Source organism: Janthinobacterium sp. BJB426 (assembly GCF_002735705.1).
Classification (GTDB): Bacteria; Pseudomonadota; Gammaproteobacteria; order Burkholderiales; family Burkholderiaceae_D; genus Janthinobacterium.
In genome coordinates this window covers 112022-168020 of record NZ_PDZL01000006.1, presented here as the reverse complement: position 1 = coordinate 168020, position 55999 = coordinate 112022, and the positions used below count along the sequence as shown (strand labels likewise).

The 55999-nt window shown below is 62.0% G+C and carries 58 protein-coding genes and 1 tRNA gene (2 of these 59 cut by a window edge); 14 read left to right on the top strand and 45 right to left on the bottom strand.

Going from position 1 to position 55999, the window contains the following annotated elements; translation table 11 throughout:
- The 5 genes from CSQ93_RS12475 to CSQ93_RS12455 all read right to left on the bottom strand — a co-directional run.
- Positions 1 to 416 carry the 5' portion of a GNAT family N-acetyltransferase gene (locus CSQ93_RS12475; protein WP_099378422.1) on the bottom strand. Its footprint begins 124 nt before the window's first position, so only the first 416 of its 540 coding nucleotides appear in the window; it begins with the start codon at positions 414 to 416; the stop codon falls past the left edge of the window.
- Between the two features lie 75 nt (positions 417 to 491).
- Positions 492 to 2366 carry a signal peptide peptidase SppA gene (gene sppA / locus CSQ93_RS12470; RefSeq protein WP_099378325.1) on the bottom strand — a complete coding sequence of 625 codons (1875 nt, stop codon included), beginning with the start codon at positions 2364 to 2366 and terminating at the stop codon, positions 492 to 494.
- An 87-nt stretch (positions 2367 to 2453) separates the two neighbouring features.
- Positions 2454 to 3920, bottom strand: a complete 1467-nt coding sequence (locus CSQ93_RS12465; RefSeq protein ID WP_099378324.1) for a sodium:solute symporter — start codon at positions 3918 to 3920, stop codon at positions 2454 to 2456.
- A gap of 69 nt (positions 3921 to 3989) precedes the next feature.
- The gene (locus CSQ93_RS12460) at positions 3990 to 5207 is read right to left on the bottom strand and encodes a YeeE/YedE family protein (protein WP_099378323.1); all 1218 of its coding nucleotides are present in this window, start codon (positions 5205 to 5207) and stop codon (positions 3990 to 3992) included.
- A gap of 85 nt (positions 5208 to 5292) precedes the next feature.
- The gene (locus CSQ93_RS12455) at positions 5293 to 6504 is read right to left on the bottom strand and encodes an MFS transporter (RefSeq protein ID WP_099378322.1); all 1212 of its coding nucleotides are present in this window, start codon (positions 6502 to 6504) and stop codon (positions 5293 to 5295) included.
- A 154-nt stretch (positions 6505 to 6658) separates the two neighbouring features.
- Between CSQ93_RS12455 and CSQ93_RS12450 the strand changes: the two genes are divergently transcribed.
- Positions 6659 to 6895: a DUF3820 family protein gene (locus CSQ93_RS12450; RefSeq protein WP_034749909.1), complete on the top strand. Its 237-nt coding sequence runs from the start codon at positions 6659 to 6661 to the stop codon at positions 6893 to 6895.
- A gap of 19 nt (positions 6896 to 6914) precedes the next feature.
- Here CSQ93_RS12450 and CSQ93_RS12445 read toward each other — a convergent pair whose 3' ends face one another.
- Positions 6915 to 7298 (bottom strand): glutaredoxin, encoded by a 384-nt coding sequence (locus CSQ93_RS12445; protein WP_035820452.1) that lies wholly within the window; start codon positions 7296 to 7298, stop codon positions 6915 to 6917.
- 117 nt (positions 7299 to 7415) lie between these two features.
- On the opposite strand from CSQ93_RS12445, the gene CSQ93_RS12440 reads away from it, so the two are divergent.
- Positions 7416 to 7940, top strand: coding sequence for a hypothetical protein (locus CSQ93_RS12440; protein WP_099378321.1), 525 nt, complete (start codon positions 7416 to 7418; stop codon positions 7938 to 7940).
- Between the two features lie 3 nt (positions 7941 to 7943).
- Here the strand turns inward: CSQ93_RS12440 and CSQ93_RS12435 are convergent, their stop codons facing one another.
- Positions 7944 to 8432 (bottom strand): Lrp/AsnC family transcriptional regulator, encoded by a 489-nt coding sequence (locus tag CSQ93_RS12435; RefSeq protein ID WP_099378421.1) that lies wholly within the window; start codon positions 8430 to 8432, stop codon positions 7944 to 7946.
- 77 nt (positions 8433 to 8509) lie between these two features.
- Here CSQ93_RS12435 and CSQ93_RS12430 point away from each other — a divergent pair, with 77 nt between their 5' ends.
- On the top strand, positions 8510 to 9400 hold the full coding sequence (locus tag CSQ93_RS12430; protein WP_099378320.1) for an EamA family transporter: 891 nt from the start codon (positions 8510 to 8512) through the stop codon (positions 9398 to 9400).
- 3 nt (positions 9401 to 9403) lie between these two features.
- Here CSQ93_RS12430 and CSQ93_RS12425 read toward each other — a convergent pair whose 3' ends face one another.
- Positions 9404 to 10627, bottom strand: coding sequence for an MFS transporter (locus CSQ93_RS12425; protein WP_199534383.1), 1224 nt, complete (start codon positions 10625 to 10627; stop codon positions 9404 to 9406).
- 97 nt (positions 10628 to 10724) lie between these two features.
- Here CSQ93_RS12425 and CSQ93_RS12420 point away from each other — a divergent pair, with 97 nt between their 5' ends.
- Both CSQ93_RS12420 and CSQ93_RS12415 read left to right on the top strand, forming a co-directional pair.
- Positions 10725 to 11633 (top strand): LysR family transcriptional regulator, encoded by a 909-nt coding sequence (locus tag CSQ93_RS12420; protein WP_099378318.1) that lies wholly within the window; start codon positions 10725 to 10727, stop codon positions 11631 to 11633.
- Between the two features lie 56 nt (positions 11634 to 11689).
- Positions 11690 to 12223, top strand: coding sequence for a DUF4256 domain-containing protein (locus tag CSQ93_RS12415; RefSeq protein ID WP_099378317.1), 534 nt, complete (start codon positions 11690 to 11692; stop codon positions 12221 to 12223).
- An 11-nt stretch (positions 12224 to 12234) separates the two neighbouring features.
- Here the strand turns inward: CSQ93_RS12415 and CSQ93_RS12410 are convergent, their stop codons facing one another.
- Together CSQ93_RS12410 and CSQ93_RS12405 are read right to left on the bottom strand one after the other, a co-directional pair.
- Positions 12235 to 14391: a putative bifunctional diguanylate cyclase/phosphodiesterase gene (locus tag CSQ93_RS12410; RefSeq protein WP_099378316.1), complete on the bottom strand. Its 2157-nt coding sequence runs from the start codon at positions 14389 to 14391 to the stop codon at positions 12235 to 12237.
- 153 nt (positions 14392 to 14544) lie between these two features.
- Positions 14545 to 15471 (bottom strand): LysR family transcriptional regulator, encoded by a 927-nt coding sequence (locus CSQ93_RS12405; protein ID WP_099378315.1) that lies wholly within the window; start codon positions 15469 to 15471, stop codon positions 14545 to 14547.
- 162 nt (positions 15472 to 15633) lie between these two features.
- On the opposite strand from CSQ93_RS12405, the gene CSQ93_RS12400 reads away from it, so the two are divergent.
- From CSQ93_RS12400 to CSQ93_RS12375, 6 genes are all read left to right on the top strand, one after another.
- Positions 15634 to 16335, top strand: coding sequence for a pirin family protein (locus CSQ93_RS12400; RefSeq protein WP_099378314.1), 702 nt, complete (start codon positions 15634 to 15636; stop codon positions 16333 to 16335).
- A 29-nt stretch (positions 16336 to 16364) separates the two neighbouring features.
- Positions 16365 to 16751, top strand: coding sequence for a DoxX family protein (locus tag CSQ93_RS12395; protein ID WP_099378313.1), 387 nt, complete (start codon positions 16365 to 16367; stop codon positions 16749 to 16751).
- A gap of 160 nt (positions 16752 to 16911) precedes the next feature.
- Positions 16912 to 19155: a PhoX family protein gene (locus CSQ93_RS12390; RefSeq protein WP_099378312.1), complete on the top strand. Its 2244-nt coding sequence runs from the start codon at positions 16912 to 16914 to the stop codon at positions 19153 to 19155.
- 220 nt (positions 19156 to 19375) lie between these two features.
- Positions 19376 to 20029 (top strand): GTP cyclohydrolase II, encoded by a 654-nt coding sequence (gene ribA, locus CSQ93_RS12385; protein WP_099378311.1) that lies wholly within the window; start codon positions 19376 to 19378, stop codon positions 20027 to 20029.
- A gap of 71 nt (positions 20030 to 20100) precedes the next feature.
- Positions 20101 to 21504, top strand: a complete 1404-nt coding sequence (locus CSQ93_RS12380; protein ID WP_099378310.1) for a S1 family peptidase — start codon at positions 20101 to 20103, stop codon at positions 21502 to 21504.
- Positions 21501 to 22481, top strand: a complete 981-nt coding sequence (locus CSQ93_RS12375; protein ID WP_099378309.1) for an FHA domain-containing protein — start codon at positions 21501 to 21503, stop codon at positions 22479 to 22481. Before CSQ93_RS12380 ends, CSQ93_RS12375 begins: the two co-directional genes overlap by 4 nt.
- Positions 22482 to 22577: 96 nt before the next feature.
- Here CSQ93_RS12375 and CSQ93_RS12370 read toward each other — a convergent pair whose 3' ends face one another.
- Positions 22578 to 23234 (bottom strand): CCXG family PEP-CTERM protein, encoded by a 657-nt coding sequence (locus tag CSQ93_RS12370; RefSeq protein ID WP_099378308.1) that lies wholly within the window; start codon positions 23232 to 23234, stop codon positions 22578 to 22580.
- Between the two features lie 518 nt (positions 23235 to 23752).
- Here CSQ93_RS12370 and CSQ93_RS12365 point away from each other — a divergent pair.
- Positions 23753 to 24091 carry an MmcQ/YjbR family DNA-binding protein gene (locus CSQ93_RS12365; RefSeq protein ID WP_099378307.1) on the top strand — a complete coding sequence of 113 codons (339 nt, stop codon included), beginning with the start codon at positions 23753 to 23755 and terminating at the stop codon, positions 24089 to 24091.
- Here the strand turns inward: CSQ93_RS12365 and CSQ93_RS12360 are convergent, their stop codons facing one another.
- Positions 24092 to 24712, bottom strand: coding sequence for a TetR/AcrR family transcriptional regulator (locus CSQ93_RS12360; RefSeq protein WP_099378306.1), 621 nt, complete (start codon positions 24710 to 24712; stop codon positions 24092 to 24094).
- A 91-nt stretch (positions 24713 to 24803) separates the two neighbouring features.
- Between CSQ93_RS12360 and CSQ93_RS12355 the strand changes: the two genes are divergently transcribed.
- Entirely contained in the window at positions 24804 to 26018 is a 1215-nt protein-coding gene (locus CSQ93_RS12355) for an MFS transporter (RefSeq protein ID WP_099378305.1), read from the top strand.
- 3 nt (positions 26019 to 26021) lie between these two features.
- On the opposite strand, the gene CSQ93_RS12350 is transcribed toward CSQ93_RS12355, so the two are convergent.
- The 33 genes from CSQ93_RS12350 to rpsO form a co-directional block, all read right to left on the bottom strand.
- Positions 26022 to 26324 carry a hypothetical protein gene (locus CSQ93_RS12350; RefSeq protein WP_199534382.1) on the bottom strand — a complete coding sequence of 101 codons (303 nt, stop codon included), beginning with the start codon at positions 26322 to 26324 and terminating at the stop codon, positions 26022 to 26024.
- 57 nt (positions 26325 to 26381) lie between these two features.
- A complete protein-coding gene (locus CSQ93_RS12345) occupies positions 26382 to 27545 on the bottom strand; it encodes a PQQ-dependent sugar dehydrogenase (protein WP_099378303.1) in 1164 nt (387 codons plus the stop codon).
- Positions 27546 to 27581: 36 nt separating this feature from the next.
- Positions 27582 to 28085, bottom strand: coding sequence for a 2-C-methyl-D-erythritol 2,4-cyclodiphosphate synthase (ispF, locus tag CSQ93_RS12340; protein WP_099378302.1), 504 nt, complete (start codon positions 28083 to 28085; stop codon positions 27582 to 27584).
- A gap of 13 nt (positions 28086 to 28098) precedes the next feature.
- The gene (gene ispD / locus CSQ93_RS12335) at positions 28099 to 28830 is read right to left on the bottom strand and encodes a 2-C-methyl-D-erythritol 4-phosphate cytidylyltransferase (RefSeq protein WP_099378301.1); all 732 of its coding nucleotides are present in this window, start codon (positions 28828 to 28830) and stop codon (positions 28099 to 28101) included.
- 12 nt (positions 28831 to 28842) lie between these two features.
- Entirely contained in the window at positions 28843 to 29538 is a 696-nt protein-coding gene (locus CSQ93_RS12330) for a hypothetical protein (protein WP_233516156.1), read from the bottom strand.
- An 8-nt stretch (positions 29539 to 29546) separates the two neighbouring features.
- Entirely contained in the window at positions 29547 to 30119 is a 573-nt protein-coding gene (locus tag CSQ93_RS12325) for an NUDIX domain-containing protein (RefSeq protein ID WP_099378299.1), read from the bottom strand.
- 57 nt (positions 30120 to 30176) lie between these two features.
- Positions 30177 to 30500 carry a DUF2818 family protein gene (locus CSQ93_RS12320; RefSeq protein WP_099378298.1) on the bottom strand — a complete coding sequence of 108 codons (324 nt, stop codon included), beginning with the start codon at positions 30498 to 30500 and terminating at the stop codon, positions 30177 to 30179.
- 3 nt (positions 30501 to 30503) lie between these two features.
- Entirely contained in the window at positions 30504 to 32006 is a 1503-nt protein-coding gene (nuoN, locus tag CSQ93_RS12315; RefSeq protein WP_099378297.1) for an NADH-quinone oxidoreductase subunit NuoN, read from the bottom strand.
- A 16-nt stretch (positions 32007 to 32022) separates the two neighbouring features.
- Positions 32023 to 33522: an NADH-quinone oxidoreductase subunit M gene (locus CSQ93_RS12310; protein WP_072452736.1), complete on the bottom strand. Its 1500-nt coding sequence runs from the start codon at positions 33520 to 33522 to the stop codon at positions 32023 to 32025.
- A gap of 29 nt (positions 33523 to 33551) precedes the next feature.
- Positions 33552 to 35651 (bottom strand): NADH-quinone oxidoreductase subunit L, encoded by a 2100-nt coding sequence (gene nuoL / locus CSQ93_RS12305; protein WP_034749978.1) that lies wholly within the window; start codon positions 35649 to 35651, stop codon positions 33552 to 33554.
- A gap of 46 nt (positions 35652 to 35697) precedes the next feature.
- On the bottom strand, positions 35698 to 36006 hold the full coding sequence (gene nuoK, locus CSQ93_RS12300; RefSeq protein ID WP_010399724.1) for an NADH-quinone oxidoreductase subunit NuoK: 309 nt from the start codon (positions 36004 to 36006) through the stop codon (positions 35698 to 35700).
- Positions 36003 to 36635, bottom strand: coding sequence for an NADH-quinone oxidoreductase subunit J (locus CSQ93_RS12295; RefSeq protein WP_034779507.1), 633 nt, complete (start codon positions 36633 to 36635; stop codon positions 36003 to 36005). Before CSQ93_RS12295 ends, nuoK begins: the two co-directional genes overlap by 4 nt.
- Positions 36636 to 36700: 65 nt before the next feature.
- Complete coding sequence (nuoI, locus tag CSQ93_RS12290) at positions 36701 to 37189, bottom strand: NADH-quinone oxidoreductase subunit NuoI (RefSeq protein ID WP_010399726.1); 489 nt, start codon at positions 37187 to 37189, stop codon at positions 36701 to 36703.
- Between the two features lie 14 nt (positions 37190 to 37203).
- Positions 37204 to 38286, bottom strand: a complete 1083-nt coding sequence (gene nuoH, locus CSQ93_RS12285; RefSeq protein WP_099378296.1) for an NADH-quinone oxidoreductase subunit NuoH — start codon at positions 38284 to 38286, stop codon at positions 37204 to 37206.
- Positions 38286 to 40619, bottom strand: a complete 2334-nt coding sequence (gene nuoG / locus CSQ93_RS12280; protein WP_099378295.1) for an NADH-quinone oxidoreductase subunit NuoG — start codon at positions 40617 to 40619, stop codon at positions 38286 to 38288. The genes nuoH and nuoG overlap by 1 nt, the downstream gene beginning before the upstream one ends.
- 22 nt (positions 40620 to 40641) lie before the next feature.
- A complete protein-coding gene (gene nuoF, locus CSQ93_RS12275) occupies positions 40642 to 41937 on the bottom strand; it encodes an NADH-quinone oxidoreductase subunit NuoF (RefSeq protein WP_099378294.1) in 1296 nt (431 codons plus the stop codon).
- Positions 41934 to 42413, bottom strand: a complete 480-nt coding sequence (gene nuoE / locus CSQ93_RS12270; protein WP_034749989.1) for an NADH-quinone oxidoreductase subunit NuoE — start codon at positions 42411 to 42413, stop codon at positions 41934 to 41936. The genes nuoF and nuoE overlap by 4 nt, the downstream gene beginning before the upstream one ends.
- Before the next feature lie 12 nt (positions 42414 to 42425).
- A complete protein-coding gene (locus tag CSQ93_RS12265) occupies positions 42426 to 43679 on the bottom strand; it encodes an NADH-quinone oxidoreductase subunit D (protein WP_034749992.1) in 1254 nt (417 codons plus the stop codon).
- A complete protein-coding gene (locus CSQ93_RS12260) occupies positions 43679 to 44272 on the bottom strand; it encodes an NADH-quinone oxidoreductase subunit C (RefSeq protein ID WP_099378293.1) in 594 nt (197 codons plus the stop codon). The genes CSQ93_RS12265 and CSQ93_RS12260 overlap by 1 nt, the downstream gene beginning before the upstream one ends.
- A gap of 17 nt (positions 44273 to 44289) precedes the next feature.
- Positions 44290 to 44766, bottom strand: coding sequence for a NuoB/complex I 20 kDa subunit family protein (locus tag CSQ93_RS12255; RefSeq protein ID WP_010399733.1), 477 nt, complete (start codon positions 44764 to 44766; stop codon positions 44290 to 44292).
- A gap of 3 nt (positions 44767 to 44769) precedes the next feature.
- Complete coding sequence (locus tag CSQ93_RS12250) at positions 44770 to 45129, bottom strand: NADH-quinone oxidoreductase subunit A (protein ID WP_010399734.1); 360 nt, start codon at positions 45127 to 45129, stop codon at positions 44770 to 44772.
- A gap of 177 nt (positions 45130 to 45306) precedes the next feature.
- Positions 45307 to 45391 (bottom strand) — tRNA-Leu (locus tag CSQ93_RS12245).
- Positions 45392 to 45582: 191 nt separating this feature from the next.
- Positions 45583 to 45984, bottom strand: a complete 402-nt coding sequence (gene secG, locus CSQ93_RS12240) for a preprotein translocase subunit SecG (protein WP_035820525.1) — start codon at positions 45982 to 45984, stop codon at positions 45583 to 45585.
- A gap of 28 nt (positions 45985 to 46012) precedes the next feature.
- Entirely contained in the window at positions 46013 to 46762 is a 750-nt protein-coding gene (tpiA, locus tag CSQ93_RS12235) for a triose-phosphate isomerase (protein WP_099378292.1), read from the bottom strand.
- 72 nt (positions 46763 to 46834) lie between these two features.
- Positions 46835 to 47815, bottom strand: a complete 981-nt coding sequence (locus tag CSQ93_RS12230; protein ID WP_099378291.1) for an NAD(P)H-quinone oxidoreductase — start codon at positions 47813 to 47815, stop codon at positions 46835 to 46837.
- A gap of 70 nt (positions 47816 to 47885) precedes the next feature.
- Complete coding sequence (locus CSQ93_RS12225) at positions 47886 to 48494, bottom strand: tetratricopeptide repeat protein (RefSeq protein WP_099378290.1); 609 nt, start codon at positions 48492 to 48494, stop codon at positions 47886 to 47888.
- Positions 48495 to 48556: 62 nt separating this feature from the next.
- Positions 48557 to 49318, bottom strand: a complete 762-nt coding sequence (locus CSQ93_RS12220) for a GIN domain-containing protein (RefSeq protein WP_099378289.1) — start codon at positions 49316 to 49318, stop codon at positions 48557 to 48559.
- 109 nt (positions 49319 to 49427) lie between these two features.
- Positions 49428 to 49637, bottom strand: a complete 210-nt coding sequence (locus CSQ93_RS12215; RefSeq protein WP_099378288.1) for a hypothetical protein — start codon at positions 49635 to 49637, stop codon at positions 49428 to 49430.
- A 153-nt stretch (positions 49638 to 49790) separates the two neighbouring features.
- The gene (locus CSQ93_RS12210; protein WP_199534380.1) at positions 49791 to 51740 is read right to left on the bottom strand and encodes a methyl-accepting chemotaxis protein; all 1950 of its coding nucleotides are present in this window, start codon (positions 51738 to 51740) and stop codon (positions 49791 to 49793) included.
- A 121-nt stretch (positions 51741 to 51861) separates the two neighbouring features.
- Positions 51862 to 52158, bottom strand: a complete 297-nt coding sequence (locus CSQ93_RS12205) for a hypothetical protein (RefSeq protein WP_099378287.1) — start codon at positions 52156 to 52158, stop codon at positions 51862 to 51864.
- Positions 52159 to 52167: 9 nt separating this feature from the next.
- A complete protein-coding gene (locus CSQ93_RS12200; protein WP_099378286.1) occupies positions 52168 to 52863 on the bottom strand; it encodes a hypothetical protein in 696 nt (231 codons plus the stop codon).
- Positions 52864 to 53076: 213 nt separating this feature from the next.
- Complete coding sequence (gene pnp / locus CSQ93_RS12195; protein ID WP_010399742.1) at positions 53077 to 55194, bottom strand: polyribonucleotide nucleotidyltransferase; 2118 nt, start codon at positions 55192 to 55194, stop codon at positions 53077 to 53079.
- Positions 55195 to 55414: 220 nt separating this feature from the next.
- Positions 55415 to 55684 (bottom strand): 30S ribosomal protein S15, encoded by a 270-nt coding sequence (gene rpsO / locus CSQ93_RS12190; protein WP_010399743.1) that lies wholly within the window; start codon positions 55682 to 55684, stop codon positions 55415 to 55417.
- A gap of 185 nt (positions 55685 to 55869) precedes the next feature.
- On the opposite strand from rpsO, the gene bamE reads away from it, so the two are divergent.
- Positions 55870 to 55999, top strand: partial view of an outer membrane protein assembly factor BamE domain-containing protein gene (gene bamE / locus CSQ93_RS12185; RefSeq protein ID WP_099378285.1) — the 5' portion only. Its footprint extends 368 nt past the window's final position; the window shows 130 of its 498 coding nt (coding positions 1-130); the start codon lies at positions 55870 to 55872; its stop codon lies beyond the right edge, outside the window.

Genomic DNA, 55999 nt, shown 5'->3' with positions numbered 1-55999 from the left:
ACGCCCAGCAGCACGCGCCCTGCCCCGCTGGCGCGCGCTTGGCTCAGCGCCGCCTGCATCAGACGCTGGCCCACGCGCTGGCCCTGGAAGCGATGCAGCAGGTAGATGCGCTTGATTTCCAGGTCCTTTGGCTGCGGATCCGCCACCGGCAAGCTGGCGGGGCTGAGCACCAGGTAGCCGACAGGCGCGCCGCCCGGCGTGGCCTCGGCTACCCACAGCCGCATGGTCGGCAGCGCCAGCCAGTCGCGGTACAACTGCGCGTCGTGCTGGCGCTGGCAATGGGCGATGACGTCGGCGCCGTCGAGGATGCCGGCAAACGCTTCCAGGAATGTGGCCTGCCCCACCAGCGCCAGCGCCGCTTCATCGCCCTTCGCGCACGGCCGGATGGCGATCGCCGTGTCAGTGTGTGTACTCATGTCGCTTGCCATGCCTTGCTCCTGATATGAAACAAGCCGGACGAAGCCGGCTTGGGTATGCTGTTGATGTGAGTGTTACCTGCCGCCCAAAGGCACCTCGCACAGGCAGTGCGTGAGTGCCATGAACGGTTTGTGCTCGCGCGTGATGCCTGACAGCCAGGAGAGGTCCTGCGCCATGCCCAGCGCCGCGTCGGCCGGCAAGCCGGTCGTGGCCAGGCCCAGTTTCACGTGCTCGCCCAGCCCCAGCGAGGCCATGGCCTTGGAGCCGAACATGCCGATCAAGCGGTCCACGTTCGACGTTTCCTGCTCCAGATACGTCACGCGGTAGTCGGCGCCCAGGTTGGCGCGCTTGGCGGCCGAGGCCAGCGCATCGCCATAGCTGCCGATGCGGTCGACCAGGTTGCGCTCTTTCGCCTGCAAGCCCGTCCAGACGCGGCCCTGCGCCACTTCATTGATCTTTTCCGGCGTCGTCTTGCGCGCCTTGGCGGCCAGGTTCAGGAAGTCGCCATATACGTGGTTGATCGAACCCTGGATCACTTGCGCAAAGCGCGGGTCGAGCGGACGCAAGGGGTTGCCCGCGTCGGCCAGCCAGGTGGTGGGCGAACCGGCCGTGTGGATGCCCAGCTTTTCCACCACCTTGTCGGCCGTCGGCAGAATCGCGAACACGCCGATGGAACCGGTGATGGTGGCCGCGTCGGCGATGACTTCATCGGACGAGGTGCTGATCCAGTAGCCGCCCGAAGCGGCCACGTTGCCCATCGAGACGACCACCGGTTTGCCGGCGGCGCGCGTCAGTTCCAGTTCGCGGCGGATCAATTCCGAGCCGAAGGCGCTGCCGCCCGGCGAATCGACGCGTAGCACGATGGCCTTGATCGATTTGTCTTCGCGCGCCTGGCGGATCAGGCGCGAGGTGGACAGGCCGCCGATGGAACCCGGTGCCGCGATGCCGTCGCCGATTTCACCGGAAGCGATGACTACGCCGACGGCGTCGCCGATGTGCACGGGGCGCAAACGCGCCAGGTAATCGGTGTAGTTCACCTGGCGGAAGTTCGTGCCTTCCGTGTTCTTCGCGCCGCGCGCCATCATGAACTGGCGCAGTTCGTCGCGCGTTTTCAGGCCGTCGACCAGCTTGGCGTCCAGCGACAGCTTGCCCAGGTCGCCGCCGGCGGCCGTCATCAGCTCGGGCAGCTTGTCGATCGATTGCATGATGGCGCCGGCCGGCAGCTTGCGCGCCTTTTCCACGTCCGTCGTGTAAGTGGTCCACAGGCCGTTGTTCAGGTAGCGGTCCGCTTCGGCCGCCGCTTCGGACGGGCCGTTGGCGATGAAAGGCTCGGCCGCGCTTTTATACGTGCCCACTTTCAGCAGGTTGACCGTCACGCCCACCTTGTCGAGCGCGTCGCGGTAGTAATTGCGGTAGCGGCCAAAGCCTTCCAGCATGACGCCGCCCATCGGGTGCAGGAATACCTCGTCGGCCTTGGCGGCCACCAGGTACTGGCGCTGGTTATAGCTCGAACCCCAGGCCGTGACTTTCTTGCCCGTGGCGCGGAAGCGTTCCACGCCGGCCGCCACTTCGCGCAGCGAAGCGAGGCCGCCGCCCTGCAATTCGTCGAGCAGGATCACCATGGAGCCGATATTCTTGTCCTTGGCCGCCGTGTCGAGCACCGCCAGCACATCGCGCAGCTGCACGTTTTTCTTGACTTCGCCGCTGACATTGGCCAGCACGGCCTCGCGCACGCCGCCCGGGGTTTCCTCGACCAGCGGGCCTTGCAAGTCCAGCACCAGCGTGGTCTTTTCCGCCAGAGGCTTGGCGCCGCCGCCAAAGATCGCAATCAGGATGGCGATGACGATCAGCAGGAAAATCAGATTGATGACCGCGCGGCGGGTGGCGTCCAGCGCGCGCCAGAATGCGCCAAAACCGCGGCGTAGCGGCGGGAAGGGGTTGAGTGACATTGATGCTCCGTGAGGTTATGTACCTAAAGGAAATCAATATAGCTGAAAATGGCCCCGATCGTCTTCGGATTCGTCTTATTTTGATAACTATGCCGTGCCTTGTCCGCCCTGCCCTGGCGGCGTGGAAATGAGGAACAGGCCACCCAGCACCAGGGCGCCATTCAGGATCAGCAATTCCAGGCCGATGCGGTAATGCTCGAACAGCCGCATCTGCTCCTGCTCGATCAGCGCGCACAGCAATGGCCCCGCCACGGCGACCAGCGGCACCCAGCGGTCGCGCACGCCGCGCCGGCTCAGCAAACCGAAGGCAAACAGGCCCAGCAGCGGACCATAGGTGTAGCTGGCCAGTTTCAGGATCACGCCGATCATGCTGGGGTCGTCAAACCACTTGAAAACCATGATCAGGATCAAAAACAATGCGGCAAACCCCAGGTGCACGCGGCGGCGCCAGCGCATCTGCTGCGCCGCAGTCAAGTCCTGCCTGCGCTGCAGGCCGAGGATGTCGATGCAGAAGGTGGACGTCAAGGCCGTGAGCGCCCCATCCACGCTGGGAAACAGGGCGGAAATGAGGGCGATGAAGAAAATCAGCTGCACCACGGCAGGGAAATGTCCGAGCACCACGGCGGGGAACAATTTATCGCCGGTGGCCGTCACGCCGGCCAGCGGCGCATACAGGTGCAGCAAGCCGCCGAGGAACAGGAACAGCAGCAGCACGCCCGTCAGCACCACGGTCAGGCTGAGCATATTCTTTTGCGAGTCGCGCAAGGTCCGCACGGAGATATTCTTTTGCATCATTTCCTGGTCCATGCCCGTCATGGCGATCGTGATGAACATGCCGGCAAGAATGTGTTTCCATACATAGGCGGGGCTGTCCGGATCGACGGTGAAGATGCGCGTGAGACCTTGCGCACGCATGCGCTCGAGGCTGTCGATGAGGGACATATCCATTGCGCGCAGCAAGAACACGCTGCAGATGACGAGACCGGCCAGCATGCATGCCGTCTGCAGGGTATCGGTCCAGACGATGGTTTTCACGCCACCTTCATAGGTGTAGAGCAGGATCAGCAGCAGCACGACGCACGAGGTCAGCCAGAACGGCACGCCCAGGCTGTCGAGTATGGTCGCTTGCAGGATATTGACCACCAGATACAGCCGCGCCGTGGCGCCCAGCAAGCGCGAGACGATGAAAAACGCCGCCCCGCTCTGGTAGGAGCGCCGTCCCAGGCGCAGTTCCAGGTAGCGGTAAATCGACGTGAGCTGCAGCCTGTAGTACAGCGGCAGCAAGATGAAGGTGATGGCCAGATAGCCCAGCACATAGCCGATCATCAGCTGGATATAGCCGAAACCGTTATTCCCCACGGCGCCGGGCACGCTGATGAAAGTCACGCCCGTAAGCGTCGTGCCCACCATGCCGAAGGCCACCAGCATCCAGTTGCTATCCTTGTTGCCGATGAAAAAACTGTCATTGGTGGCATGGCGTGAGGTGCGCCATGCCACGCCCAGCAGGATCAGGAAATACGCGAGGACGACGGCAAACAGGGTGACTGGGGACATGAACGTTGCGCTGGCGGCAAAGGGGAACAGGGGCAGAAATATACAGCAAAGCCCCTGTTTCCGCCGGCGTCAGCAGCCGGTCGGTTTGACTTTCTCCACTTCCAGGCCGAACCACGGACGCAAACGCGTGCCGATGACGTTGCCCAGAAAAGCACAGACCAGCCACAGCCAGCCGTGCAGGCTGCCCGAGACGATGCCGCTGAAATACGCGCCGATGTTGCAGCCGTAGGCCAGGCGCGCGCCGTAACCGAGCAGCAAGCCGCCGACGATGGCGGCAATGATCGAGCGGCGCGGGATGCGCCACACGGGCGCATAGCGGCCGGCCAGCGCCGCCGCCAGCATGGCGCCCAGCACGATGCCGATGTCCATCACGGAAGTCTTGTCCTGCGTCAACGGCGCGGCCAGGGCGGCCGCGTTGGCCTTGGTCGACCAGTAGGCCCAGCTGGCCGTATCGATGCCGACCACGGACGCGGCCTTGGCGCCCCACAGGGCAAACGCGGACGTCACGCCCCACGGCTTGCCCGACAGCGCCAGGGTGGCGAAGTTCAGTACGACGAGAGCAACGGCGCCCGCCACCAGCGGCCACGGGCCATGCAGCCAGGGTGACGCCTGCGCCGGGCGCAGGGGCGTCGCGACGAGCTTGCCATGGCGACGCTTTTCCACCAGCACCGTGAGGCCGGCGATCAGTGCGAAGACGATCCAGTTCAGCGCCAGTGCGGGCACCAGGCCCAGGCTCGTGACAAGGGAAATGGGCTGGAGCTGCGGCAGCGCCGTCCAGAACGGCATGTGCGCCGTGCCAATGACGGAGCCGACGATGAAGGCGGCCAGGGTGATGAGCATGCGCGTGCTGCCGCCCCCCACCGTGTACAGGGTGCCGGAAGCGCAACCGCCGCCCAGCTGCATGCCGATGCCGAAGATGAAGGCGCCAAAGATGACGGAGGTGCCGGCGGGGGACACCAGGCCCGCGACGGGCGTGCCGAACAGGGTCCCGGCAGACAATGCCGGGAAGAACAGCGCCACGCCCACGGCCAGCATCAGCATTTGCGCGCGCAAGCCGTCACCGCGGCCATCGGCGATGAAGACGCGCCAGGCGGACGTAAAACCGAAGGCCGCGTGATACAGGGTAATGCCGAGCAAGGCGCCCACCACGTACAGCGCGGACTGGTGAATGCCGACGGTTTGCGCCAGGTACCACGCGCCTAGCACGATGAGCAACAGGGCGACGCCCAGCGGTTTCGGATTGATGGCGGCGCGCAGGCGCAGCGGTGACATTGCTGTATCGGACATGGGGAGTATGGGCGAGAGAAAGGTAAGCACTATTGTAAACCCTACTCTCGCCCGTGCCAGCAACTTGCTTGCAAATCAAGCCGGCTTAATGCCCTACCGCATGGATCGACTTTTCGCCGCCAGTGCGCACAGGGATGGGATTCAAGCGGTCCATCCGGCCGCTCAAGGCCGTCAAGCCGAATGCACCCAGCACGACGAGCGCACCGATCCAGCCCGTATGCACGAGGCCCAAGTGTTCGACGATCAGGCCGCCGCCCCAGGCGCCGCCGGCGATGCCCAGATTAAACGCGGCGATGTTCAGCCCCGAAGCCACGTCGACGGCGCGGGGCGTGAAGTGTTCCGCTTGCTGCACGACATACACTTGCAGCCCGGCCACGTTACCGAAGGCCACGGCGCCCCATAGCAGCACGGTGATGACGACGAGCACAGGATGCGGCGCCGTGAAGGTCAACAGCAGCAAAACAAGCGCCAGCAGCAGGAAGATCAGTTTCAGGGCACGCACTGGGCCTTTCTTGTCGGCCAGCTTGCCGCCCCAGATATTGCCAAACGCCACCGACACGCCATACACAAGCATCACCACGCCCACGGCGCCGGCGCTGAAACCCGACACGTCTTGCAGGATCGGTGCCAGATACGTAAAGGCGATGAAAGAGCCGCCATAGCCGACGGCCGTCATGGCGTACACCAGCAACAGGCGCGGCTGGCCCAGCACCTGCACTTGCTGCAGCAACGATGCAGGCTTGCTGTGCTTGATGGTCGACGGCACGTACAGCAAGCTGCCGACAAAGGCGACCAGGCCCAGGGCCGAGACGGCGAGGAAGGTTTCACGCCAGCCGAAATGCTGGCCGATGAAGGTGCCCAGCGGCACGCCCGTCACCAGGGCCACGGTCAGGCCCGTAAACATGATGGCAATCGCGCTGGCGGCCTTGTCCTTCGGCACCAGCGAGGTGGCGATGGTCGAGCCGATGGAAAAGAATACGCCATGCGCCAGCCCCGTCAGGATGCGAGCGATGACGAGGGTCTCGTAGCCCGGCGACTTCCACGCCAACAAGTTCCCCAGGGTGAACAGGACCATCAGCGACAATAACAGGGTTTTGCGGGGAATCTTGCCCGTCAGGGCAGTCAGCACGGGTGCGCCGACGGCGACGCCCAGCGCATACAGGCTGACCAGCAAGCCGGCCGATGGCAGGTTGACGCCCAGGTCCGCGGCGATGGTGGGCAACAGCCCGACGATGACAAACTCGGTGGTTCCGATGGCAAATGCGCTGAGGGTCAGCGCGAGCAAGGCAATGGGCATGAAAGACTCCGATATAGGTGGATGCAAATGCGAGGCTTGCAGTATCGGGGCTTTCTTTGTTTCGAAAAATACCTCCACAGGAAGAAGATACTTGCGCGCAAATCAACAATTGTATGGTCTGCTACACTGACCGCATCAACACGGGATCACCACCATGAATTCAGAAAAACTGGCGCTGCTGGTCACGCGCGAAATGCCATATGGGAAGTATCAGGGACGCTTGCTGGCCGATTTGCCCGGACACTACCTGGGCTGGTTCGCGCGCGAGGGTTTCCCCTCGGGCGAACTGGGCAGTTTAATTGCGCTGATGTACGAGCTCGACCACAACGACTTGCGCAGCTTGCTCGACCCGCTGCGCACGCGCAAGTCACCGTGGCGGCCGGGCGAGTAAGGAGAATAGAAGGCGGGTCTTAAAACTCGCGCACCTTCTTGGCCAGCATGGCGCTGAACTCGCCATTTTCCACCAGCTTGTGCAGTTCGCTGGCGCCACCGATCAGCACGCCGTTGACAAAGACCATGGGAAACGTGGGCCAGCCCGTCCACATTTTCAGGGCATTGCGGCGGTGCCACTGGTTCAGATAGCTGCCGTATTGCAGGTACTGGTAGGGCGTGCCCAGCACGTCGAGGATCTTGCGCGCCTTGCGCGGAAACGGATTGAGCGCCATGCCGACGACCACCACCTGGTGCGCGGCGATGGCCGCCTGCACCTCGCGCACGATGTCCTTGTGCTTGCTGCCGATCAAGGGGCGGGCGGCGGGATGGATCTGGGCTTGGTCAAGGAGGGCGCGGGTCATGAAAATCCTGGGGTGAGTGGCATGCGGATCACGCATTGTGCCATGCCTACCGCGTGACGTGCGCTACACTGCGCCCCTACTCCCCTTTAGTTTAAATATATGCAAGAAATCACTCTCATGCCTGCATGCCGCACCCGCCGCCTGCTCGGCGCTCTTCTGCTCGCCGCCAGTTGCGCCAGCGCCCTCGCCGCTACCGATCCCGGGCTCGAAATGGGCTTGCGGCATGCCCTGCACCTGAAAAAGGGCACGACGGACAGAGTAGGCACCTCCGGCAAGGCCATCGCCGCCTATGTGCGCGAAGGTTTTATCAGCCAGCGCCCGCAGCAGCGCTTCGACTACACCGATTACTACCTGCTGAAGAAGCCGGCCAGCTTCATGGGGCATGAACTGGTGCTCATCGAAGAGGAATACATCACGCAATACATAGGCTGCTGCGTCAGCCCCGGCGCCGGCGTGACGGTGAAAGTGCGCGGCAGCACGCAAAACCTGCAAGCGTTCGCCAGCGCCCAGCGCTGCACCTTGACGGACCCGGTCGATATTCAACATGCACTGAACGAGGTGGCCATCAAGACCCGGCTGCCGAAAGGTCATTACGCATCCTTGAGCTGCCGCGAACGCGATGCGGAGCGCGAGGAGCAGTAAGCCCTACCCCAGCGGCACGTGCAAACCCATCTTGAGGCAAGTCAAGGCCACCGAGGTGCGGTAGCGCCGGATATTGTCGTCGCCGCCGAACAGGCGTTCCGTCAGCGCTTCGTATTCGGCCATGCTGCTGGCCGTGATCACCAGCAGGTAGTCGGCCTCGCCGGTAATCCCGTAGCACTGCTGTATGGCAGGCTCGGCCATGATGCGCGCGCGCATGCCGGCCGTGCGCTGAGGATGCTCGTCGTGCAAATGCACTTCCACCGTCAATATCAGGGGACGGCCCAGGCGGCTCGCGTCGAGCACGGCCACCTCGTTGCGGATCACGCCGCTCTCGCGCAGGCGGCGGATGCGCCGCTGCACGGCCGGCGCGGACAAGTGCACGGCCCGGGCGATTTCGCGCTGCGAAGTCGTGTTATCGCGCTGCAAAATATCGAGGATCGCCAGATCGAAGGCGTCTAGGGCAAGGGAGGGCGTGAGCGAAAGTTGCGTCATGAAGGTCAAATTGCAGTGCAAATATCGGAGCAGACACAATAAACTTTCGCTATTCCGTTATCAAGCCTTTTATCACCATGCCATTACGCCGCTATTCCTCGCTGATTCCCCTGCTGGCCATCCTCGGCTCCGTCACTTGCCTGGGACTGGGCACGTCATGGGCCAAGCACAGCCTGTTCCCGCTCGTCGGCGCACAGGGCACGACGGCCGTGCGCGTGGGCTTTTCCGCCCTGCTACTGTTGCTGTTCTGGCGCCCGTGGCGCTGGCAGCTGAGCCGCGCCGATCTGCGCACGGTGGCCCTGTATGGCGCGGCGCTGGGCATGACCAACCTGTGCTTCTACATGGCCTTGCGCACGATCCCGTTCGGCATCGCCGTGGCGATCGAGTTTTCCGGCCCGTTGGCTGTGGCCCTGCTGGCCTCGCGCCGCCCCATCGACTTCGTCTGGGTGGCCCTGGCCGTAGCGGGACTGGCGCTGCTGCTGCCGCTCGGCCACGACGTCAGCAACCTCGACCCCACGGGCGTGCTGTTCGCCCTGGGCGCCGCCGTCTGCTGGGCTTCGTACATCGTCTTCGGCAAGCGCGCCAGCCATTTGCATGCGGGACACTCCGTATCGCTGGGCCTGGCAATGGCCGCGCTGGTGGTCGTGCCCGTGGGCGTGATGCACAGCGGCGCCGCCCTGCTCTCGCCTGTCGTGCTGGGCGTGGGCCTGGGCGTGGCCCTCATTTCCAGCGCCATCCCGATCTCGCTGGAAATGGTGGCCCTGAAGCGGCTGACGCCGCAAGCGTTCGGCATCATGAGCAGCATGGAACCGGCCGTGGCCGCCATGCTCGCATACATCCTGCTCGACGAGCGCCTGGGTGCCGGGCAATGGCTGGCCATCGCCATGATCATGGCCGCGTCGATGGGCAGTTCGTACATGGCGCAGCGCATGAAGAAAGCGGCGCCGGCCGCCGCCGTGCATACCTGAACCTCAGTGCACGGCCGCACCCGCCACGTGCGACGCCAGGTTCTTGCGCGCCAGCCAGGCCAGCGGCAACAGTGCAAGCAAGGCAGCGGCCACGCCGGCCCACGGCGACGACGCCATCAACTGGCGCGAGACCATCAACGCACCGAGCATGGAACCAAAGGAAATGCCGAGGTTAAATGCGGAAATGTTCAGGCCCGAGGCGAAATCGACGGCTTGCGGCGTGTAGCGCTCGGCCGTGGCCAGCATGCCTGCCTGCAAGGCGGGCGACAGGCCGAAGGAAAACACGCCCCAGACGAACAGCATCACCGTCATCATCCAGGGCGAACTGATGCTCAACGCCACGCCCGCTTGCGTGACGGCCAGCAACAACAGCATCAGGCGCAAGGCCTTTTGCCAGCCCAGGTGGCTGGTCAGGTAGCCGCCCGCCAGGTTGCCGGCAAAGGTGGCGATGCCGAACACGATCAGCAAGGCGCTGGCCATGGTGGCGGAAAATCCCGTCACGTCCGTCAGGATGGGCGTGATGAACGTGAACGCGGCAAAGCTGCTGCCAAAGCCAAACGTCGTCACCGCCATCATCGTCAGGATGGGGCCGCTGCCCAGGGCCGCCAGCTGCGTCATGGCCTTGCCGCCCTTGCCTTGCTGCAAACCGGCCGGCAGCCAGCGCGCCATGGCGCCCAGGCCCAGCGCGGCCAAGACCACCACGGCAAAGAAGGGCAAGCGCCAGCCCATCAGGTTGCCCAGAAAACTGCCGAAGGGCACGCCGATCACCATGGCCAGGGTCAATCCCGCAAACATGACGGAAATCGCCCTGCCCGCCTGTTCCTTCGTGACCAGGCTGGCCGCCACGGTGGCGCCGATGGCAAAGTAGGTGCCGTGCGCCACGGCCGTGATGACCCGCCCCAGCAGCAACAGTTCAAACGTATGCGAAAAGGCGGCCAGCAGGTTACCGGCGAGAAAAACGCTCATCAGCCCCAGCAAGGTGGCCTTGCGCGGCAGGCGCGACATCAGCAGCACCAGCAGCGGCGTGCCGATGGCCAGCGCCAGCGCATACAGGCTGACCAGCGAGCCGGCCGATTCGATGGAAATATGCAAATCTTTCGCGATGGTGGGCAGGATGCCGACGACGATGAATTCGGTGACGCCGATGGCAAAGGCGCCGACGGCCAGCGCCAGCACGCCGGGCGGCATCTTGCTGGCTGAAGTGGAAACAGGACTTGCGGTGGTCATGATGGCTCCAACAATGGTTCAAGCCAGCCAGTGTATCGATGCAAACGCTTTTGATATAGACTCCAATAATGGAAACACCTGTGAAATGGATTCAATAATGGCCAGGCAAGACATCAACCGCGCGTTCGAGATGGCCGTGTTTGCCGCCGTGGTGGAAACGGGGGCCTTTTCCGCCGCCGCGCGCCGTCTGGCCTTGACGCCATCGGCCGTCAGCAAGCTGGTCAATCGCCTGGAAGCACGGCTGGGCGCCCGCTTGCTCCAGCGCAGCACGCGCCAGCTGCACACGACGCCCGAAGGCGACGCCTTCTTCGTGCAGTGCAAGCGCATCCTCGACGATATCGATGGCGCCGAGCGCGAAGCATCGCAGGGCGCAGCGCCGCGCGGACGCTTGCGCATCAACTGTTTCGTACCGTTCGGCGTGCGCCACCTGCTGCCCATCCTGCCCGAGTTCGCGCAGCGCTATCCCGACATCGTGCTCGACGTCGTCGTCAGCGACGCCATCGTCGACTTGCTGGAAGACCGCACCGACATCGCCATCCGCACGGGCAAGCTGAAGGAATCGAACCTGGTGGCGCGCAAACTCGGAGAAGACGCGATGGTTGTCGTGGCGTCGCCCGCCTACGCGGCGCGCCACGGCCTGCCGCGCACGCCGCAGGAATTATCCGGACACAATTTATTGGCCTTCAACTTCCGCTGCCAGAACGAAACCTGGCCCTTCCTCGATGGCGCTGGCGGCATGTTGAATGTGGCGCCGCAGGGCAATACCTGCGTCAGCGATGGCGAAAGCATGCGCCAACTGGTACTGGCGGGCATGGGACTGGGACGCTTCTCACGCCAGCACGTGCTGCGCGACATTGCGCAAGGTCAGTTGGTAGAAGTGCTGCAGGACTACAATCCGGGCGACAGGGAACTCGTGCACGCCGTCTTCGTGGGACCGGGCTTGCAAGTGCCGGCCAGGGTGCGCGTGATGCTCGATTATCTGCTGGAAAAGGTCAAGCTGGGGTGAGCACGCATCGCGTCTTATAATCGGCCCTATCGTTGAAACTTCCGGGAGCCGCGCTCATGCATGAGACCTTGATCCACACCTTGCAAACCCGCTTCAGCCAGCACAGACACCGCCATCCGCAATGGACGTGGGACAAGGTGCTGGCGCGGCTGGACGCCGCTCCCGCCAGCCTGGCGGTATTGCAGCAGATGGAAGACACGGGCGGCGAACCGGACGTCATCGGGCACGCCGGCGACACGGGCGCCGTCACGTTTTGCGATTGCTCGGCAGAAAGTCCGCTCGGCCGGCGCAGCCTGTGTTTCGATGCGGCGGCCCTGGCCGCGCGCAAGGCCAACAAGCCGGCCGGCAGCGCCATGGCCATGGCGCAGGCGATGGGAGTCACACTGCTGACGCAGACGCAATACCGCCAGTTGCAGGAACTGGGGCCATTCGACCGCAAAACGTCGAGCTGGATCGCCACGCCGGACAGCATCCGCGCGCTGGGCGGCGCCCTGTTTTGCGACCGCCGCTATGAACAGGTCTTCGTCTACCACAATGGCGCCGAATCGTATTATGCGAGCCGGGGTTTCCGTGGACGACTAACCATCTGACAATCGCCGGCTCAGGCCAGCTCTTCCAGCCGCAACTGCCGGCCTTCATCGAGCATCAGCTCGAACTCGGCCGCCGTCACGGCCGGGCTGAACAGATAACCTTGCAGCTGGTCGCAGCCGAGTTCGCGCAAGAAGCGCATCTGCTCGGCCGTTTCCACCCCTTCGGCAACGATTTCCTGGCGCAGCTGCTGCGCCATGGTGACAATGGCGCGGGCGATGGCGCAATCGTTTTCCTCGAAGGGCAAGCCGATGACAAACGAGCGGTCGATTTTCAGTGTGCTGATGGGGAATTTTTTCAAATACGCGAGGCTGGAATAGCCGGTACCGAAGTCGTCCAGCGCCAGCGCCAGGCCCATGGCCACCAGCTGGTTCATGATGTCGATCACCTTGTCGGCGCCGCGCATCAGCAGGCTTTCCGTGATTTCCAGCATGATCTGGTCGGGCCGCACGCCGTAGCGCTCCAGCACGGCCGCTATGCGCGCCGGCAACTGTTCATCGAACTGGCGCGCCGACAGGTTGACGGCGATGGCCGGCATGTGCAGGCCACGGTCTTCCCAGTTGCGGATCTGGCGGCAGGCCTCGTCCAGCACCCAGGTGCCCAGTTCCAGGATCAAACTGGTTTCCTCGGCAACGGGGATGAAGAGGCCGGGCGAGACCATGCCGCGCATCGGATGCTTCCAGCGCAGCAAGGCTTCCGCGCCCACGATGCGCCCGCTGGCCAGGCTCACTTTCGGCTGGTAATGCAATTCCAGCTCCTTGTCACCCAAGGCCAAACGCATTTCGCTTTCCAGGCGCAAATGTTCCTTGGCCCGGCGGTTCATGTCTTCGCGGTAAAACAGGAAGGTCGATTCGATCGTCTGCCCCGCCTTGGCCACGGCCACGTCGGCAAAACGGAACAGGGCCGGCGCTTCCAGGCCGTCTTCCGGATACACGGTGATGCCGATGCTGGCGCCCACGTGCAGCGCGTGCGTGTCGATATTGATCGGCGCCTCCAGCAGGTTGAGCAGCTTTTGCGCCACATTCGCCGCGTGTTCGCGCTTTTCGATATGCAGCAGGGCCACGACGAACTTGCTGTTGTCGACGCGCGCCAGGATGTCCGCGTCGCGCAGGGCGCCACGGAACAGCTGGCCGATGGCGATCACCAGCTGGTCGCCCACTTCATGGCCAAGCGTGTCGCTGATGGAACCGATGCGGCTGATGTCGATGACCATCAGCGCGCCATGCGTGCCCTGGCGTTTCGCTTCGGCCAGGCCCTGGTCGACCAATTGATTCAGCAGGCAACGGTTGGGCAAGCCCGTCAGGCTGTCGTAGTTGGCCATGCGCTGCATGCGCGCCTCGGCATCCTTGTGCACCGAGATATCGGAAAACAGGGAAAACACGTGGCTGATTTCGCCGAATTCGTCGCGCACGACGCTGATGGTGACGTCTTGCGGGAACAATTCGCCATTCTTGCGCTTGCCGATGATTTCGCCGCGCCAGGAGCCGTGGCCGCGCATGGCGGCGCGCACCTTGGCGCGGAAATCGGGGTCGTGCACGCCCGAGCGCAGCAAGTCCGGCGTGCGGCCGATGGCTTCGGCCGGCGAGTAGCCGGTGATGCGGCTGAAGGAACTGTTGATCGAGACGATGCGCTCTTCCGCGTCCGTGATCAGCACGGCTTGCTCGCTGTCTTCGATGATGCGCGCGTGCAACCTGACCTTGTCCACGTCGGACAGCGGCTCGCTCATGGCCGACAGGCGCACGGCCATGCCGCAGCCCTTGCCCGCCTGGTCGTGGATCACATGGCGGTGCATGCGCAGCCACGTCACCATGCCCGACTTCTTGCGCCGGCGCACATCGGTGGCCACGTCGCCCTGCGTGAAATGCAATTCCAGCACGCTCGCTTCCGCGTCGTCTTCCGGATACAGGAACAGGATGTGCTGGCCCAGGGCTTCCAGTTCGGAATAGCCGAACATCTGTTCGGCGCCATGGTTCCAGCCGATCAAAAAGCCGTCAGGGTCGATTTCCAGCAAGGCGTCGGGGGGCGCCACGCGCACCACGGGGCGGCTGGCGCCGCGCAGACGCTCCAGTTCCTCCTCCAGCCGCGCCAGGGTGGCGGCCTGCTGCGGCCCCGCCTGTTCACGGGCATCCTGAGCCAGGCGCAGGCACAGCGCAACCTTCGCCTCAAGCATGGCAACCCCACTCGTGGACCAGGTCAGGGGAACATATCAGGAGCGCTGCTGTGTGTGTAATCATCAAAATCCCACTGTGGGGCGTGGAGGTCGGGCGGAAATACTGTGAATATGGTAACTTAAAAATGTTGGCCTATGTCAACATTTTAAGACCTACGCCGAATGGCCCGGCAGATGCTGCGCCAGGCGGGCAAACACATCCGGTTCGCGCATGCGCGCCATCCACCAGCGCAATGCGGCGCCATCCTCGCCCACGCGCCAGGCCAGGTAAAACGTTTCCGACGGTTTCGGTTCTTCCACGGCCTTTTCCACCAGCAAGCCGCGCGCGATGGCGGCCCGCGCGCACGGCCCCGGCAGGAAGCCAAAACCAAGCCCCAGCACCTGATAGTCGAACTTGACCTGCATGTTCGGCACGCTCAAGGCATCCTGCCCCAGCAGCAAGCCCACCGTGCGCGGCGCCATCTGGCGCGCCGAATCGGCCACCACCACGGCCCGGTATTGCTGCAGGTGGTCGCGCGACAACGGTTCCTGCACCTGGGCCAGCGGGTGCGTGGGCGCCACGGTGAAGACGAAGTCGAGCATGCCGATCGGCTGCGCGATATAGCCGCCGCCGGCCGGCCCGTCACCGGGCGCGCCCACCAGCAAGTCGGCGCGCCGGTCCAGCAGCGCTTCCCACGTGCCCGACAGCGTGTCTTGCGACAGGCGCAGGCGCGTCTGCTGCGCCACGTCGTAAAAGGCGCGCACGTCGTCGGCCAAGGCCACGGCGGAAAACATGGAATCGATGCCGATGGACAATTCCGTTTCCCAGCCGGACGCCACCCTGCGCACGCGGTGCTCGAGGTCCTGCGCCGCCTTCAATAAATAGCGGCCCTCTTTCAGCAATTCCTGGCCGGCCGCCGTCAGCATGACTTTCGGGCCATTGCGCTGGAACACCTGCACGCCCAGGTCGTCTTCCAGCTTGGCCACCGTATAGGAAATGGTGGACGGGACTTTATGCAATTCCTTGCCGGCCGACGAGAACGATCCACGGCGGTCGATGGCGTCAACGATTTGCAAGGCTTCCAGGCTAAGTCTTAACATTCGATTTTTTCGATCATAGGTCGCAATATTTTCCGTTTTTCTTTCTCTGAACAGGCGCCTATACTTTGTTCATCGTACTGCGAAGGGCAGAGGCCACGGCACAGCGCCAGGCAACGGTCCTTCGAAATTATCGCACATTAACTTATAGAAACGGAGTCCTCCATGTTACAGATTCGTCATAGCGAAGAACGCGGCGCCGCCAACCACGGCTGGCTCAATTCCCACCACAGCTTTTCCTTCGGCAGCTACCACGATCCGCTGCACATGGGCTTTGGCCCCTTGCTGGTGATCAATGAAGACAGGGTCACGCCTGGCCAGGGTTTCGGCACGCACGGCCACCGCGACATGGAAATCATTTCGTATGTGCTCGACGGCGCGCTGGAGCACAAGGACAGCATGGGCACCGGTTCCGTCCTGCACTACGGCGATGTGCAGCGCATGAGCGCCGGCAGCGGCGTGCGCCACAGCGAGTTCAACCACTCGGCAACGGATGGCTTGCACTTCCTGCAGATCTGGATACAGCCGAACGTGACGGGCATTCCCCCCAGCTATGAAGAGAAACACTTCACGCCGGAAAGCAAACGGGGCAAGCTGCGCTTGATCGCCTCCTCCGACGGCCGCCAGGGTTCCGTGCTGATCCACCAGGATGCGGCGATCTACGCCAGCATCCTGCAGGAAGGCGAACAGGCCGAACATGCGCTCGACGAAGGCCGCCTCGCCTATGTGCACCTGATCCGCGGCAGCCTGGTCGTCAACGGCACGCCCTTGAAAGCGGGCGATGCGCTGAAATTGACGCAGGAAGCGGCCGTGAGCATTACCCAGCCGGAAGACGCGGAATTTCTGCTCTTCGACCTGCCTAAATAATTGATAAAAATAAAGAAAAGGAAACAAACATGAAAAATAATACGGATATCCTGCTGCCCCTCGGCCGTGCCGCCCTTGGCGTGCTGTTCTTTGTCTCGGGCTTGCTGAAAATCGGCGGCTTTGCCGGTGTGGCCGGTTACATGGCCAGCCAGGGCTTGCCGATCGCCAATATCTTGCTGGTGGGCGTGATCGTCCTGGAAGTGGGCGGCGGCTTGCTCTTGATCACGGGCTGGCAGGCGCGCTGGGCGGCGCTGGCCCTGGCGCTGTTCCTGATCCCGACGACGCTCATCTTCCACGCCTTCTGGAGCGCCGATGCGGCCCACTTCCAGGACCAGTTGACGAACTTCCTGAAGAACCTGTCCATCTTCGGCGGCATGCTGTTGCTGGTGGAGCGCGGTTTTCGCCAGGCCAGGTAAGACCAAGGCTGCCTGACCGGACGGGCCCGTCACGGACGCGGTCCGCCCGGCCGGCCGGCAGCCTGTCACCGTTTTGTCATCAAGCTGACATGGCGCGGTCACATACACTGACTATCATGCGGTTGCCATTTAATCACGCAACCACAGGACATCGCAGCCCATGAACAAGCCCAACGATCTGGCCATCCGCGCCACCGATCTGAACGACATTGACAGCAACGCGTCCCACGACAACCATTTCAACAGCATCCTGAGCGCCCGCCTGAGCCGCCGCAACTGGCTGCGCGGCAGCGCCGTCACGGCCGCTACCGCCGTCATGGGTTCGATGGGCCTGTCCGCTTGCGGTGGCGGCAGCGACGCCATCGCCGTCACGCCGACGCCGACACCGACGCCCGAAAAACTGCTGGCCTTCACGGCCGTGCCGAAAAGCCTGGCCGACGTCGTGTCGGTGCCGGCAGGCTACACGGCCACGGCCCTGTATGCGCTGGGCGACTCGCTGCGCGCGGCCACGCCAGCGTACAAGAATGACGGCAGCGATACCGATTTCGACAACCGCGCCGGCGACCACCACGACGGCATGGAATACTACGGCCTGTCCGCCGCCGGTGCGCCGCTGGCGTCCGGCGCCGAACGGGGCTTGCTGGCGATGAACCACGAAGCGACCACGGACGAAACACTGTCCTCGCACTTCCTGCACGTGAATGGCGGCACCACCTCGCTGCCGCGCCCCGCCGCCGAAGTCGACAAGGAAGTGGCCGTCCACGGCCTGAGCGTGGTGGAAGTCAAAAAGACGGGCAGCGCCTGGGCCACCGTCAACGATTCCGCTTTCAACCGCCGCGTCACGCCGCTGACGGACATCGAGCTTGCCGGCCCCGTGCGCGGCAACGCCCTCGTCGTGACCAAGTATTCGCCGACCGGCACCAAGACGCGCGGCACCATCAACAATTGCGGCACGGGCAAGTCGCCATGGGGCAGCTACCTGTCCGGCGAAGAAAACTGGGCCGGTTACTTCACCCGCTCGGCCACCGACAATGCGGCGCGCGGCGACAAATCCGTCGCTTCGCTGAACCGCTATGGCCGCAGCCAGGGCGGCGCCTCGCGCCACGGCTGGGAAACGGGCGGCAGCGACGACAAATACGCGCGCTGGAACCTGAGCAAGATCGGCGCATCCGCCAATGGCAGCGACGATTACCGCAATGAATTGAATGGCATGGGCTACATCGTCGAGATGGACCCGTACGACAAGACCAAGGCCATCCGCAAGCGCACGGCGCTGGGCCGCTACGCGCACGAAAGCGCCGCCTTCAGCGTGCCGGCCGTGGGCCAGCAACTGGCCGTGTACATGGGCGACGATTCGCGCAACGAGTACATCTACAAATTCGTCACGACCGCCGTCTGGGCCGCCGCGGACGCCAATCCGGCCGACCGTATCGCCACCGGCGACAAATACCTCGATTCGGGCAAGCTGTACGTGGCCAAGCTGGCCGCCGACGGCACGGGCCAGTGGATCGAGCTGGCCATGTCGAACGCGCTGATCCAGGCGTACAGCGCCTACAAGTTCGCCGACCTGGCCGACGTGCTGGTGAATGCCCGCCTGGCGGCCGACGCCGTGGGCGCAACAAAAATGGACCGCCCGGAATGGTGCTCGGTCAATCCGGCGAATGGCGAGATCTACTACACGCTGACCAACAATTCGAACCGCACCGTCAATCCGAGCGGCTCGTCGCAACTGGCGCCGGACAGCGCCAACCCGCGCGCCTACACGGACATGAAGGGCACGACGGCGCAAAACGGCAATCCGAACGGCCATATCATCCGCTTCAAGGAAGGCACGGGCGCGGCCGCGGCCACCAGCTTTACCTGGGATGTCTACCTGTTTGGCGCCGAGAGCGGCGCCGACGCCAGCAAGATCAACCTGTCGAACCTGACGGCCGAGCAGGATTTCTCCAGCCCCGACGGCCTCGCCTTCAGCCCCTACACGGGCATCTGCTGGATCCAGACGGACGATGGCGCGTACACGGATGTCACCAACTGCATGATGCTGGCGGCCATCCCCGGCAAGGTCGGCGATGGCGCCAAGTCGACCCTGAACTACGCGACGGCGGCCGGCGGCAACCTGGCCGTCGACACCTTCATCGGCAAGAAACCTACGGCCGACACGCTCAAGCGCTTCCTGGTGGGGCCGGTCGGTTCGGAAATCACGGGCATCAGCGAAACGCCCGATGGCAAGACCATGTTCATCAACATCCAGCATCCGGGCGAAAATACCAAGCTGGCGAATATCGGCGATCCGTCCAAATACACGAGCCAGTGGCCGGCCAACGCCGGTTATGGCGCCGGCAAGCGTCCCCGCTCGGCCACCATCGTGATCACCAAGAACGACGGCGGACGCATCGGCAGCTGATGCACCGTGCCTGGCGGCAGCCGCCGCCAGGCAAAGCCGGCAATTCACCTTGTAAAAGAAGGAAGTGCCCCTAAGTAAGGCTTATCACCAGACATTGCAACGACCGAATGGCAGCCAGGGAAAACGTTTCCCTGCTTTTTGGTATGATGGCAAGGCGCGCCGGCACCGGAGTGGTGTCACGCGCCTTTTATTTTTGATAATTACTTATATGAGCACAACCATGCAAAGCGGCGCAGACCTCCTGGCGACAGGCGAATTGGATTACACGACTTCCTGCGCACTGCCGACGCCGTGGGCCCAGTTCACCCTGCACGCCTTTGTCGAACACGCCACGGGCAAGGAACACCTGGCCATGGTGCTGGGCGATATCGGCAACGGCGAACCGGTGCTGGCGCGCGTGCATTCCGAGTGCCTGACGGGCGACGTGCTGTTTTCGCAGCGCTGCGACTGCGGCGCGCAGCTTGAAGGCGCCTTGAAACGCATCGCCGAGGAAGGTCGCGGCATCTTGCTGTACCTGCGCCAGGAAGGACGCGGCATCGGCCTGATCAACAAGATCCGCGCCTACCGCCTGCAGGAAGCGGGCGCCGACACGGTACAGGCAAATGAGCAGCTGGGTTTCAAGGCCGACGCGCGCAACTACACCTTGTGCAAGCCCATGTTTGCACAGTTCGGCATTAATAGCCTGCGTTTGATGACGAACAACCCGCGCAAGATCGCCGCCATGGAAGCGCTGGGCATCACGGTGGCCGAACGGGTGCCGCTGCTGGTCAACCGCAACGCCTTCAATCAGCATTACCTGAATACCAAGCAAAGCAAGCTCGGCCACATGATGACGCCGGAAACGGCACCGGCGCTGGAAGACGGCGCCCTGTAGTCCCCCGGGCCGGCGCGCAGCGGCGCGTCACCCGGGCGCCGGCCTCGCTCCTGCTCACGCACAAAGGATGCATGAAATTATCTAACTACGCCTGCTTGCTGGCCAGCCTGTGCGCTGGCGCAGGCGCACACGCGGCGCAGGCGCCTGCGCCAGCCGCGCTCCCCACCGCATCGACTCCCCCCATCAAGCCGCCGCCGGCCACCGCCGCGCCCGCCGCCACCGAACATGCGGCCCTGCCGCCGCCCTCATCGGCCGCGCAAAAGCTGTACACGGCCGCGCGCGCCGACATCCTGCAAGTGCGCGTGCTGCTGAAGAACGGCCGCACGCAATCGTCCGTCGGCTCGGGCTTTTTGATCGGCACGGGCGACTTGGTGGTCAGCAACTATCACGTCGTGTCGCAATTCGCCCTCGACCCCGATACCTATGTGGGCGAGTGGGTCGACACGAGCGGCCAGCGCGGCAATGTGGAATTGCTGGCCGTCGACGTGCTGCACGACCTGGCGGTATTGCGCGTGAACCGCCACGGCACGGGTTTCTTCAAGATGCCGGAGCCGCTGGCGCCGCTGACCCAGGGCCAGTACCTGTATTCGATGGGCAATCCGCTGGACCTGGGCTTCGCTATTTCGGAAGGCTCGTACAACGGCGTCGTCACGCGCAGCTTCTACGACCAGCTGATGTTTACGGGACCGATCAATTCCGGCATGAGCGGCGGCCCCAGCGTCACCGCGAATGGCGACGTCGCCGGTGTGAACGTGTCGAAACGCCTCGACGGCGAACTCGTCAGTTTTCTCGTGCCCGCCCGCTATGCGCAGCAATTGCTGGCCAAGGTGGCGCAGCAAGGCAAGCCGCCGAAGGACTTCAAGCCGCTGGTGACGGCGCAACTGCTGGCGCACCAGGAAGTCATGCTGGCGCGCCTGCTCGATACGCCCTTGAGCCTGAAAGCCATGGGCCCGTATCGCGTGCCCGTGCGCGAGTCCGACCAGATGCGCTGCTGGGGCCGCTCCAACGTCAAGTCCGACAAACCCTACATGCTCGACAACACCAGTTGCGCCATGGAATCGGCCATCTTCATCTCCGGCGCCCTGCAGACGGGGCAAGTGTCGATGCGCCACGAATTTTTGCGCAGCAGCGAACTGGGCCCGCTGCGCTTTTCCGAGCTGGCCAGCGCTTCGTTCAAGAATGAAAGTTTCGGCAGCTACAAGAGCGTGAATCTGACCGGCCCGCAATGCACCGAACAGTTCGTCAAGAACACCACCCTGCCCCTGCGCGCCATCCTGTGCGTGCGCGCCTACCGTAAGTTTACGGGACTGTACGACTTTGCCCTGCTGGCCGCCAGCACCGATGAGCCACTCATGAGCCTGCAAAGCCGCATCGACGCGCGCGGCGTGTCGTACGCCAACGGCATGCGCGTCACGCGCACCTTCCTCGAAGCGCTGTCGCGCGCGCCCTCCACCACCAGCAGCCGCAAGCCATGAAAGCACCATACTTCATCGAAATCCTCGCCGAGAATGGCGAGGTGCGGCAACGCCAGCGGATCGAGTCCCTGCCGATCCGCATCGGACGTGGCTACGACAACGACTTCATCCTCGACGACGCGCATACGGCCGCCGCGCACGCCATTGTCGAGGACGACGGCGCGGGCGGCCTGCTGCTGCGCGACCTGGGCAGCCAGAATGGCGTGATCCACCGGGGACAGCGGCAACTGCAAGTGGCCATGAGCGGCAACAGCATCGTGCGCCTGGGCCACACGCGCCTGCGCGTGCGCGCCAGCGACCAACCGGTGGCGCCCGAACTGGGCGACACGACCAGGCACGACTGGGAAGGCTTGCGCCCCGCCGTTGCCGGCCTGACCATGATCGGCGCCTCGGCCGCCTTCAGCAACTGGCTCAGTGATGCGGACGCCTTCGAACCCATTTCCTACCTGATGATCATCGCCTACGCGCTGGCCGGTGGCCTCGTGTGGGCGTCGATCTGGGCCGTGGCAAACCGCCTGTTTGGCCATGTGGCGCGCTTCGGTCGCCACCTGTTCATCATCGGCTGCGGCTTGCTGGCCATGGAAGTGTGGGAATTGGGCAGCAACGTGGCGGCGTATGCGCTGTCGCTGGAAGTGCTGACGCGCTACGGACGGCATATGTTCATCGTCATTGTATGCGTCATGATCTACTACCATTTGTGCACGATCAAGCCGCAGCATCCGCGCCGCTTCGGCCTCGTCGCCATCGTGCTGGCCATCCTTGGCTCGACCCTGATCCTGCTGAGCAACCTGCAGGCCAGCGGCCGCCTGGCCGACGAGCCCTACATGTCCGTGATCTATCCGCCAGCCTTACGCCTGAGCCCGAATCACACGACGGACGCCTTCTTCCGCGATGCGGCCAGCCTGCAGCGCGCCGTCGACGCCGAGCGCGGCCAGGCGGCCAAGGGCGCCGACGAAGACGAAGACAGCGGCGATTAAGCCGCCATGCAAAAAGCCCGCCGTGTCCTAGCAGACAGGCGGGCTTTTTTACGTGCGCCGCGAGGCGCGCAGAAGAGTGCTACTTAAGACTTGCGCTTAGAACTTGTCATCTTGCTTGCGGCGCGCCGTGAAGCCCAGCAAGCCCAGGCCGATCAGCAGCATGGCATAAGTGCTTGGTTCCGGCACGGCCGACACCAGGCCATCGGTGCTGGAAAAGCTGGCGAAATTGTTGTTGCCCGCCTTGAACTGGACTTGCTGGCCGCCATCGCAGCAGTTTTCCAGGCCAAAGATGCTCAAGGTGTGGTTGCCGGCCGACAAGGTACCCGAACCGCCGAGGAACTGGCTGCTGCTATTGTAATTGCCAGCCCACCACAAGTCGCTGCTCTTGAAATCCAGCGCAACGCCGTCGAGGAACAGGGCGCCGCCCTTGCCGAAATCGACGCCGCTGCGGAAGCTCCAGGCACCCGCATCGGCTGCGCTGACGCCAAAATTGATCACCGACTTGAAGGCAACGTTGCTGCCGGCGCCAAACAGGCTGCTATTCGTGAAGTTGTTGTAGCTGGCGATCGTTGTCGTGCCATAGCCGGCGCCCGGCGTGGCCACGGCGGCATTCACCACGGACTGGTAAGCGGCGGCGGAAGCTTGCGCGCCGGCGTTCGAATAGCCGGTGGACACGGTGATGGTGCTGGCGTTCGCGTGGGAAAACACACCAGCGACGATCAGGGACAGGGCGAATTTAGGCAAGTTTTTCATGATAAGTATCCAGTCAGTAAGTATTCAACGGGCGCAACAGGCGTGAAGGCGCTTGAGCTGAATACACGCTGCATTGAGGCGTGTCGGCGTAGCGCAAGAATTGCAAGGATGAGCGGTCGGGGACGTGGCTTCCGCAAAACAGCGCGGACTTGCGGCGTGCCATGGCGGCACTGCAAGCGTCCTGGAAAGGGTTCGGGTTCCCGGGACAAAACCAGACAGTTGACGGGTCAGGTGAAACGTTGAATCTATTCTATCTTAAATTCCCTAGAAGAAAAGTATTTTTCTTTTAGTCATGTAAGATACTTTTATGACAATCACACGCAAACAGGCTGAACAGGCCTGCTTGGACGGGCATTTTGCCCCTGGAGCGGTAGCCGGACCTGTCGCGCAAGCGCCACAAGCGCGCGCGACAGTGTCGCATCGTGCGCATTTCTTTTCGCATGCCGCTGCACCACGGGGCGAAACAGCATGGCAAAATGTAGTCACGCTGCTATCTGTCCGAACTGGGGGAAAGAGGAATGGTCGACCTGGAAGAACTACGCTATCTGGCACTGTCGTTTCCCGACGCCACCGAGGAAGAACACCACGACCGTCCGGCCTTCCGCGTGGGCGGGAAGATCTTTGCCACCCTGCCCGATGACGAGCACATCAACGTTCTGCTCGATGCGGAAGCGGCGCATATCGCCACCGTCATCACGCCGTCAGGCTGCGAGAAGCTGTGGTGGGGCGAACGCCTGGCCGGCATCACGGTGCGCCTGGCGGATGCCGAACTGGACATGCTGGCCGCCGCCCTGACGGCCGCCTGGCGGCGCAAGGCGCCCAGCGACCTGGCCAAGACCATCGCCCCGACAGGGTAGTTACAGCGGCCAGTTGCGCAGCAGCAAGCCCACCATCTGCTGCAATTGCTCGCGCGAGACGCCGGCGGCCGCCTGGATGGCCATGCCCTGCGACAGGGTCACGACAAAGCGCGCCTGCTGCTCGGGGCAGGAATCGGGCGGCAAATCCCCCTCTTCCTTCGCGCGCCGCAAGCGGTCGCGCAACTTGATCTCACCGCGCAGCCGGCGCGCGAACAATTCATCGCGGATCGGCAAGGCATCGTCGCTGCAGGCCAGCGCCGCATTGACGCCCATGCAGCCGTGCGGACCGTCCGGCATGGTTTGCGCGTCGACATACTGCGTCAGCAAGGCTTCCACCACCTGGCGCGCCGTCGGCTGTTCCAGCGCCGCGTCGAAAAACCGCATGCGCGTGTCACTGTAGCGCTCGAGCGCCTTGTGGAACAATTGCTCCTTGTTGCCGAACACGGCATACAGGCTGGGCCGGTTCATGCCCATGGCCTTCGTCAATTCCGGCAGGGAACTACCTTCATAACCCTTTTCCCAGAACACTTTCATGGCGCAATCGAGCGCCTCGTCCGCGTCGAACGTGCGTGGCCGCCCCGTTTTCGCCTTGACGGCTTCCTCTTTTTTATCTTGTTTCATACCGTTCGGTAAAAAATTATTGACAACAATGTCCGCCTGCCCTGATTATATACCGACCGGTTAAAAACCTCCGGGCTTTTCAGGAACCCCTATGCACACACCTTCCAACCCTACTGACGACGATACCACCGTGGCGCCGTGGCTGGCCGTCTTGTCCGTCGGCATCGGCGCTTTCGCCCTCGTCACCTCCGAATTCCTGCCCGTCGGCCTGCTGCCGGCCATGGCCGCCGAACTGGCCATCAGCAAGGGCCAGGCTGGCTTGATGATCACCACGCCCGGCATCGTTGCCGCCTTTGCCGCCATCTTCGTCACCGTCGGCTCGGGCCGCCTGGACCGCCGCATCGTGCTGCTGGCCCTCACGGCCCTGCTGGTCGCTTCGAACCTGCTGGTGGCGCTGGCCCCCTCGTATGCGTGGATACTGCTGGGCCGCGCCATGCTGGGCGTGGGCGTGGGTGGCTTCTGGGCCATCGGCAGCGCCATCGGCCCGCGCCTGGTAGCGCCGCAGCATGCGTCGCGCGCCATGTCCATCATCTTCGCCGGCGTCTCGCTGGGCACGGTGGCAGGCGTGCCGGCTGGCGCACTGGTGGGCGAACTGGTGGGATGGAGAGTGGCTTTCGGCGCGGCCAGCGCCATTGCCGTGCTGGTCTTCCTCGGCCAGTTATTGCTGCTGCCCAAACTGCCACCGACACAGGCCATCCGCTTGCGCCAGTTGCCGATGATTTTCGGCATCCGCAAGGCACGCCTGGGCCTGATCGCCACGGCCATGATCTTCACGGGCCAGTTCGCCGCCTACACGTATATTGCGCCCTTCCTCACGCAAATCTCGCACCTGGCGGCCGGCACCGTCAGCGCCATGCTGCTCGTGTACGGCGCTTCCGGCTTCATCGGCAACCTCGTGGGCGGCTGGGCCGCCGGCCGCTACGAACGGGCCGCGCTGATGGTGACGGGCGCCGTGCTGGGCTTGTCCACCTTGGCCCTGGCTGCGTTCGGCAGCCATTCGCTCACCGCCATGCTGCTGGTGGCCGTGTGGGGTTTCGGTTTCGGCGCCATGCCGATCGCCGTGCAGACGTGGATGTTCAAGGCGGCGCCGCACTTGATGGAAGGCAGCAGCGCGCTGTTTGTCGCCATCGTGCAAGTGTCGCTGGCGTCCGGCGCCTTGCTGGGTGGCATGGCCGTCGACCGGCTAGGCGTGTCCAGCGCGATGGTGGTAGGCGGCCTGTTCGCCCTCGGCTGCGCTCTGACGATCGCCATCTTCGGCAAGCCGCAGGCCAGCGTCAAGGCCGGCGCGGCCTGCATCGCATCGTAGGTATCAAATGCGGCCGCGGCGAAATTCGCCGAGAAATTTCGTCACTTCGGCCGGCGTCATCACCACGTCCGCGTCGCCGTGATATGCGTACAGGAAAGGCGTGCCGCCCAGGCGGTCCGTCAGCTTGGCAAAGAGCAGAAAACGGCTGCCAAGCGGATAGCGCTGCAGGTTGACGAGGCGGCGCGAACACTGCACGGCCAGTTCCGGTGAAAAAGCCTGGCCCGGCACGGGGCGGATTTCCACGCGGCCATGAACCGCGCGCGATTCGACGGCGACGTGCCGGTATGCATAAGTATCACGGGCCATGCCGCCACCTTGAATGAAGTAAAGGCGCCATCTTAAGCGAAGTGGGCGCCTGCCGTGTTACTGCGGCACGATGCGCAGCAAGCGTCCCTTGTCTTCATCCGTCAGCGCGTACAGATAGCCATCCGGCCCCTGGCGCACGTCGCGCACGCGCGCGCCGATGGACAGGCGGTCCTGCCCCGTCACCTTGCCATTTGCATCGACGGCGATGCGGCGGATATCCTGGGCCGCGAGGCCGCCGCTGAAGATGCTGCCGCGCCAGGCGGCAATCTTGTCGCCCGTGTAGACGGCCAGCCCCGACGGCGCCGGCGATGGCACCCAGGCCACGCTCGGATTGAGCATGCCGGCCACTTCATGCTTGCCGACCGGTTCGTGCGTCTTGTAGTCGGCGCCATAGCTTTGCAAAGGCCAGCCGTAGTTGCCGCCCGCCACCACCAGGTTCAGCTCGTCGCCGCCGTACGGACCGTGTTCCGTGGCCCACACGCGGCCGGAGACGGGATCGAGCGCCAGCCCCTGCACGTTGCGATGCCCATACGACCAGATTTCCGCCAAGGCGCCCTTGGCCGCCAGCGGATTGCCGGGCGCCGGTTTGCCCTCGTCCGTCAGGCGCAGGATGGAACCCTGGTGCGTGGCCAGATTCTGTGCCTGCTCGCGCGCCAGGCGGTCACCGATGCGCAACGGCGGATTGCCGCCATCGGCCACGCTCATCAGCAAGGTGCCGTCCGGCAGCCACAGCAGGCGTGAACCGAAGTGCTGGCCGCCGCTCTTGTCCGTGGCGACCTTGAACAGTGTCTGGATGCCCGTCACCTTCTTGCCGTCGAACACGCCGCGCACGAGCATCGTGCGGTTGGCGTCATTCGTGCCCGTCGACACCGTCATGTAGACGCGTGGATTCGGCTTGCTGGCATCCTGCGGGTGAATCACGATATCGAGCAAACCGCCCTGCCCGCCCGTAAATACCTTGGGCATGCCTTCCAGCGCCACGTCCTCGAATTTCTTGCCGTTCAGCAGGTGCAAAGTGCCCTGCTTGCTGGTGACGAGCGCGCGCCCCTCGCCCAGCCAGGCGATGCCCCACGGCTGGCGCACGCCCTGCGCGACGGTCTCGGCCTTCCAGCCCTGTTTCGCGGCGGGCGGCTCGCCCGTGGCTTGCAGTTCGGCCCAGGCCGATGGCGCGGCGGTCAGTGCCCATGCAAGCACAATGCTGATACGGCGTCGCTGGAACATGCTCTCTCCTGTCAGTGGTCGATGGTCGGTGGCGTATCAGGCGCGCAGCAGCAAGGCCACGGCTTCGGCCGCGATGCCTTCTTCCCGGCCCAGGTAGCCCAGTTTTTCATTCGTCTTGGCCTTGATGTTGACCTGCCCCACACTCACGCCCAGGTCTTCCGCCACATTGGCGCACATGGCGGCGATGTGCGGCGCCATTTTCGGGCGCTGGGCGATGATGGTGGCGTCGATATTGCCGATGATATAACCGGTCGCCTGCACGCGGCGCACGGCTTCGCGCAGCAGGGTGCGCGAATCGGCGCCCTTGAATTGCGCGTCCGTGTCGGGGAAATGGCGGCCGATGTCGCCCAGGGCAGCGGCGCCGAAGATGGCGTCGGTAATGGCGTGCAGCAGCACGTCCGCGTCGGAATGGCCGAGCAAGCCCAGGTGATGGGGGATCTTCACGCCACCGATGATCAGGTCGCGGTTTTCCACCAGCGCGTGGCAGTCATAGCCCTGGCCGATGCGGAAAGGCAGTACGGGAGTGGTGATGGTCGTCATGCGGTCTTTCTGTTCAGGATTCAAGGATGGGCCAAGAGTGGGCCAAATATAGCTCGGCCGTGTGTATGTCGCGCGGCAAGGTCACCTTCAGGTTGCGCGGGTGGCCCTCGATCAGTTTCGGCGCCAGGCCCAGCGCTTCGACGGCGCTGGCGTCGTCGGTAATCGCTTGCGGATCGGGCGCTTCGGACAAGGCTTGGTGCAGCAACGCATAGCTGAACATTTGCGGCGTCTGCGCCAGCCACAGGCCGTCGCGCGGCACCGTCTGCGTCGACAGGCCGCCCGGCCCGGCCCGCTTGACGGTATCGACCACGGGCAAGGCCAGCAAGCCGCCGGCCGGATGCGCGCCGACTTCGGCAATGAGTTTTGCGATCAGTGCCGGCGTCAGACCAGGGCGCGCCGCGTCGTGCACCAGCACCTGGTCGTGGGCAGCTATGCTGCCGTGCAGCGCCTGCAGGCCATTCAGGATGGTTTCCATGCGCGTGGCGCCGCCGCAGCGCAACACCGATACGCCAACCCCTGCGCCGTGTTCCGGCACGACAGTATCAATCATGCCATCCTCCGCGCTGACGACGACATACGTGTGCGCGATCAGGGGGCTGGCGAGAAAGGCGTCGAGCGCGTGGCGCAGCATGGGCTTGCCGGCGATGGGTAAATACTGCTTGGGACTGCCCGCTTCCATGCGCGCGCCCACGCCGGCGGCGGGGATCAACGCAAAGTAACGGACGCTATTCGGTGCTGCTGTCATGCCATTCCTTGTCTAGTTGCCGGGCGCTGTCTTGCCCGTCAGGATATTCTGGATCTCGCCCTTGCAGGCCTTGCCCAGGCGCGCATATTCTTGCGGAGAATCAATGGCCGCCTGCAAGGCTTCCACCTTGCGCATTTCGGCCTTGACGTATGGCAACCAGCCCGTGTCGATCTCGCGCGCCAGCGCCGCCTTGGCCGTGCCGCTGGGCGCATACAGCGGCCGCGCCTCGAAGCGCTTGGCCAGCGCCGCGCGCACGGTCTTTTCAACGCGCGGCAAGTGTTCCATATAGGTTTTCATGTGCCGCAGCTCGTGCGCAAGTATCTCATCATACGCGCAAGTGCCGGGGGCAAACTCGCGGCCGATATAGATCACCACGGGCGCATACGTCAGGGTCACGGTGATCTGCGGCGCCACGCATTCATAGCCGCTGGCCGGGTCCTGCAGCATGGGACCGGCCAGGGCGATGGCCACGCGCGAATCCGTCTTCGTCAATCCCAGCACCCAGGTATTCGCGCGCGCCGTACCCTTCATCACCGTCAACGCCTTGTACGGCAGATGCGTGTCGATGCTGTAGCCGTTCTGCTGCGCCGTCAGCACGGACACCGTCTTGCTGATCGTGTCCTCGCAGCGCACCTGGAACGGCGTGCGCGCCTGCGCCTGCGCCTCCAAGGTGATGCAGGTCAGCAGCAGAAAAAGAACCGTGCGCATGCGCAGGATCAAGCTGCTTGCCAGGCGCCGCTGGTAATCTTGTCGAGCCAGAAGATGCCGATGACGGTTTTCACGTCCGTGATCGTGCCATCCTTGACCCAGTCCAGCAGCTGCGGCACGGTGGCCGTAAACGTTTCCAGGAATTCGCCTTCGTCGAGCTGGCGTTCGCCGGCCACCAGGCCGCGCGCCAGGAACAATTCCAGGTGTTCGTCGGAATACGCGATGGCGTTATGGATGGTGGAGACGAATTGCCAGTCGCTGGCCGTGTAGCCCGTTTCTTCCAGCAACTCGCGCTGGGCGCACGCCAGGTGCGATTCTCCCGCATCGATCTTGCCGGCCGGGAATTCAATGAAGACCCGGTCCAGCGGATAGCGGTACTGGCGCTCCATCAGCACCGTGCCATCGTCGAGCAGCGGCAGGATGACGACGGCGCCCGGATGCAGCACGAATTCGCGCGCCGTGATCTTGCCATCAGGCAAGGCAACACGGTCGCGCTGCACGCGCAGGAAGCCGCCTTGGTAGACGAGCTCGCCATCGACCTTGGTTTCAATCAATTGCGTATCAGTGGCTTGGGTATCCATGGGATTCCTTTATTCAATAAAAAACGGCGCCAGAGGCGCCGCTTTCGGAGATGTTGCCTAGCGGCGTTTGCGTAAATAACGGCTCACAAACCCCGGGAAAGCCAGCACCAGGAACAGACAGCCTGTGATGGCGTAGAACTCCCACGTTTGCGGGAAACCGTTGCCGATGCGCGCTTCGAGCGCGAATGCCACGGCGCCGACGATGAAGTACAGAATCACCATCTCCAGCAGGCGCAGCGCCAGCGGCTTGCGCCAGCCCTGCTCTGCTTGCGCCGCCTTTTTCAAGGGTACGGCGGCAAACAGTTTCTCGTTCAGGAAAGGCAGGTTGGCGCCCAGGATACCCAGGGCGATCACCAGCCAGCTCGAAGCGGTGACATCCATCGGTCAGGACGCCAGGGTCTTGGTGATGGCGGTCGCGCAGGCAGCCAGAATGCTGTTAGGCATCACACCCAGCGCCAGGACGAACACGCCGTTCAAAGCCAGCACGACGCGCATGTCGCCATGCACGACCAGCGCATTGCTGTCCGTCGGCTCGTCAAACCACATCATTTTCACGACGCGCAGGTAGTAGAAGGCACCGATCAGCGAGAACAGCACGGCAGCGATGGTCAGCCACAGCTGGCCCGTGGCCAGCACGGAGGCCAGCACCGAGTACTTGGCCATGAAGCCCATCAGCGGCGGCACGCCGGCCAGCGAGAACATGAACAGGGTCATCACCAGCGCGAAGATCGGGCTGCGTTTGCCCAGGCCCTTGAAGTCGGCCAATTCTTCTGCTTCGAAACCATTACGTGCCAGCAACATGATCACGCCAAAGGTACCCAGCGTGGTGAACACGTAGGTGATGACGTAGTACATCGAAGCGCCGTAGGCGGTGGCTGCGCCAGCCGCGTTCAGGGTGTTGTTCGGTGCGTCAACGGTACCGGACAGCAAGCCCAGCAGAACGAAGCCCATTTGTGCGATGGTCGAGTACGCCAACATACGCTTCAAATTGGTTTGCGCGATGGCGGTGAAGTTACCGATGGCCAGCGACATCACGGCCAGCACCAGCAGCATTTGCTGCCAGTCATGCGCCATCGGCAGCAAGCCTTCGGCCAGCAGGCGCAGGGTGATGGCGAAGGCAGCCAGTTTCGGCGCCGCGCCCAGCAGCAAGGTCACTGCCGTCGGCGAACCTTGATACACGTCAGGCACCCACATGTGGAATGGCACGACGCCCAGTTTGAAGGCCAGGCCGGCAACGAGGAACACCAGGCCGAAGACCATGATGGTGCCGTTGGTCTTGCCGTTTTCCAGCGCCACGCGCAGTTCGCCCAGGTCCAGCGTGCCGGACGCGCCGTACAGCATCGAGATACCGTACAACATGAAACCGGAAGCCAGTGCGCCCAGGATGAAGTATTTCATGGCCGCTTCCGTGGCCTTGGCATTGTCACGGCGCAAAGCGATCAGTGCGTACAGCGACAGCGACATCAGTTCCAGACCCAGGTAGATGATCAGGAAGTTGTTGGCCGAGATCATGATCATCTGGCCCAGCAGTGCAAACAGGGCCAGCACGTAGAACTCGCCGCCCAGGTTACCCGACAGCATGTTGCGGTCGGTGGCATAGGCACGCGAGTAGATCAGGGTCAGCGCCACGGCGCCGTACGAGAACAGTTTCAGCAGCTGCGACATCGGGTCCGACACGAACATGTTGTGGAACGTGTAGACGGTGGTGCCCGCGTTGAAGTCGCCCACGGTCAGCAAGGCGCAGCCGGCCAGGGTCAGCAAGGCCAGCACGTAAGTGATCGAACGCTTCGCCGCAGGCAAGAACATATCGATCAGCAAGAGCGCCGACGTGGCGATCAGCAGAAAGATTTCCGCGTACAGCGGTACCAGATTAGGTGCATTAGTCATGTTATCGGTCTTCTATTTAAGGCAACTTGCTGGTGGCGACATGCTGCAGCAGGTCAGCAACCGAAGTTTGCATCGTGTCGGTGAACGGGGCTGGGTACAGACCCATCACGAGCACGGCGATGGCCAGCACAGCAAGCATGAAGAATTCACGTTTGTTGATGTCGGTCAGTTCGGCCACATGCTTGTTCTTGATCTTGCCGAACACCACGCGCTTGGCCATCCACAGCGAGTACGCCGCGCCCCAGATCAGTGCCGTTGCAGCCAGCAGACCGATCCAGAAGTTGTATTTCACTGCGCCCAGGATCACCATGAACTCGCCGACGAAGCCGGAAGTGGCTGGCAGACCGCAGTTGGCCATCGAGAACAGCACGAAGAAGGCGGCAAATTTCGGCATGCGGTTCACGACGCCGCCGTAATCGGCGATATTGCGGGTATGCATGCGGTCATACAGCACGCCGATGCACAGGAACATCGCGCCGGAGATGAAACCGTGCGAGACCATCTGCACGATACCGCCCTGCACCGAAATGTCGTTGAACATGAAGAAGCCCAGGGTGACGAAACCCATGTGCGCGATCGACGAATAGGCGACCAGTTTTTTCATGTCGGTTTGCACCAGGGCAACCAGACCGATGTAGATCACGGCGATCAGCGACAGGGTGATCATGAAGCCCGACAGGTAGTGGCTGGCGTCCGGCGTGATCGGCAACGAGAAACGCAGGAAGCCGTAGGCGCCCAGTTTCAGCATGATGGCGGCCAGCACGGCGGAACCGCCGGTAGGCGCTTCCACGTGGACGTCCGGCAGCCACGTGTGGACAGGGAACATCGGCACTTTCACGGCAAACGCCATCAGGAAGGCCAGGAAGATGAAGATCTGTTCGTTCATCGTCAGCTTGAACGCATGCCAGGCCAGGATGTCAAAGGTGCCCGACACATTGCGCAGGTAGATGATGGCAACCAGGGTCAGCAGCGAACCGAAGAAGGTGTACAGGAAGAACTTGAACGACGCGTACACGCGGTTCGAACCGCCCCAGATACCGATGATGATGAACATCGGGATCAGGGTTGCTTCAAAGAAGAAGTAGAACAGCAAGCCGTCCAGCGCGCAGAACACGCCGATCATCAGGCCCGACAGGATCAAAAACGAGCCCATGTACTGGGCGATGCGCTTCTCGATCACTTGCCAGGCCGAAATGACGACGATGACGGTGATGAACGCCGTCAGTGGCACGAACCACAAGGACAGGCCGTCGATACCCAGCGAGTACCAGATATTGAAGGTTTCAATCCACGGTGCTTTTTCGACGAATTGCATGCCGTGTGCGGCGTTGTCGAAATGCTGGATCAGCGGCAAGGTGCACAGCATGCTGAGCACGGCGCCAGCCAGCGACAGCCAGCGGGTAAAGCCCGCTTTGCTGTCACGGCCGAGAGCCAGGATCAGGACGCCGCAAATGATCGGCACCCAGATCGACAGACTCAGGTAAGGAGGTAGTGTAGAAATCGTAGACTGCATCATGGTTCTCAGTATTCTTTTATCAGGTCAGCTTACTTAGCGGGCCAGAATGGCAGGAAATAGATCAGGAAGCCCAGCACGCCCAGGATCATCACGAATGCATAGTGATAGATGTAGCCGGTCTGCAACACTCGCGACAGCGAGGACAGCCAGGCGACGACCTTGGCGCTACCGTTGACCAGCAGGCCATCGATCAGCTTCTTGTCACCGAAGTTCCACAGGCCATTACCCAGCAAGCGGGCACCGCCGGCGAACACGACTTCATTGAACTTGTCCATGTAGTACTTGTTGTCCAGCAGGGTGTGGATCGCGTGGAACTTGGCAAAGAACCAGGCCGGTACACGCGGGTTGACCATGTAGCAGTAGTAGGCTGCCACCACGCCGGACAATGCCAGCCAGAACGGTGCCGTCGACAGGCCGTGGATCGCCATCGCCATTGCGCCGTGGAATTCATGCGACAACTCTTCCATTGCTGGATGGTTTTCGCCGACGAAGATCACGCCCTTGAAGAAATCGCCATGCAGCATCGGGCCGATCGTCAGGTAACCGATGATCAGCGAAGGAATCGCCAGCATCACCAGCGGGAACCAGACGACGAATGGGGATTCATGCGGCTTCTGGCCAGGTTCCAGACCGTGGTGCGCGTGGTCGTCTTCCTCTTCCTCGTGATGATCGTCATGTGCATCGCCGTGCGCGCCATGGGCCGCTTTCGGTGCGTGATGGTCGTCATGACCGTGCGCGTGCGCCTGGCCGAAACGTTCCTTGCCGTGGAAGACGAGGAAGTACATGCGGAACGAGTAGAAGGCGGTGACGAACACGCCAGCCAGCACGGCGAACTGGGCAAAGCCAGCACCCCAGATGTGCGTCGCTTCGACGGCTTCGATAATGCTGTCTTTCGAGTAGAAACCGGAGAACAGCGGCGTGCCGATCAGGGCCAGCGAACCGACCAGTGACGTGATCCAGGTGATCGGCATGTATTTGCGCAGGCCACCCATGTTGCGGATATCCTGATCATGGTGCATGCCGATGATGACGGAACCGGCGCCCAGGAACAGCAGTGCCTTGAAGAATGCGTGTGTCATCAGGTGGAACACGGCCACGGAGTACGCGGACGAACCCAGCGCGACGGTCATGTAGCCCAGCTGCGACAGGGTCGAGTAAGCGACGACGCGCTTGATGTCGTTCTGGATGATGCCCAGGAAGCCCATGAACAATGCCGTGATGGAGCCGATCACCAGGATGAAGGACAGTGCCGTGTCGGACAGTTCGAACAGCGGCGACATGCGCGAAACCATGAAGATACCGGCCGTCACCATCGTCGCGGCGTGAATCAGTGCCGAGATCGGGGTAGGACCTTCCATCGAGTCAGGCAGCCACACGTGCAGCGGGAACTGCGCCGACTTGCCCATCGCGCCGATGAACAGGCAGATGCAGGCAACGGTCAGCAGGGCCCAGTCGGTACCTGGCAGGCTCAACAGAGCCAGTTCGTCTTTCTTGGCGAACACTTCCTGATAGTTCATGGTGCCGGCGTAAGCCAGCAGCAGGCCGATGCCCAGGATGAAGCCGAAGTCGCCCACGCGGTTGACGAGGAAAGCCTTCATGTTGGCCACGATGGCCGTCGGCCGCTGGTACCAGAAACCGATCAAGAGGTAAGAGACCAGGCCCACGGCTTCCCAACCGAAGAACAGTTGCAGGAAGTTGTTGGCCATGACCAGCATCAACATCGAGAACGTGAACAGCGAGATATAGGCGAAGAAGCGGTTGTAGCCTTCGTCGTCCTTCATGTAGCCGATCGTGTAGATGTGCACCATCAGGGAGACGAAGGTGACCACGCACATCATCATCGCCGACAGCGAATCGATCTGGAAGCCCACTTCCATCTTCAGGGTGCCGATCGTCATCCAGTTATAGATCGTGCCATTGAATGTCGCACCATCCATCACTGCCAGCAGTGTCTGCACGGACAGGATGAACGCAATCAGTACGCCCAGGATCGTCGCGGTATGCGACGTCTTGCGTCCGACCAAATTACCCAGGAACTGGGTGCCAAGCAAGCCTGCAATCGCGGCACCGGCCAGCGGCGCCAGCGGTACGGCAAGAAGGAGGTTAGGGTTGAGGAGTTGCCCCGCCATGATGAACCTTAATCGTTATTATTCGAGAGATCGAGTCTGAAAAACATCAGCCTTTGAGGCTGTCCAGGTCTTCGACGTTGATGGTATCCAGATTACGGAACATCACCACCAGAATAGCCAGACCGATAGCCGACTCAGCGGCGGCAACCGTCAGGATGAAGAAAACGAAGATCTGACCGGCCGCGTCGCCCATGAAATGGGAGAACGCGATGAAATTCATATTCACCGCCAGCAGCATCAATTCGATTGCCATCAGCAATACGATGATGTTCTTGCGGTTCAGGAAAATACCGACGATCGAGATTGCGAACAGGATCGCGCCCAGGACCAGAAAATGTGTGAGCGATAATGTCATGGTGCCTCCTTAACTTCCGGCTCAGCCGCAGGACGCTCGACAACCGCGTCCATCTTGATGATCTTCAGGCGGTCGTTGCGCTTGACGCGCACGGCGTCGCCTGGAGCAAAGTGCTTGGTGTCCTTGCGTTTGCGCAGGGTCAGTGCAACCGCGGCAACGATGGCCACCAGCAGCACGACGGCAGCGATCTCGAAGGCGAACACATATTTCGTGTAGATCAGCAGGCCCAGTTCCTTGGTGCCGCCCAGGTTGACGTTCACCGGAGCGATGCTAGGCGCAAAGTTGCGGAAACCGTGCCACAGGACGGCAGCCATTTCCAGCACGATGATTACGCCCACCGTCACCGACAAAGGCAGATAGCCCCAGAAGCCTTCGCGCATGCGGTCGATATTGATATCGAGCATCATGACCACGAAGAGGAACAGCACCATCACGGCGCCGACATACACCAATACCAGCACGATGGCCAGGAATTCAGCTTGCAGCAGCATCCAGATGCCGGCCGCGGAGAAGAAGGACAGTACCAGGAACAGTACTGCGTGGACCGGATTACGGGCCGTGATGACGCGCGTCGCTGCCAGAATCAAGATCAGCGCGAAGGCGTAAAACAAAATTGTTTTAAAGTCCATAAAAAACCCAATAGACGTACAGATGAACGAGGGGCGCGCCGCAGCCAGGGGCTACGGCGCATCCATCAGCGATAAGGTGCGTCGGCGGCGCGCGCAGCGGCGATGTCATTTTCATAACGATCACCTACGGCCAGCAACATCTCTTTCGTGTAATACAAATCCCCGCGTTTCTCGCCGTGGTATTCCAGGATTTGCGTCTCGACGATCGAATCAACCGGGCAGGACTCTTCGCAGAAACCGCAGAAGATGCACTTGGTCAAGTCAATATCGTAACGCGTGGTGCGGCGCGAACCGTCGTCACGCTGTTCCGATTCGATCGTGATGGCCATCGCCGGGCAAACTGCTTCGCACAGTTTGCAGGCGATGCAACGTTCCTCGCCGTTCGGGTAGCGGCGCAGCGCGTGCAAGCCACGGAAACGCGGCGAGATCGGTGTCTTCTCTTCCGGGAATTGCACCGTGATCTTGCGCGAAAACATGTACTTGCCTGTCAACGCCATGCCCTTGATCAGCTCGCCTAACAAGAGGCTGCTGAAGAAATCTTTTACCTTATCCATTCGTATGCACTCTCTTACTTCCAAATATTCCAGGATGTCTGCATCCAGGCAGCGACGAAGACCAGGTAGACCAGCGTCAACGGGATAAACACTTTCCAGCCGAGGCGCATGATCTGGTCATAACGGTAGCGTGGGAAAGTACCGCGCACCCAGATGAACACCGACACGATGAAGAAGGTCTTGGCGAACAGCCAGAAGAAGCCGCCGAAACCACCCCAGAACTCGAGGAAGGCAAATGGTGCGGACCAGCCACCGAGGAACATGATCGAAGCCAGCGCGCCGATCAGGATCATGTTGGCGTATTCGGCCAGCATGAACATGGCGTAGGCCATGCCCGAGTACTCGACCATGTGGCCGGCGACGATTTCCGACTCGCCTTCGACGACGTCGAACGGGTGACGGTTGGCTTCAGCCAGGCCCGACACCAGGTAGATGACGAACATCGGCAGCAGCGGCAGCCAGTTCCACGACATGAAGTTCACGCCTTTTTCGGCGAAGTAGCCGATTTGCTGGCCGCCAACGATGTCGATGAAGTTCAGGCTGCCCGAGACCATCAGCACGATGACCATCACGAAGCCCATCGGGATTTCATACGAAATCATCTGTGCCGAAGCGCGCATGGCGCCCATGAACGAGTACTTCGAGTTCGAGGCCCAGCCGGCGATGATGATGCCGTAGACTTCCATCGAGGTAATCGCCAGCAGCAGCAGCAAGCCCGCGTTGACGTTGGCCAGCACGGCTTCCGGACCGAACGGCACGACCGACCAGGCGGCCAGGGCCGGCATGATGGTCATGATCGGGCCGATCACGAACAGGCCCTTGGCAGCCTTGGCCGGGATGATGATCTCTTTGAACAAGAGTTTCAGCGCATCGGCGATCGGTTGCAGCAGGCCCAGGGGACCCACGCGGTTCGGGCCGACGCGGATCTGGATCCAGCCGATCAGCTTGCGCTCCCACAGGGTGGCGTAAGCAACCAGGCCCATCAGCGGCAACAGCACGCACAGGATCTTGATCAGGGTCCAGAAGAACGGCCAGGTACCGCCCAGCAAATCCTGGCCGGTACTGTTGATGACGTTTACAAATTCAGGCAGAGCCATCAGATTTTCCCCTCTGCTGTTTCAACTGTGATGTCACCGAACATGCCGCCCAGGTTAGCCGTCGAGGCATGCGCCGCCGACACTTTGACCACATTGGCTGGCAGGCCGGCGTGAATTGCCGCCACCAGGATGGCGCTGCCGGAGCCTTGCGCCACTTTGACCTTGTCGCCCGCCTTGATGCCCAGCTTTTCAGCCAGCGCCAGGGACAGGTGCGCTTGCGGCGCGGCGCCATCGACCGTGCGCAGCAGCGGTTCGGAGCGGCGTACCAGCGCGTCGGCGAAGTAGATCGGCACGTCGGCGATGCGTTGCAGCGCAGGCGACGCCGGGGCGTAGCTTGCCGCTTCCGGTGCATTTTTCGCGATGTTGTTCAGCTGTGCCGACAGATCGGTCACGCCGGCACCAAACGCTTCGTCGCGGATCGCTTCGGAGGTGTCGTAGTCGAAACCGGCCAGGCCCAGGATGTTGCCCAGGACGCGCAGCACTTTCCAGGCTGGACGGGTATCGGCCAGCGGTTTCACGGTGCCGTTGAAGCTTTGCGCGCGGCCTTCGCAGTTGACGAAGGTGCCCGAGGTTTCAGCGAACGGGGCGATCGGCAGCAAGACATCGGCGTAATCCATGCCGTGCTTGAAGGCGGACATGGCCACGACCATGTCGGCACCATCCAGGGCGGCGCGGGCCGCTTGTGGATTGGCGGCATCGAGTTCCGGCTCGGCGTGCAGCAGCACGTAGGCTTTTTTCGGTACGGCAAACGCTGCTTGCACGTTGGCGCGCGGCTTGGCGACCAGGTGCGCGCCAACCGTGTTGGCCGCTTCCGTCAGGTAACCCAGCTTGGCACCCGTCTGTTCGGCGATCCATTGCGCGGCAGCATGCAGTTGCGACGCTTGCGGGTGTTGCGTTGCCGCATTACCCAGCAGCACGGCGCCGTTGTCGCCAGCCATCAGGCTGGCAGCGATGGCGACAGCCACGTCCGAAGCGTTGACGGCTTCGAAGCCTGCAGGCGCCGTAATTTCTTTCGCTTTAGCAACAGCGACGACCACTTCCGACAAGGCCGCCAGCCAATCGCTAGGCGCGACGATCATCTTGTTGGCGATGGTGATCAATTGATCATCGTCCGAGGCGTGCAGGATCGACAGCTTGGCGCCGCCCTTGACGGATGCGCGCAAACGCGTGGCCAGCAATGGGTGATCCTTGCGCAGGAACGAGCCGATGACGAAGGCGCGCTTGATCTGGCCAAATTCGTTGATCGGCATGCCCAGCCATGGCTTGACGCCAGCGTCCAGCGCGAAGTCGGTCTGGCGCAGGCGGAAGTCGACGTTCTCGGAACCGAGACCGTTGGCGACTTTTTGCAGCAGTACCAGCTCTTCGACGGTCGAATGCGGCGTTGCCAGCGCGGCGATGGCGTCGGCGCCATGCTCGTGCTTGATATTTTTCAAACCGTGCGCCACGTATTCCAGCGCCGTTTGCCAATCGACTTCTTTCCACTCGTTGCCTTGTTTCAGCATCGGGGAAGTCAGGCGTTCGGCACTGTCCAGCGCTTCGTACGAGAAACGGTCCTTGTCCGAGATCCAGCACTCGTTGACGGCTTCGTTTTCCAGCGGCAATACGCGCTTGACCTTGCCAGCTTTCACTTGCACGATCAGGTTCGCGCCCAGACCGTCATGCGGGCTGACCGATTTGCGGCGCGACAGTTCCCACGTACGGGCGCTGTAACGGAACGGCTTCGAGGTCAGTGCGCCAACCGGGCACAGATCGATCATGTTGCCCGACAGTTCCGAGTCGACGGTCTGGCCCACGAAGGACACGATTTCCGAGTGTTCGCCGCGGCCGATCATGCCCAGCTCCATCACGCCAGCCACTTCCTGGCCAAAGCGCACGCAACGGGTGCACTGGATGCAGCGCGACATTTCCTGCATGGACACCAGCGGACCGGCTTCCTTCGGCTGCACGACGCGCTTGTCTTCCTTGTAGCGCGATTCGCTCTTGCCGTAACCCACTGCCAAGTCTTGCAACTGGCATTCGCCGCCCTGATCGCAGATAGGGCAATCGAGCGGGTGGTTAATCAGCAAGAATTCCATGACCGACTTTTGCGCCTGCACAGCTTTATCGCTGGCGGAACGCACGATCATGCCGGCACTGACCGGGGTCGCACAAGCGGGCAAAGGCTTGGGCGCCTTTTCCACTTCGACCAGGCACATGCGGCAGTTCGCTGCGATCGACAATTTCTTGTGATAGCAGAAGTGCGGAATGTAGGTTCCCAATTTGTTGGCGGCGTCCATCACCATGCTACCAGCAGGGACTTCGACTTTTTTGCCGTCTATTTCGATTTCAACCATGGTGATCGTTACCTGACGCAGCTTAGATATATGCGGGCACTAAGCAATGCTTGTGCTCGATATGATATTCAAATTCTTCACGGAAATTCTTAATGAAGGCCCGTACCGGCATGGCAGCCGCATCGCCCAGCGCGCAAATAGTGCGGCCCTGGATGTTGTCGGCGATCGAGTTGAGCATGTCCAGGTCGTCTGGACGACCCTGCCCCTGCTCGATGCGGTGCACCATGCGGTACATCCAGCCTGTGCCTTCACGGCAAGGCGTACACTGGCCGCACGATTCTTCAAAGTAGAAGTAGGACAGGCGTTCCAGCGCCTTTACCATGCAGCGTGTTTCGTCCATCACGATGACGGCGCCCGAACCCAACATCGAACCGGCTTTCGCGATCGAGTCGTAGTCCAGGTCGGTCTGCATCATGATGTCGCCGCGGATCACCGGAGCGGACGAACCGCCAGGGATCACGGCCTTGATCTTTTTGCCACCGCGCATGCCGCCTGCCAGTTCCAGCAGCGTTGCAAACGGGGTGCCGAGCGGCACTTCATAGTTGCCCGGTTTTTCCACGTCGCCCGAGATCGAGAAGATCTTCGAACCGCCGTTGTTCGGCTTGCCCATCGCCAGGTATTTCTCTGGACCAATGTTCAGCACGAATGGCACGGCCGCGAAGGTTTCCGTGTTGTTGATCGTCGTCGGCTTGCCGTACAGGCCAAACGAGGCAGGGAAAGGCGGCTTGAAGCGCGGCTGGCCTTTCTTGCCTTCCAGCGATTCGAGCAGGGCCGTTTCTTCGCCGCAGATGTAGGCGCCATAACCATGGTGCGCGTGCAACTGGAACGAGAACTCGCTGCCCATGATCTTGTCACCGAGGAAACCGGCGGCGCGCGCCTCTTCCAGCGCTTCTTCGAAACGCAGGTATTCCTGGAAGATTTCACCGTGGATATAGTTGTAGCCGACGGTGATGCCCATCGCATAAGCGCCAATGGCCATGCCTTCGATCAGGGCATGGGGATTGTAACGAATGATGTCGCGGTCCTTGAAAGTGCCCGGTTCGCCTTCATCTGTATTGCAGACGAGGTATTTCTGGCCCGGGAACTGGCGCGGCATGAAGCTCCACTTCAAGCCGGTAGGGAAACCCGCGCCGCCACGGCCGCGCAAGGACGAAGCCTTGAGGTCGGCAATGATCTGTTCCGGCGTGATTTTCTCTTTCAGGATACGCCGCAGGGCGCTGTAGCCGCCGCGGTTCACATAATCTTGCAAATGCCAGTTCTTGCCATCCAGATCCTTCAGGATCAATGGATCGATATGGCGGTTGTGGAGTGACGTCATTTCTTGAGTTCCTCCAGCATGGCGTCGATTTTCTCGTTCGACATCCAGCTGCACATGGTTTTATTACTGACCAGCAAGACAGGCGCATCGCCGCAAGCACCCATGCACTCGCCCTCAACCAGGGTGAACTGGCCGTCAGCGGTGGTTTCGCGGAAATCGATGCCCAGTTTCTGCTTCAGGTAGTCTGCAGCGCGCACGCCGCCCGACAGGGCGCATGGCAGGTTGGTGCACACAGTGATCTTGTGCTTGCCCACGGGTTTCACGTTGTACATATTGTAGAACGTGGCCACTTCCTGCACGGCAATCGCCGGCATGCCGATGTAATCGGCCAGTTCCTTCATGGTTTCCGGCGCCAGCCAGCCCAGTTCATCCTGGGCATGGGCCAGCGCGGCCATGACGGCCGACTGACGCTGGTCGGCCGGATACTTGGCCAGCTCGCGGTCAATTTTCTTATAGCATTGCTCTGATAACAACATACTTTTTGCCTCTTAGCGGTCAATACTGCCGAACACGATATCTTGCGTCCCGATGATGGTCACGGCGTCGGCAAGCATGTGCCCACGCGCCATCTCGTCGAGCGACTGCAAGTGGGCGTAGTCTGGCGCGCGCAGTTTCATGCGGTACGGCTTGTTGGCGCCATCGGACACCAGGTACACGCCGAACTCGCCCTTCGGATGTTCCACGGCGCTGTAGGCCTCGCCTGGCGGCACGTGGAAACCTTCCGTGAACAGCTTGAAGTGGTGAATCAGCGATTCCATGTTGGTCTTCATGTCGACGCGGCCCGGAGGCGCCACCTTGCGGTTGCTGGTCATGACAGGACCTTCATTGTTGCGCAGCCACTCCACGCATTGCTTGATGATGCGGTTCGACTGGCGCAGTTCTTCCACGCGGACCAGGTAGCGGTCGTAGCAATCGCCGTTGGTGCCGATAGGAATGTCGAAATCCATCAGGTCGTACACTTCGTACGGCTGTTTCTTGCGCAAGTCCCACTGCACGCCCGAGCCGCGCAGCATGGCGCCCGTAAAGCCCATGGCCAGCGCATCTTCCGGCGAGACCACGCCGATGCCGACGGTACGCTGTTTCCAGATACGGTTGTCGGTCAGCAAGGTTTCGTACTCGTCCACGGAATTCGGGAAACGGCGCGCGAAGTCTTCGATGAAGTCCAGCAGGGAACCCTGGCGGTTTTCATTGAGTTTGCCGATGGCCTTGGCGTTGCGGATGATCGACGCCTTGTGCTGCGGCATCGCGTCCGGCAGGTCGCGGTACACGCCGCCCGGACGGTAGTAGGCCGCGTGCATGCGCGCGCCCGAGACTGCCTCGTAGGCGTCGAACAAGTCTTCGCGGTCGCGGAAGCAATACAGGAACGGGCCCATGGCGCCAACGTCCAGCGCGTGGGTGCCGAGCCACATCAGGTGATTCAGGATGCGCGTCATCTCGTCGAACATGACGCGGATGTATTGCGCGCGCAGCGGCACTTCCAGGCCCAGCATCTTTTCGATGGCCATCACGTACGCATGTTCATTGCACATCATCGACACATAGTCGAGACGGTCCATGTACGGCACGGATTGCAAATAGGTCTTCTGTTCGGCCAGCTTTTCGGTGGCGCGGTGCAGCAGGCCGATATGCGGGTCGGCGCGCTGGATGACTTCGCCATCCATCTCCAGCACCAGGCGCAGCACACCGTGCGCGGCCGGATGCTGTGGCCCAAAGTTCAGGGTGTAGTTCTTAATCTCAGCCATTATTTCATCCCGTAATGTTCTTCGCGGATCACGCGCGGCACGTTTTCCCGCGGCTCGATCGTCACGGGCTGGTAAATCACGCGCTTTTGTTCCGGATCGTAACGCATCTCGACATAGCCGGAGACGGGGAAATCCTTGCGGAACGGATGGCCGATGAAACCGTAGTCGGTCAGCAGGCGGCGCAAGTCGTTGTGGCCTTCGAAGAGGATGCCCAGCAGGTCGAATGCTTCGCGCTCGTACCAGTTGACGGCGCGCCAGATGCTCACCACGGAGGGCAGCAGCGGCATGTCGTCGTCCGGCGCGAACACGCGCACGCGCACGCGCCAATTGTGCTTGACCGACAGCAAGTGCGAAACGGCCGCGAAACGCAGGCCATCCCAGCTACCGTCGCCATAGGTCGAGTAGTCGACGCCGCACAGGTCGAGCATTTGCTCGAAATGCAGGGCCGGATCGTCGCGCAGGGTCTGCATCACGGCCAGGTAGTCCTCGGCCTTGACGACCAGAGTGACTTCGCCCAGCGCAACCGTCGTGCTAACGCGATCGCCCAGGGCAGTGCCGAGGGCGTTTTGCAATACTTCTAAATGTGTTGTCATAATCTGAAGCGGCCCGGTTAGCGTGCGATCGTGCTGGTACGCTTGATCTTGTTCTGCAACTGCATGATGCCGTACAGCAAGGCTTCAGCGGTCGGAGGACAGCCAGGCACATACACGTCGACGGGCACGATGCGGTCGCAACCGCGCACCACGGAATAGGAGTAATGGTAGTACCCGCCGCCATTGGCGCAGGAACCCATCGAGATAACCCAGCGTGGCTCCGCCATCTGGTCGTAGACCTTGCGCAGGGCCGGCGCCATCTTGTTGCACAGGGTGCCGGCAACGATCATGACGTCGGACTGACGCGGCGACGGACGAAACACGACGCCGAAACGGTCCATATCGTAGCGGGCAGCGCCCACATGCATCATTTCGACCGCACAGCAGGCCAGACCGAACGTCATCGGGAACATAGACCCGGTGCGCGCCCAGTTGATCAGCTTGTCGGCCGAGGTGGTGATGAAACCTTCGCTTAATACGCCTTCAATAGCCATGGCTTATTCCCAGTCAAGGGCACCTTTCTTCCAAATGTACCAAAATCCGACCACGAATTCAGCGATGAACACCATCATCGTGACGAAACCGGCCCAGCCCAGGTCGCGCATTGCAACGCCCCATGGGAAAAAGAATGCCGTTTCCAGATCGAACAAAATAAACAGGATTGCGACCAGATAGTAGCGCACATCAAATTTCATGCGCGCGTCTTCGAATGCTTCAAAGCCACATTCGTACGGGGAGAGTTTTGCTGCGTCGGGCTTGTTAGGGCCTAACAGGCGCCCCAGGAGCTGGGGAGCGATACCGACACCAAGGCCGATAATAATGAACAGCAGGACGGGGAAGTAATTTTCGAGGTTCACGATTGATGAGCTTATATTGAACGATCGGTTAAATGAGGACGCTGCGATCATTTGCAGCGTATCTAACGCACGATCCCAATCAAAGCTAAGACCAGGATCGAACGACACATCCTCGTAAAAAAAGCCAGCAACTTTGTACGAGCCATGGCTCGTGCGCCGTTGCTGGCTTCTGATTTCTGGTGCCGACGACGAGACTCGAACTCGTACAGCTTGCGCCACTACCCCCTCAAGATAGCGTGTCTACCAATTTCACCACGTCGGCGGTAAGGCCCGTATTCTACTCTGCTTTGCCGCTAAAGTTAATGCACAAATGCATCAAAACACAGATAAAAACGATAAATTTTTACATCTTCCAGCGCGTCACGATTTTTTCCTGCCGCGCTGCTGAAACATTGAGCAATAATCTGCCCGTAATGAGAATTACTCTCGATGAGGTATCGAGCTGAACCAGAATTACTTCGGAATCGCGCCGGCCGGGGTGCTGGCAACCGGTGCCGCCGCTGCCGGAGCGCTGGCTGCCGGTGCCGCAGGCACCGTCGTCGGGATCGCGCCCGCGCCGGTGACCGGCACTGGCTTGACGACTTTATCCATCACGCCGCCGCCGACCGTCGTGGCGCGCTGATTCGCCATCAGCGACAGGGCCAGGGTGGCGCCGAAGAAGATCGCGGCGGCAACGCCCGTCGATTTCGACATGAAGTTCGACGAACCCGTCGCACCGAACAGGCTGCCCGAGGCGCCCGAACCGAAGGCGGCGCCCATGTCGGCGCCCTTACCGTGCTGCAACAACACCAGCGCGATAATCGACAATGCCGAAATAACCTGTACTACCACTACCAGATTGAACATCATGTTCATTGCAATTCCATTCTTAGTTTAAAGTAATTCAATCAGCGGCGTGAATAATCGCCAGGAAATCCGCCGCCTTCAATGCTGCTCCACCGATCAGACCGCCATCGATATCCGGCATCGCCATCAATTCTTTTGCGTTCTCCGGCTTCATGCTGCCGCCGTACAGGATCTGCACGCCGGTCGCTGCTACCGCATTCTTTGCCACCAGCTGGGCGCGCAATACCTGATGCACGTCCTGCGCCATTTGCGGCGTGGCCGTCTTGCCCGTGCCGATGGCCCAGACTGGCTCATAGGCCAGCACCAGTTTCGCCACGTCGTCGGCGGAAATCGCCGCCAGCACGGCGCCCAGTTGCTGCGCCACCACGGCATTGGTCTGGCCCGCTTCGCGCTGCGCCAGGGTTTCGCCGATGCAGACGATAGGCGTGATGCCCGCCGCCAGCGCCGCAACCGTCTTGGCCGCCACCTGCGCATCGCTCTCGCCATGGTAGGCGCGGCGCTCGGAATGCCCGATCACCACATAGCCGCAGCCAAAATCCTGCAGCATGGCGGTCGAGATTTCTCCCGTGTAGGCGCCGCTGGCGTGCGCCGAGACATCCTGCGCACCCCAACCAATGGCCGTGCCTGCCAATTGCGCCTGGCACTGCGCCAGATACGGCGCAGGCACACAGACGGCGCTGGCGGCGCCAGAGGCAGCCAGGCCAGCAACTATTTCAGACAATAACACCGCGTTCGAGGTGCGACTGCCGTTCATTTTCCAATTTCCGACGACGAGTTTGCGACGCATAGTAGCCTAAATTCTAATAACCCGTCATTCTAACTCCGGCACCGATGCCGGTCAAACAGGCAGTGCCCCGTTTCAAACAACTTGCAACATGATCTTGCCCACGTGCGTGCTCGCCTCCATCAAGGCATGCGCCTCGTTGGCTTTTTCCAACGGGAAAGTTTTATAGATCACCGGCTTGATCTTGCCCGCCTCGATCAGCGGCCAGACGGTCGTGCGCAAATGGTTCGCGATGGCCGCCTTGAAGGCCACGGAACGGGGACGCAGGGTGGAACCCGTCACCGTCAGGCGGCGGCGCAGCAAGGTGCCCAGATCCAGCTCCGCCTTGGTGCCACCCTGCACGGCGATCAGGCCGATGCGGCCGTCGTCGGCCAGGCAGCTGATCTCGCGCGGCAGGTAGTCGCCGCCCACCATGTCGAGGATGACATCGACGCCCTTGCCATCGGTCAATTCCTTGACGACGGCGACGAAATCTTCCGTGCGGTAATTGATGCCCCGTTCGGCACCCAGCGCCTCGCAGGCGCGCGCCTTTTCGTCGCTGCCCGCCGTGGCGAAGACGCGATGCCCCAGGGCGGCCGCCAATTGAATGGCCGTCACGCCGATGCCGGACGTGCCGCCCTGCACCAATAACGTTTCACCATCGGCCAGCGCGCAGCGGTCGAAGACATTGCTCCAGACGGTAAAGAAATTTTCCGGCAGGGACGCACCTTCCATCGCCGTCAAACCTTGCGGCAGCGGCAGGCACTGGCCGGCGGGCGCGGCGCAGTATTCGGCATAGCCGCCGCCCTGCACCAGCGCACAGACCAGGTCGCCTTTTTTGAATTCAGTGTTGCTGAAATCACCATCGACGACTTCGCCCGCCACTTCCAGGCCCGGCAAGTCGGAGGCGCCGGCGGGTGGCGCATATTTGCCCAGGCGTTGCAGCACGTCGGGACGGTTGATGCCGGCCGCGTGCACCTTGATCAGCAGCTCTCCGGCTTTGAAGGCGGGGACGGGAGACTCGACGATCTGCAAAACGTCGGCGGGACCTGGCTGGCTGATGGCAACTGCACGCATGGCGGGACTCTTTCAAGGGAAAACGGCGATTGTACGCCAAGCCGCCCTCCCCTGCAGACCACCGCCGCTCTTAACCGGCGCCCGTCTTCGACTGGCGCGGCAAGGGCGTGCCCGGCTTCCATTTCGCCGACAGGGCTTGCCCTTCCTCGACTTGCTCATGCGTCATCTTGCGCACCACGGCGGCGCGCTGGTCGGCCGCATTTGCGTTGCCATTCGCGGCCGCCAGGTTCCACAGCATGTAGGCGATGACGTTGTCCTGCTGCACGCCGCCCATGTGGTAGCGGTACATCAGGCCCAGCACCTGCTGCGCCTCGGCATGGTTCTGCTCGGCCGCCTTGCGGAACCAGCCTACGGCCTGTTTATGGTCCTGCAGCACGGCGTTGCCCGTGTAATACATGGCGCCCACGACATACTGGGCGTCGGCCTTGCCCTGCTCGGCCGCCTTGCGGTGCCAGAACATGGCTTGCTTGTAATCCTGCGGCAAACCCCGTCCCATGTAATACATCAAGCCCAGCAAATGCTGGGCATCGGCGTTGCCGGTCTTAGCTAGTGGCAATATTTCCTTGTAGGCTAGCGTGTAATTCTTGTTGTTATAGGCACTGGCGCCTTCGGCGAAACCAGCCCGCGCGGGTAGCTGTATCGTCAACAGCATGAGTAAGGTAATGATCAGTTTTTTCATCGGAATGGGATGTGGTCTGACTACTTATTATTGTTCTGCCGAAGGCCTGTGGCAGGATGCTTTTACTTCCAGCTGACTTTGCCCAGGCCCTCGACGCTGACATCGCGGTTGGCTGGCTTGCCGTACACCACCACCGAACCGAGCCCGCTCAAGTTCAGCTTGGCATTCGTATGGGCATTCACCGTGGCGTTGCCAAGGCCGCTCAATTCCAGGTTGACGGCGTCGGCTTCGAATTGCTGCGCATTCAGGCTGCCCAGGCCGCCCAGGCTGGCTTTCAGGAGTCGTCCGCGTCCGCCCAGCACGACCGAGCCCGCGCCCTGCAAGTCCAGCTCGGCCCGCTCATTGTTGCCTATCCATAGTTGCATGCTGCCCACACCGCCCAGACTGGCATTGAGCTTGCGGTAGTCGCCCACCAGCTTGATGCTGCCCGCCCCTTCCAGCGACAGGGTCAGTTCCTCGCCCTTGAAACCCGTGATATCCGTGCTGCCAAAGCCTTCCGAACTGACTTCGCGCAAATTCGGCAGCACCAGGTCGGCGCGGATCGATGAAGGGCCGATCTTGAAGCCGCGCACTTCCGTTTCGATGTGCAGGGTATCACCGCTTTGCGCCGTGCTGACATCGGCGATATAGCGCTTGTCGGCCGTAATGCTCAGCGAAGGCACGTTGCCCTGGCGAATGCGTACTTCCATCACGCCATCGAGCTTGACGCGCACCACGCGGGCGTCGATGTTGCGCATTTCCAGCAGGCGGGTCTCGGCGGCCGCGCCGCGCACCAGGCCCAAAGTCGCCAGGAACAACAGCGCCAGTTGCAGTGTCTTTTTCATGTAGTGCATCCTCGGTATCTTGTTTTTATGTCTCGCGGCGCCCTCGTGGGGCTTGCGCGCATCGCCACTGGCTGCCACTGTAGCAGCAGCAAAAATTGCTGACAATCAATTATGCGAAACGGGCTTTTTCGGTAACGCTCAGGCGCTTGGCCTTGACCACCACCACGTGCATGGCAGCCGTGTCCGCTGGCGCGGCCAGGGTGGCCGTGGAACTGGCCACTTGCAGGGCCGGGGCGGCCGGGGCAGTGGCGTAGCAGCTGGCGCCGAGCAGGATGGCGGCGGCAACGGCGATGACTTCCATGTTTTTAGCGACGTTCATGTGAATCTCCTCGGGTGTCTGGCAGTGGGCTTGCGGTATGGTGTGACTATAGCCATACCGCCCCCGGCAGACACGCCGATTGCGACGAACTGCGCTTTTGGCAGGCTGGCCTGACAAAAACGCGGATGAACGTGCAGATCGCTACTCGTCGTCTTAAAACTCTTCCCACTCGTCGGCGCCGGACTTGGCCGCCTTGACGGACTTGGCCGGCGACGGCGCGCGGACCGGCGCACGCGACGCAAGGACACGAACGGCTGGCTTCGCCTTGAGGCGCGTCACGGGCGCGGATGCCGCGGCAGGCGCATCACCCAGACGGAACATGCCGACGGCTTGCGCCAGATCCACGGCCTGTTCCTGCAGGCTTTCCGCGGCGGCGGCGGCTTGCTCGACGAGGGCCGCATTTTGCTGCGTCATGGTATCCATGTGCGTGACGGCCGTATTGATCTCGCCGATGCCGGCGCTCTGTTCGCGGCTGGCCACCGTGATCTCGCTCATGATGGTCGTCAATTGCTGCACCGACGCCACCACCTGGTCCATGGTCTGGCCCGCTTCATCGACAAGGCGCCCGCCGGCATCCACTTTCTCCACCGAATCGCCAATCAACTCCTTGATTTCCTTCGCCGCGCCAGCGGAGCGTTGCGCCAGGTTGCGCACTTCGGACGCCACGACGGCAAAACCCCTGCCCTGCTCGCCCGCGCGCGCCGCCTCGACGGCCGCGTTCAGGGCCAGGATATTCGTCTGGAAGGCAATGCCGTCGATCACGCCGATGATGTCGACGATTTTGCGCGAGCTTTCCTGGATGCCGGCCATGGTGCCCACCACCTGCTGCACCACCCTGCCGCCCTTGGCCGCCACTTCCGAGGCGGACATGGCCAGCTCATTGGCCGCATGCGCGTTTTCCGCATTCTGCTTGACGGTCGACGTCAGCTCATCCATCGAACTGGCCGTTTCTTCCAGCGCCCCCGCCTGCGCTTCCGTGCGCGAGGACAGGTCGGCATTGCCGGCGGCAATATCGGCCGATTCGCTGCGCACCAGGGTGCTGATGCTGCGGATCTGCACCAGCACGGTGGCAATCTTTTCGACGAACAAGTTAAATGCCTTGGCGATCTGCGCCAGCTCGTCCGAACCTTGCGCGTCGAGGCGGCTGGTCAGGTCTCCATCGCCCGTGGCGATCGCTTCCATCGCATCGCGCACCAGGCCCAGGCGGCGCAAGGCGTGTGCCACCAGCACGCTCAATACCGTGGCGGCCAGGGCCAGCACCAGCAAGGCCGTCAGGGCCGACGCGCGCAGCATGGAGGTCAATGCCTGCGTCGCTTCTGCGCGGTCGAGCACGGTAGCCAGCAGCCAGTCGCTGCCCGGCACTTTACTCACATGCAAGATGCCATTGCGTTCGCCCAGGCGAATGGCGGCGCCGTCACCGCTCTTTTCGATATCGGCCAGCGTCTGCGCACTGAGGCCAGGGTCCAGCTCGGCCAGGGGCTTCAGGGTCAGCTTGCCGTCCGGGTGGGCGATGATCTTGCCGCCGCCATCGACGAGGAAGGCATAGCTGGACGCCGTCGGCTTGATCGAGGCGACGTTTTGCACCACCGCATCCATCATCACGTCGGCCGCCATCACGCCCGTCACGCTGCCCTTGCCGCCCAGCGGCTCGGCAAACGTCACCACCAGCTTGCCCGTGCTGGCGCCGATATACGGCGCCGTAATGATGGGGCCGCCCACCTCGGACGCCAGCTTGTACCAGGGGCGCGCCGTGGGATCATAGTCGGCGGCGCGCTTGCGCTCCTGCGAAAAGACGGCGTGCTTGTCGGCAAAGCCGATATACGCCATGTCGAAGGTACCGGCCTGCTCGGCCGCCTTGAGGGCCGGCAGCGGGTCGGCCGCCGTGGCGCCCTGCTTGAGCGAGCCGACGACGGCCTGCTTGGAACGCAGCCATTCGGCGATGGCTTGCGCGTGGCTGTGCGACAACTGCAGCATCTGCGTGTCGAGCGCAGCCAGGGTGCTGGAGCGCGTCGTGAAGAAATTGGCGATGGCGACGGCCAGCATGGCCAGCACGACGATGGAAACGGCGATGGCGATCAGCCGCGCCTTAAGGGAGGACAACATGGTGCATCCAATAAAAAAGAGAAAATCGGGAGGGATGCGCCATGGTCGATGAATAAGATTTTGTCGTCAAGCAATACTGACAGTCAATTACCCATAAACAACAATTGATACCATATATTAATTACAGCTCGCCGCGCAGCTTGCGCAGGGCTGGCGATTCGCCGCCCGTGGCCTCGATGCGGAAACGGGCAAATGCCTGCTCCAGCTCGGGGTACTGGCGCAAGCCGCCTTCCGTAAAATAACGCCCGCCGGGGATATCGCCCCACGGCAGGGGCGTCGTCAAGGCCCCGCTGCCCGCCAGTGCCAGCAGCGGCTCGAGCGCGCTGCGCAGGTCGGCCACCTCCCCGTCGGCCGACGCCAGGCGGGCCAGCCATTGTTCCAGTTCGGCGGCATGGGCTTGCAAACGTTGTTGATCCATTATCACTCCTCAATTCTTGATCGTGCCGATCAGCACGGGCGCCGACCACAGGCTGCGGTTGGGCAGCAGATATTGCTGTGCCCCGCCACGGCGCCGCACCAGCCCGCCCAGCTCTTGCGTCGGCGCCACCTGGCTGACGAACACGTTGACAGTCCCCTTGGGCATGATCTGATACACATCATACAGCGGCGCCTCGCTCTTCAAGGGCAAGCCGAAACAGTCGGCCAGGCTGGCACACTGGCCCGAGGCCTGCTGCAATTGCGCGCTGGTGGTGAAATATGGCGAGTACGGCGACACATTCTGGCCATGCGGCACGATTTTTACCAATGCGGCCGACATGGCTTGCAAGTCGGGCAAGGTACTGCCGGAAGCGAGCTGCTCGACCGCGCGCGCGTAAATCGTCTCGGCCGGGGCGGCAGGATCGGCGGCGCGCAGTTCGCGCAGGAATTGCTGGCCCGGCGCGCTGTCCAGGTAGGGATCGATGGCTACGCGCTGCAAGCCCGCCGTCCTGAAGGTGCTGAGGTCATTGATTTCGCGCGCATGCACGGCGCGCAAGGTGTCGAGGTCTTGCGCCGGCATGGCCGCGGACGCGGCGGCGATGGGGATGGGCAACGGCACCGGCGTCGGTGCGCTGTCCAGCTGCGCCCGGACACCGGGCGCGACGGCAAGCAGAAAGGCGGCGGCCAGCCCGCAGAATGTGCGCATGCTGCATCTCCTTGGAAGACTCGTTCAGGGGAATATCCCCTCCCGAATCTACAAGGCGCGGCGGCGGCCGATACGCGCTGCATCAAGATCGATGCACAATCCGGCATCCACCTTCGATACAGCGCAAACAAGGCGCAAAAAAACCGCCAGGGCTTGCGCGCTGGCGGTTTTGATCATGCGGCCGAGGCCGCAGTCAGGCGAATCTGAAGGAAATTAAGCGGCTGGCGCTTCGTTGCCTTCGGCAGCTTTCATCGACAGTTTCAAACGGCCGCGGTCGTCCGTTTCCAGAACCTTGACGCGGACCAGCTGGCCTTCTTTCAGGTAGTCGGCCACGGCGTTGACGCGCTCGTTGGCGATCTGCGAGATATGCAGCAAGCCGTCCTTGCCTGGCATGACTTGCACGATGGCGCCGAAGTCCAGCAGTTTCAGCACGGTGCCTTCGTAGGTCTTGCCCACTTCGACGGAAGCGGTCAGTTCTTCGATGCGGCGCTTGGCTTCCTGGCCGGCAGCAGCGTCGACGGAAGCGATGGTGACCACGCCTTCGTCGCTGATGTCGATCTGAGTGCCCGTCTCTTCGGTCAGCGCGCGGATCACGGCGCCACCCTTGCCGATCACGTCACGGATTTTTTCCGGGTTGATCTTAATGGTGATCAGACGCGGTGCGAAATCGGACAGTTCGGTTTTGACGTGCGGCATGGCTTTTTGCATTTCGCCCAGGATGTGCTCGCGGCCTTCCTTGGCTTGCGCCAGTGCCACTTGCATGATTTCCTTGGTGATGCCCATGATCTTGATGTCCATCTGCAGCGCCGTGATACCGTTGCGGGTACCGGCTACCTTGAAGTCCATGTCGCCCAGGTGATCTTCGTCGCCCAGGATGTCGGACAGCACGGCAAACTTGCCGCCTTCCTTGATCAGGCCCATGGCGATACCGGCCACGTGTTCCTTCATCGGCACACCGGCGTCCATCAATGCCAGGCAGCCGCCGCACACCGATGCCATCGACGAGGAACCGTTCGATTCCGTGATTTCCGACACCAGGCGCACCGAGTAGCTGAACTCTTCAGCTGCTGGCAGGGCGGCGATCAGCGCGCGCTTGGCCAGGCGGCCGTGGCCGATTTCGCGGCGTTTCGGCGTACCGACGCGGCCCGTTTCGCCGGTGGCGAACGGAGGCATGTTGTAATGCAGCATGAACGAATCGGTGAACTCGCCCATCAGTGCATCGATCTTCTGGCTGTCGCGGGCGGTGCCCAACGTTGCCACGACCAGCGCTTGCGTTTCGCCGCGCGTGAACAGGGCCGAACCGTGGGTGCGTGGCAGCACGCTGGTGCGGATCGAGATCGGACGCACGGTGCGCGTGTCGCGGCCGTCGATGCGTGGCTCGCCGTCCAGGATTTGCGTACGCACGATTTTTGCTTCGATGTCGAACAGGATGTTGTTCACTTCAGCGCTGTCTATGGATGCGCCGCCGGCAGCAGCCGCTTCAGCCGACAGGTCGGCGATCACTTCCGACGTCGCTGCTTTCAGCTTGGCCGTACGCTCTTGCTTGTCCTTGGTTTGATACGCGTCATTGATCTTGGCGTTGGCGAAATGCGCGACGCGGGCGATCAGTGCTTCGTTTTTCGGCGCAGGCGCCCATTCCACTTCCGGCTTGCCGCCGTCACGCACCAGGTCGTGAATCGCGTCGATGACGACTTTCATCTGGTCGTGGCCGAAGACCACGGCGCCCAGCATGATTTCTTCGGACAGCTGTTTCGCTTCCGATTCGACCATCAGCACGGCCGTTTCGGTACCGGCGACAACCAGGTCCATTTCCGACGTTTTCAGTTGCTGGACGGTCGGGTTCAGGATGTACTGGCCATTCGCGTAACCGACGCGCGCGGCGCCGATAGGACCGTTGAAAGGCACGCCCGATACGCACAGGGCAGCCGAAGCGCCGATCATGGCGGCGATGTCCGGATCGATTTCCGGGTTGACCGACAGCACGTGAATGATGACTTGCACTTCATTCAGGTAGCCTTCCGGGAACAGCGGACGGATAGGACGGTCGATCAAACGGGATGTCAGTGTTTCTTTTTCGGAAGGACGGCCTTCGCGCTTGAAAAAACCGCCCGGGATTTTACCGGCAGCATAGGTTTTCTCAACATAATCAACCGTCAAAGGGAAGAAATCCTGGCCTGGCTTGGCATCTTTGCGTGCCACTACCGTTGCCAGAACGACGGTATCTTCGATCGACACCAGCACTGCGCCGGATGCCTGACGTGCGATTTCGCCGGTTTCCAGGGTCACTTGGTGTTGACCGTACTGGAAGGTTTTCGTAACTTTGTTAAACATGGGGTATCCCTTTTCTAATTGCCGACAGATTTTCAGGGGCTGTCGTTCACCTCACCACAGGCGGCAGAAACATCGTTGCCACCTTTACTACTTTACTTTTAAAACATGATATCGGTAGAGAATACTGCACTTACCGATAAAAATCCGGAATTCAAATGACAAAATGCCCGCGTCAGCGAACTGGCGCAGGCATTTCTGTATAAACCTTGTACGGCAAAAATTACTTGCGCAGACCAAGTTTAGCGATCAGGTCGCGATAACGGGTAGCGTCTTTAGCCTTCAGGTAGGACAACAGGCTCTTACGACGGTTGACCATCATGATCAGGCCGCGGCGGGAGTGGTGATCTTTCGAGTGGGCTTTGAAGTGGCCGTTCAGTTCGTTGATGCGAGCTGTCAGCAGTGCAACTTGCACTTCAGGGGAGCCGGTGTCGTTTTGACCACGTGCGTTGTCCGCGATGATAGCGGCTTTGTTGATGTTTTCTACTGTCATGATAAACCTTTCACATGCGGTGCACAGAGTCTGAACCCTATCCACCGTGAACTACGATTATTAAAATACTGGCCTATGCTTCCAACCAGACGCGCAAGTATATCGGAAAAATGCCCGCCTGTATCCTGCCGTGCGCGCTTTTCTCGGTGCATGATAGGGTTTTCCTGCATTTCAGGAGGTCAACCATGAATAAACTGCTCAAATCAGCAACACCGCTGCTGTTTGCCGTGCTGGCCGGCTGCGCCAGCTGGAACGTCCCGCCGCCGCAGCCGGGTGAACCGCGCGCCGCCGTGGAAGCGCGCCTGGGCCGGCCAA

Coding starts and splice junctions, on each gene's coding strand:
- sppA (WP_099378325.1), bottom strand. CDS start 2,366: ATGTCACTCAACCCCTTCCCGCCGCTACGCCGCGGTTTTGGCGCATTC.
- CSQ93_RS12465 (WP_099378324.1), bottom strand. CDS start 3,920: ATGTCCCCAGTCACCCTGTTTGCCGTCGTCCTCGCGTATTTCCTGATC.
- CSQ93_RS12460 (WP_099378323.1), bottom strand. CDS start 5,207: ATGTCCGATACAGCAATGTCACCGCTGCGCCTGCGCGCCGCCATCAAT.
- CSQ93_RS12455 (WP_099378322.1), bottom strand. CDS start 6,504: ATGCCCATTGCCTTGCTCGCGCTGACCCTCAGCGCATTTGCCATCGGA.
- CSQ93_RS12450 (WP_034749909.1), top strand. CDS start 6,659: ATGAATTCAGAAAAACTGGCGCTGCTGGTCACGCGCGAAATGCCATAT.
- CSQ93_RS12445 (WP_035820452.1), bottom strand. CDS start 7,298: ATGACCCGCGCCCTCCTTGACCAAGCCCAGATCCATCCCGCCGCCCGC.
- CSQ93_RS12440 (WP_099378321.1), top strand. CDS start 7,416: ATGCCTGCATGCCGCACCCGCCGCCTGCTCGGCGCTCTTCTGCTCGCC.
- CSQ93_RS12435 (WP_099378421.1), bottom strand. CDS start 8,432: ATGACGCAACTTTCGCTCACGCCCTCCCTTGCCCTAGACGCCTTCGAT.
- CSQ93_RS12430 (WP_099378320.1), top strand. CDS start 8,510: ATGCCATTACGCCGCTATTCCTCGCTGATTCCCCTGCTGGCCATCCTC.
- CSQ93_RS12425 (WP_199534383.1), bottom strand. CDS start 10,627: ATGACCACCGCAAGTCCTGTTTCCACTTCAGCCAGCAAGATGCCGCCC.
- CSQ93_RS12420 (WP_099378318.1), top strand. CDS start 10,725: ATGGCCAGGCAAGACATCAACCGCGCGTTCGAGATGGCCGTGTTTGCC.
- CSQ93_RS12415 (WP_099378317.1), top strand. CDS start 11,690: ATGCATGAGACCTTGATCCACACCTTGCAAACCCGCTTCAGCCAGCAC.
- CSQ93_RS12410 (WP_099378316.1), bottom strand. CDS start 14,391: ATGCTTGAGGCGAAGGTTGCGCTGTGCCTGCGCCTGGCTCAGGATGCC.
- CSQ93_RS12405 (WP_099378315.1), bottom strand. CDS start 15,471: ATGTTAAGACTTAGCCTGGAAGCCTTGCAAATCGTTGACGCCATCGAC.
- CSQ93_RS12400 (WP_099378314.1), top strand. CDS start 15,634: ATGTTACAGATTCGTCATAGCGAAGAACGCGGCGCCGCCAACCACGGC.
- CSQ93_RS12395 (WP_099378313.1), top strand. CDS start 16,365: ATGAAAAATAATACGGATATCCTGCTGCCCCTCGGCCGTGCCGCCCTT.
- CSQ93_RS12390 (WP_099378312.1), top strand. CDS start 16,912: ATGAACAAGCCCAACGATCTGGCCATCCGCGCCACCGATCTGAACGAC.
- ribA (WP_099378311.1), top strand. CDS start 19,376: ATGCAAAGCGGCGCAGACCTCCTGGCGACAGGCGAATTGGATTACACG.
- CSQ93_RS12380 (WP_099378310.1), top strand. CDS start 20,101: ATGAAATTATCTAACTACGCCTGCTTGCTGGCCAGCCTGTGCGCTGGC.
- CSQ93_RS12375 (WP_099378309.1), top strand. CDS start 21,501: ATGAAAGCACCATACTTCATCGAAATCCTCGCCGAGAATGGCGAGGTG.
- CSQ93_RS12370 (WP_099378308.1), bottom strand. CDS start 23,234: ATGAAAAACTTGCCTAAATTCGCCCTGTCCCTGATCGTCGCTGGTGTG.
- CSQ93_RS12365 (WP_099378307.1), top strand. CDS start 23,753: ATGGTCGACCTGGAAGAACTACGCTATCTGGCACTGTCGTTTCCCGAC.
- CSQ93_RS12360 (WP_099378306.1), bottom strand. CDS start 24,712: ATGAAACAAGATAAAAAAGAGGAAGCCGTCAAGGCGAAAACGGGGCGG.
- CSQ93_RS12355 (WP_099378305.1), top strand. CDS start 24,804: ATGCACACACCTTCCAACCCTACTGACGACGATACCACCGTGGCGCCG.
- CSQ93_RS12350 (WP_199534382.1), bottom strand. CDS start 26,324: ATGGCCCGTGATACTTATGCATACCGGCACGTCGCCGTCGAATCGCGC.
- CSQ93_RS12345 (WP_099378303.1), bottom strand. CDS start 27,545: ATGTTCCAGCGACGCCGTATCAGCATTGTGCTTGCATGGGCACTGACC.
- ispF (WP_099378302.1), bottom strand. CDS start 28,085: ATGACGACCATCACCACTCCCGTACTGCCTTTCCGCATCGGCCAGGGC.
- ispD (WP_099378301.1), bottom strand. CDS start 28,830: ATGACAGCAGCACCGAATAGCGTCCGTTACTTTGCGTTGATCCCCGCC.
- CSQ93_RS12330 (WP_233516156.1), bottom strand. CDS start 29,538: ATGCGCACGGTTCTTTTTCTGCTGCTGACCTGCATCACCTTGGAGGCG.
- CSQ93_RS12325 (WP_099378299.1), bottom strand. CDS start 30,119: ATGGATACCCAAGCCACTGATACGCAATTGATTGAAACCAAGGTCGAT.
- CSQ93_RS12320 (WP_099378298.1), bottom strand. CDS start 30,500: ATGGATGTCACCGCTTCGAGCTGGCTGGTGATCGCCCTGGGTATCCTG.
- nuoN (WP_099378297.1), bottom strand. CDS start 32,006: ATGACTAATGCACCTAATCTGGTACCGCTGTACGCGGAAATCTTTCTG.
- CSQ93_RS12310 (WP_072452736.1), bottom strand. CDS start 33,522: ATGATGCAGTCTACGATTTCTACACTACCTCCTTACCTGAGTCTGTCG.
- nuoL (WP_034749978.1), bottom strand. CDS start 35,651: ATGGCGGGGCAACTCCTCAACCCTAACCTCCTTCTTGCCGTACCGCTG.
- nuoK (WP_010399724.1), bottom strand. CDS start 36,006: ATGACATTATCGCTCACACATTTTCTGGTCCTGGGCGCGATCCTGTTC.
- CSQ93_RS12295 (WP_034779507.1), bottom strand. CDS start 36,635: ATGGACTTTAAAACAATTTTGTTTTACGCCTTCGCGCTGATCTTGATT.
- nuoI (WP_010399726.1), bottom strand. CDS start 37,189: ATGGATAAGGTAAAAGATTTCTTCAGCAGCCTCTTGTTAGGCGAGCTG.
- nuoH (WP_099378296.1), bottom strand. CDS start 38,286: ATGGCTCTGCCTGAATTTGTAAACGTCATCAACAGTACCGGCCAGGAT.
- nuoG (WP_099378295.1), bottom strand. CDS start 40,619: ATGGTTGAAATCGAAATAGACGGCAAAAAAGTCGAAGTCCCTGCTGGT.
- nuoF (WP_099378294.1), bottom strand. CDS start 41,937: ATGACGTCACTCCACAACCGCCATATCGATCCATTGATCCTGAAGGAT.
- nuoE (WP_034749989.1), bottom strand. CDS start 42,413: ATGTTGTTATCAGAGCAATGCTATAAGAAAATTGACCGCGAGCTGGCC.
- CSQ93_RS12265 (WP_034749992.1), bottom strand. CDS start 43,679: ATGGCTGAGATTAAGAACTACACCCTGAACTTTGGGCCACAGCATCCG.
- CSQ93_RS12260 (WP_099378293.1), bottom strand. CDS start 44,272: ATGACAACACATTTAGAAGTATTGCAAAACGCCCTCGGCACTGCCCTG.
- CSQ93_RS12255 (WP_010399733.1), bottom strand. CDS start 44,766: ATGGCTATTGAAGGCGTATTAAGCGAAGGTTTCATCACCACCTCGGCC.
- secG (WP_035820525.1), bottom strand. CDS start 45,984: ATGAACATGATGTTCAATCTGGTAGTGGTAGTACAGGTTATTTCGGCA.
- tpiA (WP_099378292.1), bottom strand. CDS start 46,762: ATGCGTCGCAAACTCGTCGTCGGAAATTGGAAAATGAACGGCAGTCGC.
- CSQ93_RS12230 (WP_099378291.1), bottom strand. CDS start 47,815: ATGCGTGCAGTTGCCATCAGCCAGCCAGGTCCCGCCGACGTTTTGCAG.
- CSQ93_RS12225 (WP_099378290.1), bottom strand. CDS start 48,494: ATGAAAAAACTGATCATTACCTTACTCATGCTGTTGACGATACAGCTA.
- CSQ93_RS12220 (WP_099378289.1), bottom strand. CDS start 49,318: ATGAAAAAGACACTGCAACTGGCGCTGTTGTTCCTGGCGACTTTGGGC.
- CSQ93_RS12215 (WP_099378288.1), bottom strand. CDS start 49,637: ATGAACGTCGCTAAAAACATGGAAGTCATCGCCGTTGCCGCCGCCATC.
- CSQ93_RS12210 (WP_199534380.1), bottom strand. CDS start 51,740: ATGTTGTCCTCCCTTAAGGCGCGGCTGATCGCCATCGCCGTTTCCATC.
- CSQ93_RS12205 (WP_099378287.1), bottom strand. CDS start 52,158: ATGGATCAACAACGTTTGCAAGCCCATGCCGCCGAACTGGAACAATGG.
- CSQ93_RS12200 (WP_099378286.1), bottom strand. CDS start 52,863: ATGCGCACATTCTGCGGGCTGGCCGCCGCCTTTCTGCTTGCCGTCGCG.
- pnp (WP_010399742.1), bottom strand. CDS start 55,194: ATGTTTAACAAAGTTACGAAAACCTTCCAGTACGGTCAACACCAAGTG.
- rpsO (WP_010399743.1), bottom strand. CDS start 55,684: ATGACAGTAGAAAACATCAACAAAGCCGCTATCATCGCGGACAACGCA.